Annotated in this window: 49 protein-coding genes and 1 riboswitch; of the genes, 25 read left to right on the forward strand and 24 right to left on the reverse strand. The window is 66.6% G+C overall.

The genetic code is table 11. The features are described 5' to 3' along the window. Positions 1-3 precede the first annotated feature (3 nt). Positions 4-294, forward strand: a complete 291-nt coding sequence (locus ACZY0B_RS21570; RefSeq protein WP_463766316.1) for a CDGP domain-containing protein — start codon at positions 4-6, stop codon at positions 292-294. 11 nt (positions 295-305) lie between these two features. Here the strand turns inward: ACZY0B_RS21570 and ACZY0B_RS21575 are convergent, their stop codons facing one another. Genes ACZY0B_RS21575 through ACZY0B_RS21585 form a run of 3 tightly spaced genes read right to left on the reverse strand, consistent with a single transcriptional unit; the run spans position 306 to position 3355 of the window. Further along, positions 306-908 (reverse strand): hypothetical protein, encoded by a 603-nt coding sequence (locus ACZY0B_RS21575; protein ID WP_463766265.1) that lies wholly within the window; start codon positions 906-908, stop codon positions 306-308. Between the two features lie 17 nt (positions 909-925). Continuing rightward, positions 926-2158 (reverse strand): serine hydrolase domain-containing protein, encoded by a 1233-nt coding sequence (locus ACZY0B_RS21580; protein ID WP_463766266.1) that lies wholly within the window; start codon positions 2156-2158, stop codon positions 926-928. 12 nt (positions 2159-2170) lie between these two features. Continuing rightward, a complete protein-coding gene (locus tag ACZY0B_RS21585) occupies positions 2171-3355 on the reverse strand; it encodes an acyl-CoA dehydrogenase (RefSeq protein WP_463766267.1) in 1185 nt (394 codons plus the stop codon). A gap of 66 nt (positions 3356-3421) precedes the next feature. Here ACZY0B_RS21585 and ACZY0B_RS21590 point away from each other — a divergent pair, with 66 nt between their 5' ends. Genes ACZY0B_RS21590 through ACZY0B_RS21615 form a run of 6 tightly spaced genes read left to right on the forward strand, consistent with a single transcriptional unit; the run spans position 3422 to position 8803 of the window. Beyond that, positions 3422-3784 carry a DUF3054 domain-containing protein gene (locus ACZY0B_RS21590; protein ID WP_463766268.1) on the forward strand — a complete coding sequence of 121 codons (363 nt, stop codon included), beginning with the start codon at positions 3422-3424 and terminating at the stop codon, positions 3782-3784. Positions 3785-3791: 7 nt separating this feature from the next. Further along, positions 3792-4736 (forward strand): SAM-dependent methyltransferase, encoded by a 945-nt coding sequence (locus ACZY0B_RS21595; protein WP_463766269.1) that lies wholly within the window; start codon positions 3792-3794, stop codon positions 4734-4736. A gap of 20 nt (positions 4737-4756) precedes the next feature. Next, complete coding sequence (locus ACZY0B_RS21600; protein ID WP_463766270.1) at positions 4757-5242, forward strand: GNAT family N-acetyltransferase; 486 nt, start codon at positions 4757-4759, stop codon at positions 5240-5242. Continuing rightward, positions 5239-6339, forward strand: a complete 1101-nt coding sequence (locus ACZY0B_RS21605) for an LLM class flavin-dependent oxidoreductase (RefSeq protein ID WP_463766271.1) — start codon at positions 5239-5241, stop codon at positions 6337-6339. The genes ACZY0B_RS21600 and ACZY0B_RS21605 overlap by 4 nt, the downstream gene beginning before the upstream one ends. Further along, a complete protein-coding gene (locus tag ACZY0B_RS21610; RefSeq protein ID WP_463766272.1) occupies positions 6336-7451 on the forward strand; it encodes an LLM class flavin-dependent oxidoreductase in 1116 nt (371 codons plus the stop codon). Before ACZY0B_RS21605 ends, ACZY0B_RS21610 begins: the two co-directional genes overlap by 4 nt. Beyond that, positions 7448-8803: an NtaA/DmoA family FMN-dependent monooxygenase gene (locus ACZY0B_RS21615; protein WP_463766273.1), complete on the forward strand. Its 1356-nt coding sequence runs from the start codon at positions 7448-7450 to the stop codon at positions 8801-8803. The genes ACZY0B_RS21610 and ACZY0B_RS21615 overlap by 4 nt, the downstream gene beginning before the upstream one ends. Here the strand turns inward: ACZY0B_RS21615 and ACZY0B_RS21620 are convergent. Continuing rightward, positions 8778-9125, reverse strand: coding sequence for a YnfA family protein (locus ACZY0B_RS21620; RefSeq protein WP_463766274.1), 348 nt, complete (start codon positions 9123-9125; stop codon positions 8778-8780). The two genes, ACZY0B_RS21615 and ACZY0B_RS21620, sit on opposite strands and share 26 nt — an antisense overlap. Further along, positions 9122-9874 carry an MBL fold metallo-hydrolase gene (locus ACZY0B_RS21625; protein WP_463766275.1) on the reverse strand — a complete coding sequence of 251 codons (753 nt, stop codon included), beginning with the start codon at positions 9872-9874 and terminating at the stop codon, positions 9122-9124. The genes ACZY0B_RS21620 and ACZY0B_RS21625 overlap by 4 nt, the downstream gene beginning before the upstream one ends. A 29-nt stretch (positions 9875-9903) precedes the next feature. Between ACZY0B_RS21625 and fgd the strand changes: the two genes are divergently transcribed. Genes fgd through ACZY0B_RS21640 form a run of 3 tightly spaced genes read left to right on the forward strand, consistent with a single transcriptional unit; the run spans position 9904 to position 14135 of the window. Continuing rightward, positions 9904-10914: a glucose-6-phosphate dehydrogenase (coenzyme-F420) gene (fgd, locus tag ACZY0B_RS21630; protein ID WP_463766276.1), complete on the forward strand. Its 1011-nt coding sequence runs from the start codon at positions 9904-9906 to the stop codon at positions 10912-10914. Next, positions 10907-12982, forward strand: coding sequence for a phosphate acetyltransferase (pta, locus tag ACZY0B_RS21635; RefSeq protein WP_463766277.1), 2076 nt, complete (start codon positions 10907-10909; stop codon positions 12980-12982). The genes fgd and pta overlap by 8 nt, the downstream gene beginning before the upstream one ends. Beyond that, on the forward strand, positions 12975-14135 hold the full coding sequence (locus tag ACZY0B_RS21640; RefSeq protein ID WP_463766278.1) for an acetate kinase: 1161 nt from the start codon (positions 12975-12977) through the stop codon (positions 14133-14135). Before pta ends, ACZY0B_RS21640 begins: the two co-directional genes overlap by 8 nt. Before the next feature lie 112 nt (positions 14136-14247). On the opposite strand, the gene ACZY0B_RS21645 is transcribed toward ACZY0B_RS21640, so the two are convergent. Both ACZY0B_RS21645 and ACZY0B_RS21650 read right to left on the reverse strand, forming a co-directional pair. Next, positions 14248-15441: a DUF1501 domain-containing protein gene (locus ACZY0B_RS21645; protein WP_463766279.1), complete on the reverse strand. Its 1194-nt coding sequence runs from the start codon at positions 15439-15441 to the stop codon at positions 14248-14250. An 11-nt stretch (positions 15442-15452) separates the two neighbouring features. Then, entirely contained in the window at positions 15453-16766 is a 1314-nt protein-coding gene (locus tag ACZY0B_RS21650) for a DUF1800 domain-containing protein (RefSeq protein WP_463766280.1), read from the reverse strand. Positions 16767-16927: 161 nt separating this feature from the next. Between ACZY0B_RS21650 and ACZY0B_RS21655 the strand changes: the two genes are divergently transcribed. Further along, a complete protein-coding gene (locus ACZY0B_RS21655) occupies positions 16928-17782 on the forward strand; it encodes a hypothetical protein (RefSeq protein ID WP_463766281.1) in 855 nt (284 codons plus the stop codon). A gap of 108 nt (positions 17783-17890) precedes the next feature. Here ACZY0B_RS21655 and ACZY0B_RS21660 read toward each other — a convergent pair whose 3' ends face one another. The 3 genes from ACZY0B_RS21660 to glnX are packed head-to-tail and all read right to left on the reverse strand — an operon-like array spanning position 17891 to position 22457. Beyond that, positions 17891-20161 (reverse strand): serine/threonine-protein kinase PknG, encoded by a 2271-nt coding sequence (locus ACZY0B_RS21660; protein WP_463766282.1) that lies wholly within the window; start codon positions 20159-20161, stop codon positions 17891-17893. After that, positions 20161-21138 (reverse strand): glutamate ABC transporter substrate-binding protein, encoded by a 978-nt coding sequence (locus ACZY0B_RS21665; RefSeq protein WP_463766283.1) that lies wholly within the window; start codon positions 21136-21138, stop codon positions 20161-20163. The genes ACZY0B_RS21660 and ACZY0B_RS21665 overlap by 1 nt, the downstream gene beginning before the upstream one ends. Beyond that, the gene (glnX, locus tag ACZY0B_RS21670) at positions 21138-22457 is read right to left on the reverse strand and encodes a protein kinase G-activating protein GlnX (protein WP_463766284.1); all 1320 of its coding nucleotides are present in this window, start codon (positions 22455-22457) and stop codon (positions 21138-21140) included. The genes ACZY0B_RS21665 and glnX overlap by 1 nt, the downstream gene beginning before the upstream one ends. Positions 22458-22589: 132 nt before the next feature. Between glnX and ACZY0B_RS21675 the strand changes: the two genes are divergently transcribed. Continuing rightward, complete coding sequence (locus ACZY0B_RS21675; protein ID WP_463766285.1) at positions 22590-23216, forward strand: NUDIX hydrolase; 627 nt, start codon at positions 22590-22592, stop codon at positions 23214-23216. Here the strand turns inward: ACZY0B_RS21675 and thiE are convergent. Then, entirely contained in the window at positions 23188-23868 is a 681-nt protein-coding gene (thiE, locus tag ACZY0B_RS21680) for a thiamine phosphate synthase (protein ID WP_463766286.1), read from the reverse strand. The genes ACZY0B_RS21675 and thiE overlap by 29 nt on opposite strands. A gap of 153 nt (positions 23869-24021) precedes the next feature. On the opposite strand from thiE, the gene thiO reads away from it, so the two are divergent. From thiO to ACZY0B_RS21700, 4 genes are read left to right on the forward strand one after another with little or no spacing between them, the layout of a single operon-like run. Continuing rightward, a complete protein-coding gene (thiO, locus tag ACZY0B_RS21685; RefSeq protein WP_463766287.1) occupies positions 24022-25050 on the forward strand; it encodes a glycine oxidase ThiO in 1029 nt (342 codons plus the stop codon). Continuing rightward, on the forward strand, positions 25050-25247 hold the full coding sequence (thiS, locus tag ACZY0B_RS21690; RefSeq protein WP_463766288.1) for a sulfur carrier protein ThiS: 198 nt from the start codon (positions 25050-25052) through the stop codon (positions 25245-25247). The genes thiO and thiS overlap by 1 nt, the downstream gene beginning before the upstream one ends. Then, complete coding sequence (gene thiG / locus ACZY0B_RS21695; protein WP_463766289.1) at positions 25240-25998, forward strand: thiazole synthase; 759 nt, start codon at positions 25240-25242, stop codon at positions 25996-25998. Before thiS ends, thiG begins: the two co-directional genes overlap by 8 nt. Further along, the gene (locus tag ACZY0B_RS21700; protein ID WP_463766290.1) at positions 25995-26762 is read left to right on the forward strand and encodes an SGNH/GDSL hydrolase family protein; all 768 of its coding nucleotides are present in this window, start codon (positions 25995-25997) and stop codon (positions 26760-26762) included. The genes thiG and ACZY0B_RS21700 overlap by 4 nt, the downstream gene beginning before the upstream one ends. Before the next feature lie 3 nt (positions 26763-26765). Here the strand turns inward: ACZY0B_RS21700 and ACZY0B_RS21705 are convergent, their stop codons facing one another. After that, entirely contained in the window at positions 26766-27284 is a 519-nt protein-coding gene (locus ACZY0B_RS21705) for a serine/threonine protein kinase (protein ID WP_463766291.1), read from the reverse strand. Between the two features lie 178 nt (positions 27285-27462). Further along, positions 27463-27984 carry a serine/threonine protein kinase gene (locus ACZY0B_RS21710; RefSeq protein WP_463766292.1) on the reverse strand — a complete coding sequence of 174 codons (522 nt, stop codon included), beginning with the start codon at positions 27982-27984 and terminating at the stop codon, positions 27463-27465. A 337-nt stretch (positions 27985-28321) separates the two neighbouring features. Between ACZY0B_RS21710 and ACZY0B_RS21715 the strand changes: the two genes are divergently transcribed. The 6 genes from ACZY0B_RS21715 (at position 28322) to ACZY0B_RS21740 (ending at position 34260) form a co-directional block, all read left to right on the forward strand. Next, on the forward strand, positions 28322-28651 hold the full coding sequence (locus tag ACZY0B_RS21715; protein ID WP_463766293.1) for a CD225/dispanin family protein: 330 nt from the start codon (positions 28322-28324) through the stop codon (positions 28649-28651). Positions 28652-28672: 21 nt separating this feature from the next. Then, positions 28673-29092 (forward strand): DUF2752 domain-containing protein, encoded by a 420-nt coding sequence (locus ACZY0B_RS21720; protein ID WP_463766294.1) that lies wholly within the window; start codon positions 28673-28675, stop codon positions 29090-29092. Between the two features lie 59 nt (positions 29093-29151). Continuing rightward, positions 29152-30648 (forward strand): M28 family metallopeptidase, encoded by a 1497-nt coding sequence (locus ACZY0B_RS21725; protein WP_463766295.1) that lies wholly within the window; start codon positions 29152-29154, stop codon positions 30646-30648. Between the two features lie 8 nt (positions 30649-30656). Then, entirely contained in the window at positions 30657-32126 is a 1470-nt protein-coding gene (locus tag ACZY0B_RS21730) for a M28 family peptidase (RefSeq protein WP_463766317.1), read from the forward strand. Positions 32127-32229: 103 nt separating this feature from the next. Next, the gene (locus ACZY0B_RS21735; protein WP_463766296.1) at positions 32230-33726 is read left to right on the forward strand and encodes a neutral zinc metallopeptidase; all 1497 of its coding nucleotides are present in this window, start codon (positions 32230-32232) and stop codon (positions 33724-33726) included. Between the two features lie 42 nt (positions 33727-33768). Continuing rightward, positions 33769-34260 carry a DUF4190 domain-containing protein gene (locus ACZY0B_RS21740; RefSeq protein ID WP_463766297.1) on the forward strand — a complete coding sequence of 164 codons (492 nt, stop codon included), beginning with the start codon at positions 33769-33771 and terminating at the stop codon, positions 34258-34260. Positions 34261-34272: 12 nt separating this feature from the next. Here the strand turns inward: ACZY0B_RS21740 and ACZY0B_RS21745 are convergent, their stop codons facing one another. From ACZY0B_RS21745 to ACZY0B_RS21755, 3 genes are all read right to left on the reverse strand, one after another. Continuing rightward, positions 34273-35145: an LLM class F420-dependent oxidoreductase gene (locus ACZY0B_RS21745; protein ID WP_463766298.1), complete on the reverse strand. Its 873-nt coding sequence runs from the start codon at positions 35143-35145 to the stop codon at positions 34273-34275. 16 nt (positions 35146-35161) lie between these two features. Continuing rightward, positions 35162-35599 (reverse strand): MarR family winged helix-turn-helix transcriptional regulator, encoded by a 438-nt coding sequence (locus ACZY0B_RS21750; RefSeq protein WP_463766299.1) that lies wholly within the window; start codon positions 35597-35599, stop codon positions 35162-35164. A 63-nt stretch (positions 35600-35662) separates the two neighbouring features. Then, entirely contained in the window at positions 35663-35851 is a 189-nt protein-coding gene (locus ACZY0B_RS21755; protein WP_463766318.1) for a hypothetical protein, read from the reverse strand. 98 nt (positions 35852-35949) lie between these two features. Here ACZY0B_RS21755 and ACZY0B_RS21760 point away from each other — a divergent pair, with 98 nt between their 5' ends. Then, positions 35950-36204: a hypothetical protein gene (locus ACZY0B_RS21760; protein WP_463766300.1), complete on the forward strand. Its 255-nt coding sequence runs from the start codon at positions 35950-35952 to the stop codon at positions 36202-36204. A gap of 4 nt (positions 36205-36208) precedes the next feature. Here the strand turns inward: ACZY0B_RS21760 and ACZY0B_RS21765 are convergent, their stop codons facing one another. The 3 genes from ACZY0B_RS21765 to thiC form a co-directional block, all read right to left on the reverse strand. Further along, a complete protein-coding gene (locus tag ACZY0B_RS21765) occupies positions 36209-36829 on the reverse strand; it encodes an alpha/beta hydrolase family protein (protein ID WP_463766301.1) in 621 nt (206 codons plus the stop codon). 49 nt (positions 36830-36878) lie between these two features. After that, positions 36879-37706 carry a bifunctional hydroxymethylpyrimidine kinase/phosphomethylpyrimidine kinase gene (gene thiD / locus ACZY0B_RS21770; RefSeq protein WP_463766303.1) on the reverse strand — a complete coding sequence of 276 codons (828 nt, stop codon included), beginning with the start codon at positions 37704-37706 and terminating at the stop codon, positions 36879-36881. Further along, the gene (gene thiC / locus ACZY0B_RS21775) at positions 37703-39343 is read right to left on the reverse strand and encodes a phosphomethylpyrimidine synthase ThiC (RefSeq protein WP_463766304.1); all 1641 of its coding nucleotides are present in this window, start codon (positions 39341-39343) and stop codon (positions 37703-37705) included. The genes thiD and thiC overlap by 4 nt, the downstream gene beginning before the upstream one ends. Then, a riboswitch (TPP riboswitch) is annotated at positions 39336-39446 on the reverse strand. It overlaps the preceding gene by 8 nt. Positions 39447-39682: 236 nt before the next feature. On the opposite strand from thiC, the gene ACZY0B_RS21780 reads away from it, so the two are divergent. Continuing rightward, the gene (locus ACZY0B_RS21780) at positions 39683-40342 is read left to right on the forward strand and encodes a PAS and ANTAR domain-containing protein (protein WP_463766319.1); all 660 of its coding nucleotides are present in this window, start codon (positions 39683-39685) and stop codon (positions 40340-40342) included. A 6-nt stretch (positions 40343-40348) separates the two neighbouring features. On the opposite strand, the gene ACZY0B_RS21785 is transcribed toward ACZY0B_RS21780, so the two are convergent. Beyond that, positions 40349-40624 carry a hypothetical protein gene (locus ACZY0B_RS21785; protein WP_463766305.1) on the reverse strand — a complete coding sequence of 92 codons (276 nt, stop codon included), beginning with the start codon at positions 40622-40624 and terminating at the stop codon, positions 40349-40351. Positions 40625-40687: 63 nt separating this feature from the next. Between ACZY0B_RS21785 and ACZY0B_RS21790 the strand changes: the two genes are divergently transcribed. Continuing rightward, positions 40688-40942 (forward strand): Rv1535 domain-containing protein, encoded by a 255-nt coding sequence (locus ACZY0B_RS21790; RefSeq protein WP_463766306.1) that lies wholly within the window; start codon positions 40688-40690, stop codon positions 40940-40942. A 12-nt stretch (positions 40943-40954) separates the two neighbouring features. Here the strand turns inward: ACZY0B_RS21790 and ACZY0B_RS21795 are convergent, their stop codons facing one another. The 4 genes from ACZY0B_RS21795 to ACZY0B_RS21810 all read right to left on the reverse strand — a co-directional run bounded on the left by ACZY0B_RS21795 (position 40955) and on the right by ACZY0B_RS21810 (position 43817). Continuing rightward, on the reverse strand, positions 40955-41392 hold the full coding sequence (locus ACZY0B_RS21795; RefSeq protein ID WP_463766307.1) for a hypothetical protein: 438 nt from the start codon (positions 41390-41392) through the stop codon (positions 40955-40957). A 168-nt stretch (positions 41393-41560) separates the two neighbouring features. Then, positions 41561-42367 carry an exodeoxyribonuclease III gene (locus ACZY0B_RS21800; RefSeq protein ID WP_463766320.1) on the reverse strand — a complete coding sequence of 269 codons (807 nt, stop codon included), beginning with the start codon at positions 42365-42367 and terminating at the stop codon, positions 41561-41563. Between the two features lie 41 nt (positions 42368-42408). After that, positions 42409-43224 carry a GNAT family N-acetyltransferase, cg3035/Rv0428c family gene (locus ACZY0B_RS21805; protein ID WP_463766308.1) on the reverse strand — a complete coding sequence of 272 codons (816 nt, stop codon included), beginning with the start codon at positions 43222-43224 and terminating at the stop codon, positions 42409-42411. Next, positions 43224-43817, reverse strand: coding sequence for a peptide deformylase (locus ACZY0B_RS21810; RefSeq protein ID WP_463766309.1), 594 nt, complete (start codon positions 43815-43817; stop codon positions 43224-43226). Before ACZY0B_RS21810 ends, ACZY0B_RS21805 begins: the two co-directional genes overlap by 1 nt. Between the last annotated feature and the right edge of the window lie 19 nt (positions 43818-43836).

Genomic DNA, 43836 nt, shown 5'->3' on the forward strand with positions numbered 1-43836 from the left:
AGCATGAAGCAATTCATCCTCGGAGGACTGGCTACCGGGCTGGCTGCCGGCGCGCTGATCGCCTCGGCGCCCGCGGCCAGTGCCGCCTGCCAGTTCGGCGGAATCGCCATCAGCAAGTGCGATGGACCCGTTCAGCCCGACGGCACCTGGCAACGTTGCGTAGTTTTTCCCCCGACTGCCGGGCGTGACGGTTCCCCCATTTCCGTCACCAACACGAACTGCCAGACGTTGGGTCCCGACCAGCACCCGTTGGGCATTGCCTTCAACGACCCACCGACGCACATCGACGACTAGCTGCTAACGGCTCACGGCCACGGGGACGCGTTGCTCTTGTAGTTCCCGTTCAGTGCGGTGCAGAAGTCGGAGTTGGTCCCGGCGAGCAACACGATGTAGTCGCCCCCCTTGTTGTTGAATGTCTGTGGCGGATAAGCCCATCCGCTGTTGCACGGTGATGTTGGGCTGCCCATCGAAGGCCTGCGCCAATTGGACATCTCGCACGCTTTCATCGCGTCGGTGTCCGGGAAAGCGCTCTTCGCGATCACCAGCATGGCGCCTCCCCATTTCCCGTCATTGCGGCGATAGGCGCGCGCCCCGAATCCGGCGTTGTCCTTCTGGCACACCAGCGCACGCTGCAACGCCATGAACGGCGAGGCGAGGTCGCGATCGCTGATACCGGCTGCGGCAGCGATGAATTGAGCCGCATCCGGGCCGTCGACTTCTTGGACATTTGGATCGTTGAGGCCCTTGAGTTGCTGCGACATCTGCGACGCGGCACCCCCGCCGCCGATGATGGGCCCGCCGTTGGTGGCCGTCATCGGTGGCAGCGTGCCGGTGGAGTCGGCGACGGCAGTAGGCACGGCCAACGCGCCCAGCGCCAGCGTGCAGGCAGCGATAGTTCGAATCCGCATACTCAGAACTCCTTCGCTTATCTCCCCGGCGGCATCGGTGGGGCCGCGTTAGGAGCCACCACCGCACCGATCTTGCGGAACAGTATGTCGGCCTGATTACTGTAGTTGCCCTGGTCGTCGAACGCCTCCGGCGCGTAGGTGACCGCGACGGCGATCGCGATCTTCTGGGCCGGCAGGTAGGCCTCGACACCCGCGCACCCGGAGAACAACGGGTTCTGCATCAGCCAGTCGCCCGAGGTGATGATTCCCAGCCCGTAGGTGTAGCCCTCGTTTTGGTCGAAGCAGGTCGGGCAGCCCGGTTGGGCGTGCGTCTTGCCGCGCAGCGCGGTCGACACCATCTTCTTGTACGAGTCCGCCGAGAGCAGCTTGCCCGAGCCGACCCCGACAGCGGTGGCTTCCATGTCGTAGATGTTGGTGGTCTGAATGGCGCCATGGGCGATGGTCCAGGACGGGTTCCAGTACGTGGACTCTTCGTAGAACGGTGTTCCGGCGGGGATTTTGAGAGCCTTACGCCGCTCGGAGCTGAACGTGTGCAGGACGGGCCAGGGGATTTCGGGTGTATCGGAGTTCGTGGTGGACTTCAAACCCAGCGGCCCCAGCACCTCGTTGCCCAGCAGCGTCGGCATGTCTTGACCGGTGGCTTTCTCCAGCGCCAACCCCAGCAGCACGTAATCGGTGTGCGCGTAGTTCCAGTTCGTTCCCGGGTCGTAGAGCAGCGGGCGCCCGGAAATCTGAGCGAGGATGTCCTGAGTTGTCATCTGCTGGAACGGGTTTGCGTATATCTGATCTTCGAACTGATCGTTGCCGATGACGTAGTCGGGGTAACCGGCCGTCATCTGCGCCAGCTGCCCCAGCGTGACGCGCCCCGCATTGGGAAAGTCGGGCAGCCATTTCGACAACCGGTCGTCGAGGCTCAGCTTCTTTTCGTCGACCAGCTTCAGCAGCAGCGTCGACACGTAGGAGATCGCGACCGCGCCGTTGCGGAAGTGCATGTCGGTGGTGGCCGGCACCCCGGTCATCGAGTCGCCGACGGCCTGGGTGATGACTTCCTTGCCGTCCACCGTGACGCGGACGATCGCGGCCTTCAGGTGTGCCTGCGTCATGAAGTTGTGCACCACGCGCATCACGGCGTCGGCCTTGGACCTGTCCGCCGGGTTCGCCTGCGAGGCTGCCGGTGGAGACTTGGGCCCGCAGCCGACCACGATCAGGCAGGCGACAACCAGACACGCAATGCGGTGCAGGCATCCCATCGAGCACTCCTGTCAGCGGAAGGCGTCGCTACCGGTGAAAGCCTGGCCGAGCACCAACTGGTGCATCTCGGGGGTGCCTTCGTAGGTCAGCACCGACTCCAGGTTGACCATGTGCCGGATAACCGGGTATTCCAGCGATATTCCGTTGCCGCCCAAAATGGTTCGAGCGGTCCGGCAGATCTTGATCGCCTCGCGGGTGTTGTTGAGCTTGCCGAAGCTGACCTGCTCGGGACGCAGCCCGACGCTGTCCTTGAGGCGGCCGAGGTGCAGCGACAGCAGCTGTCCCTTGTGCAATTCGACCGCCATGTCGACGAGTTTCGCCTGGGTCAATTGGAATCCCGCGATCGGCCGGCCGAACTGAGTGCGCTGCGTCGCGTAGTCGAGCGCGGCCTGCCACGCCGTGCGTGCCGCTCCCATCGATCCCCAGATGATGCCGTAGCGCGCCTCGGACAGGCACGACAGCGGCCCGCGCAGACCCTTGGCGTCGGGCAGCATCGCGTCGGCGGGCAGCCGCACGTCGTCGAGCACCAGCTCGCTGGTGATCGAGGCGCGCAGCGAGAGTTTGTGGTGAATCGTGTTGGCGGTGAAGCCCGCGGTGCGGGTGGGGACGATGAATCCGCGGATCCCGTCGTCGGTGTTGGCCCACACGACCGCGACGTCGGCGACCGAACCGTTGGTGATCCACATCTTGCGCCCATTGAGCACCCAGTCCGAACCATCTTGCCGGGCATGGGTTTTCATGGCCGCAGGGTCGGACCCGGCGTCGGGTTCGGTGAGCCCGAAGCAGCCCAGAAATTCGCCGGTGGCCATGCCGGGAAGCCACTGCTGCTTCTGTTCCTCGGAGCCGAAGTTCCAGATCGCGAACATCGCCAGCGATCCCTGCACCGAGACCATCGACCGAATCCCGGAGTCGGCGGCCTCGAGCTCGGTACAGGCCAGGCCGTAGTGCACCGACGAGGCCCCGCCGCATCCGTAGCCGTCCAGATGCATGCCGAGCAGTCCGAGCTGACCGAACTGCTTGCCGAGTTGGCGGACCGGCAGGTCGCCGATCTCGAACCACTCCGCGATGTACGGGACGACGTGCTCGGCGCAGAACTTTCTGACCGTGTCGCGCACCGCGATCTCGTCGCTGGACAACGAGGCGTCGAGGCCAAGGGGGTCGTCTCGGTTGAACGCGGGAGGCTTTTGAGTGCTCATAGCAGCCAGCCTGCCACCGCGTCCGGCGTGAAGAACAGCCTATGGGCCAGCCGGTAGTCTCCCCTTATGCAGCGGCTGGGGTGGCTGGGTGTCGACGTGTTGTGCGTGCTGGTGTTCTGCGCCGCAGGACGCCGCAGTCACGACGAGGGCCTCAACATCACCGGCATCGCGACGACGGCCTGGCCGTTTCTCACCGGCACCGTGCTCGGTTGGCTGGTGAGCCGTGGGTGGCGGCGGCCCACCGCCGTGGCGCCCACCGGGGTGGTGATCTGGTTGTGCACCGTGGTGATCGGCATGGTGTTGCGCAAAGCCACCTCCGCGGGTGTGGCCGCGAGTTTCGTCGTGGTCGCGGCATCGGTCACCGCGCTGTTGTTGCTCGGTTGGCGCGCGGTCGTCGGGCTGACCCTGCGGCACCGCTCCGACGTCTGACCCGCCGATGGCGCGGACGGACGACGACACGTGGGGCCCGGACAGCGGCGTCGGAATGACCGCGACATTCGGGGCGGTCGCCAGGGCGCTGGCCACCGGCAAGGGGCTGATCAACGACCCGCTCGCCGAACAGCTGGTGCGTGCCGCGGGCGTGCAGTACTTCACCCGGATGGTCGACGACCAGCGGTATGCGGACGACGGCGGCGACAACCCCATCGTGAGCGGGCTCATCACCCTGCTGGGGGTGCACACCCGGTTCCTGGACGAATTCCTCGCCGCCGCCGGACGGACGGGCATCCGCCAAGTGGTGATCCTTGGTTCTGGTCTGGACACCCGGCCGTATCGGCTGTGGTGGCCGTCCGGCACGACGGTGTACGAGATCGATCAGCCGGACGTGATCGACTTCAAGACCGCCGTGTTGCGCCGGCTGGGCGCCGAGCTGACCGCGAACCGTCGTGCGGTCGGTGCCGATCTTCGGCGAGATTGGTTAACGGCTCTGCAGCGGGTGGGTTTCGACGCCGCCGAGCCCACGGTGTGGATTGCGGAGACGCTGCTGACCGGGTTCTTGCCCCCCGACGGGCAGAACCGGTTGCTGCACGATGTCTCGGCGGCCAGTGCGCCGGGCAGTCGCTTCGCCGGCGATCACATACCCACCTGGAGCGCATTTCAGCTGGAGGCCGCGCAGACGTTCGTCGACACCTGGCGGCAATTCGGTCTCGAAGTCGATTTGGCCGGATTGACGTACCGGGGCGAATACCGTGCTGTCCCGCGGTATCTGGCGGATCACGGCTGGCGGGCCGTCGAAAGAAACGTCGGCGATTTGTTCACCGCGATTGGAATGGGCACCCGCTGGCGTGGCACCCCCGATGACAACGCGATTACGCCCCGATATGTCACCGCAACCCGATCGGCCGGGCCCGGGGCACGACCCGGCCGGAATGCATTCGCCTGATAGGCGTTAGAGGTGAGGTGATGTCCAAGACTGCGCTCCGGTTCGTGGCGGCCGCGTTGGACGACGCGTTGGCGCAGCCATTGCTCGCCGAGCTGGCCCTGGAGTACGCGCAGCGGTACGACAGCACACCACCGACAGTGCTGGCGTGGCTCAAGGACAACCCCTCCGACGAGTTCGCGCCACCGGACGGGGGCATGTTGATTGGTCTGCTGGATGGCCGCCCGGTTACCGGCGGCGGCTTTCGGCGATTCGATGCCGAGACGGCCGAACTCAAGAGAATCTGGACCGACAGCGGGCATCGCCGCCGCGGATACGCGATGGCGCTGCTGGCCGAGTTGGAAGCCGAGATCGCGGCGCGGGGCTACCGCAAGGTCTACCTGATGACCGGCAACCGCCAGCCCGAGGCTGAGGAGCTGTATCAGGCCACCGGATACAGCCGGTTGGCCGGGCCGCTGCCGTCCGAAGGCCCCGTCTTCCCGATCGCATTCGAGAAGTGGCTGACATGAGTGGGGAGCAACTGCATCTGGGCGTCGCGCTGGACGGATACGGCTGGGACCCCCAGGCGTGGCGGGCCACTCTGGCGTCCGACCCCAACACACCTTCGGCGCTCAGCGGAAACTACTGGGCCGGCCTGGCGGCCACCTCCGAGCGCGGCCTGCTCGACTTCCTCACCATCGACGACAGTTTGATGCCGCAGCCGGGGCGCCGCGAACGGATCGATCCGCGGCGGCTGGCCGGGCGGGGCGACGCCGCGCTGGTCGCGGCCCGTATCGCGCCCGTGACGCGCCACATCGGTCTGATCCCGGTGGCGACGGTGACGCATACCGAGCCGTTCCACATCTCCAAATCCATTGCCACGCTTGACTATGTCTCGCACGGCCGGGCGGGCTGGCAGCCGAGGGTCAGCTCGACACCGCACGAGGCGGCGTTGTTCGGCCGCCGCGAAGGATCGCTGGACGGATTGTTCGAGGAGGCCGTCGACTACGTCGACGTGGTGCGCCGGCTCTGGGACAGCTGGGAGGACGACGCGATCATCCGTGACGTGACGACCGGCCACTACGTCGACATCGACAAGCTGCACTATATCGACTTCACCGGAAAGTTCTTCTCGGTCAAGGGGCCGTCGATCACACCCCGCCCGCCGCAGGGCCAGCCGGTGGTGGCGGTGCTGGCCCACCTCGAGCCGGTGTATGAATTCGCCGCTGCCAGTGCCGATCTCGTTTTCATCACGCCGAAAGACGACGCCTCGGTGCGCAGTATCCTGGACGAGGTATCCGCCGCCGGGGGAGCGCAGCTGAAAGTCTATGCCGACGTGCTGGTGTCGTTTGGCGGTGCGGGCGATCCCCGCTCCGATGCGCTCAACTTCACCGGAGGACCACCGGAATTGGTGGACCTGCTGCTCAAGTGGCAGCGCCTCGGCATCGACGGCGCGCGGTTGCGGCCGGCCGTCAACGCCACCGATCTACCGATGATCGTCGACGAGGTGGTCCCGCTGCTGCAGCGGGCCGGCCGATTCCGCACGTCCTATCGGGATGGCGAAACGCTGCGCGCCCGGCTCGGACTGCCGGTCGCTCCCAACCGATACGCGGCGGTGAAGCGATGACGCCGCTTTCGATCCTGGATCTCGCGCCGGTCAGCGCCGGCAGTGACCCGGCGACGGCGTTGCGCAATACCATCGACCTGGCCCAGCACGCCGAGCGGTGGGGCTATCGGCGGTACTGGATCGCCGAGCATCATTTCGTGGCCGTCGCCAGTGCCGCACCGGCCGTGTTGATCGGACAGATCGCGGCCGCCACCAACACGATTCGGGTGGGCGCCGCGGCGGTTCAGCTGGGTCACACCACCGCCGCCGCGGTGGTCGAGAGTTTCGGCATGCTCGATGCGTTCTATCCGGGACGCATCGATCTCGGCGTAGGCCGGTCCGGGCAGCGCCGCTCCGAAGAGGGGAAGCCGAAAAAGCCGAGAGAAGCCCGGCCGCCGCGGGTGTGGCACGAGATTGACGGCGTGGTCATCCCGACCCCCTTCGACCTGCGCGGGTTGCTCGACCTCGAACAGTTGCGTGCCACCATGGGAATTCTGCAGCAGCCGGAGGCGGTATCGCCGGACTTCGCCGAGCAGGTCGAAGATATTCTCGCGCTGCTGGATGGCACGTATCGCGTCGGCAAGTTCGACGTGCATGCGGTGCCCGGCGAAGGTAGCGGGCTGAGGCCGTGGATCTTCGGCAGCACCAGGGGCCAAAGCGCGCGGGTTGCCGGCGCCTTGGGATTGCCGTTCGTGGCGAGCTATCACATCACGCCGGCCACCGCGCTGGAGGCGATCGAGGCCTACCGCGACACGTTCTCGCCGTCGGCGACCTTGGCGAAGCCGTATGTGGTGGTGTCCGCCGACATTGTGGTTGCCGACGACAGCGATACCGCTCGACGCCTGGCCGCCGGCTACGGCCAGTGGGTGTACTCGATCCGAACCGGCGTCGGCGCCATGCCCTATCCCGCTCCCGATAGTTGCCCACCACTGACCGAAGAGCAGCTGGCTGTGGTAAACGACCGGATCGCAACGCAATTCGTCGGCAACCCGGACGAGGTCGCCGAGCGATTGCAGGCTCTGCAGCGGGTCACCGGAGCCGACGAACTCGTCATCACCTCGGTGACTCACCGCCATGAGGACCGGCTGCGGTCTCACGAGCTGATCGCCAAACGCTGGGGACTGACGGAATGAACACCAGAAACGGCAAGCACCGCAAGCCGATTCACTTGGCCGCCCACTTCCCCGGCGTCAACAACACCACGGTGTGGACCGATCCCAGCTCGGGCAGTCAGATCGAATTCGAGTCCTTCGTCCACCTCGCCCGCACCGCCGAGCGCGGACTGTTCGACTTCTTCTTCCTGGCCGAAGGGCTGCGGCTGCGTGAGCACCGCGGCCGCATCTATGACCTTGATGTCGTGGGACGACCGGACACCTTCACCGTGTTGGCGGCTCTGGCGGCGGTCACCGACCGAATCGGGCTGACCGGCACGATCAACACGACCTTTAACGAACCATTCGAAGTGGCAAGGCAATTCGCCACCCTGGACCATCTGTCCGGCGGCCGCGCCGGCTGGAACATCGTCACCTCGTCGGATGCCTTCACCGGCGCCAACTTCCGGCGCGGTGGCTTCCTGAGCCATACCGACCGGTACCGGCGGGCCGAGGAGTTTCTCACCGTCGCGCGCCAATTCTGGGACAGCTGGGCAGCCGAAGCGGTGCTGGCCGACATCGAAAACGGTACGTACGTCGACCCGTCCGGGATTCGCGCGGTCGAGCACCAGGGGCCGGACTTCAACGTCCGGGGGTTCGCGACGCTGCCGGTGGGGCCGCAAGGTCATCCGATTCTGTTGCAGGCCGGCGACTCCGCGGACGGCCGCTCCTTTGGTGCCAGCTATGCCGACGCGCTGTTCACCCTGCACTCCTCGATCGAAGATGGACAGCGCTACTACGCCGACGTCAAGGGACGTGCACAGGCCTCCGGTCGAGACCCCAACCAGCTCAAGGTCTTTCCGGCGGCAACCTTCGTCCTCGGCGACACCGATGCCGACGCCCAGGACAAGGCGCGATACATCCGCTACCAGCAGGTCAGTGGCGCCACGGCGATCGCGATGCTGGAACAGGTTTGGGGTCGCGATCTTTCGGACCACGACCCGGATGGCCCGCTGCCCGATTCCGACCCGGTGGTGGACAGTGACATCACCCAAGGCCGGGTCCGCCACGTCGATCCGGTCACGGTGGCCGGCCGTTGGCGCGAGCGCGCCGAAGCCGAGAAGCTGTCGATCCGCGAGCTCATCATCGCCGTCACCAGCCGCCAGCAGTTCGTCGGCACCGCCGCCCGGATTGCGGACGAGATCGACGAATACATCCAGGCCGACGCCTGCGACGGGTTCATCCTGGTGCCGCACCTGACGCCGCACGGTCTCGACGAATTCGTCGACCGGGTGGTGCCGCTACTGCAGGAGCGTGGCGCGTACCGCACCGAGTACACCGGCGAGACGCTGCGAGACCATCTGGGGCTCAGTGAGTTCGCGGCGCGTACATGATGACGGCCACGCCCACTAGGCAGATCAGCGCGCCGGTGACATCCCACCGGTCGGGGTGAAACCCGTCGAAACCCATGCCCCACAACAGCGAACCGGCCACGAAGATGCCGCCGTACGCGGCCAGGATGCGACCGAAATGGGCCCCGGAACCAAGCGAGGGCTGCAGGGTGGCGACAAAGCCGTAGGCGCCCAGCGCGATGACGCCCCAGCCCACCCACATCCAGCCGCGATGTTCGCGCACGCCCTGCCACACCAACCAGGCGCCGCCGATCTCGAACAGCGCCGCCAGCGCGAACAGCGCGATCGACTTGGCAACCGTCACAACGCGCCCGCCTTTTCCAGTGCCGCATTCGTCGCTTCGCGGATGGGGCCGCGCCAGAGCGGGCCGTGACCCGGCGCGAGGACCTCGGTCTCCAATAGGGCCAGCGCCGAAAGGGTTCGGATGCAGTTCTCCTGGTTGTAGCTGAAGATCGCCGGCAGCAGTTGGGGCCCGTCGTGCCGGATCAGCGGGTGCCCGGTGATCAGCGCATCGCCACTGGCCAGCACGCCGTCGACCAGGTAAGAGCAATGGCCTCCGGTGTGGCCCGGGCTGAAAACAGGCCTCGGGTGGCCCGGCAGGCCCGCGGCGATTTCCGGCGTCAGCGGCTTCGTGGTCGGAATCCCATCACGGATCAGGCCGCCGCTGCGCACCACGTGGGCGGTCCACACCGCCCACCGGGGCCGCCAGATGCGCAGCGCGAGATCGATGACCGAGACCTGCTCCAGGTACTCACGCTTGGCGTGGCCGACTTCGTCGGCGTGGCAGTAGACGGGAGTGCCGTGTTCGCCGGCGAACCAGATCGCCGAGCCCAGATGGTCGATGTGGGCATGCGTCAGCAGGATGGCGCGCACGTCGCGGGCACCGTAGCCGAGCTCCTTCAGCGAGGCCAGCACCGCCTGCCGGTCGCCCGGATAGCCGGCGTCGATCAGCATCACGCCGGTGTCGTCGGCGACCAGCGTCCAGTTGACGGCCTCACCCCGGACGAGGTGCACGGTGTCGGTGACTTGAACAAGTGTTGGCGCTGCTGCCATGCCCAACACTGTAGGAGTAGAAAGAACGGGTGGCTGAACTGAAACTTGGATACAAAGCGTCTGCTGAACAATTCGCACCGCGCGAGCTCGTCGAACTGGCTGTCGCCGCCGAAGCACATGGCATGGACAGCGCCACCGTCAGTGACCACTTCCAGCCGTGGCGGCACAAGGGCGGACACGCGCCCTTCTCGCTGGCCTGGATGACCGCGGTCGGCGAGCGCACCGAGCGGCTCGTCCTGGGCACGTCGGTGCTCACCCCGACCTTCCGGTACAACCCCGCCGTCATCGCCCAGGCCTTCGCCACCATGGGCTGCCTGTACCCGAACCGCATCTTCCTCGGCGTCGGCACCGGCGAGGCGCTGAACGAGATCGCCACCGGATACGAGGGCGAGTGGCCGGAGTTCAAGGAGCGCTACGCGCGGCTGCGCGAGTCGGTGCGGCTGATGCGCGAACTGTGGCTGGGCGACCGGGTCGACTTCGAGGGCGAGTACTACAAGACCAAGGGCGCCTCGATCTACGACGTGCCCGAGGGCGGTATCCCGATCTACATCGCGGCGGGCGGACCGCAGGTGGCCAAGTACGCCGGCCGCGCGGGCGACGGATTCATCTGCACCTCCGGCAAGGGCGAGGAGCTCTATAAGGACAAGCTCATCCCCGCAATGCGCGAGGGCGCCGAGGCGGCAGGCAAGAACCCCGACGACATCGACCGGATGATCGAGATCAAGATGTCGTATGACACCGACCCCGAGCTGGCCCGGGAGAACACCCGGTTCTGGGCGCCGTTGTCGCTGAGCGCCGAGCAGAAACACAGCATCGACGATCCGATCGAGATGGAGAAGGCCGCCGACGCGCTACCGATCGAGCAGATCACCAAGCGCTGGATCGTGGCGTCGGATCCCGACGAGGCCGTCGCCAAGGTCAAGGACTACGTCGACTGGGGCCTGAACCACTTGGTGTTCCACGCGCCCGGACACGACCAGCGGCGATTCCTCGAGCTGTTCGAAAAGGACCTGGCGCCCAGGCTGCGGCGACTTGGCTGATACCTCCGCGATCTACGTCGCGGCGCCCGAGCCGGAGACCGGCAAGTCGACGATCGCGCTCGGGCTGCTCAACCGATTGACGGCAACGGTCGCCAAAGTCGGTGTGTTCCGGCCGATCACCCGGCTCGGGGAGGATCGTGACTACATCCTGGAGTTGTTGCTGACGCGGACCACCGCGGGCTTGTCCTACGAGCAGTGCGTGGGCGTCACCTATCAGGAGATCCACGCCGATACCGACGCCGCGATCGCCGGCATCGTCGACGCCTATCACGCGATGGCAGAGGCCTGTGACGCCGTGGTGATCGTCGGCAGCGACTACACCGATGTCACCGGGCCCGCCGAACTGTCGGTCAATGCGCGAATTGCGGCCAATCTCGGTGCGTCGGTGCTGCTCGCGGTACGGGCCAAGGGTCGCACCCCCGAGCAGGTCGCCGGTGTCGTCGAGGTGTGTCTGGCCGAGCTCGCCGCGCAGAGTGCCCACGCCGCGGCGGTGGTCGCCAGCCGCTGCGAGCCGACCGAGATGAGTGCGGTTGCCGAAGCGCTGCACAGGTTCGGCCCACCCAGTTACGTGTTGCCGGACGAGCCGTTCCTGTCGGCGCCGACGGTGGCCGAGTTGCAGCACGCCGTGCACGGGACGCTGGTCAGCGGTGACGCCGAGCTCGTCGAACGCGAGGTGCTGGGCGTGCTGGTGGCGGGGATGACCGCGGACCACGTGCTGGAGCGGCTGCGCGACGGCATGGCGGTGATCACCCCCGGCGACCGCTCCGACGTCGTGCTGGCCGCCGCCAGTGCCCATGCGGCCGAAGGGTTTCCGTCACTTTCCTGCATCGTGCTCAACGGCGGGTTTCCACTGCATCCGTCGATCGCGGCGCTGGTGGCGGGGCTGCGGCTGCGGCTGCCGATCATCGGAAACGAGCTGGGCACCTACGATACGGCCAGAGCGGTCGCCTCGGTTCGGGGCCGGGTCACGGCCACCTCGCAGCGCAAGATCGATACCGCGGTGGGCCTGATGGAGCGCCACGTCGATATTGCGGATCTGCTTGCACAGCTTGCTATTCCGATCCCCACAGTGACGACCCCGCAAATGTTCACCCACCGGCTCACGCAGCAGGCGCGCATAGATTGCAAGCACATCGTTCTTCCTGAAGGCAACGACGACCGGATCCTCAAGGCCGCGGGCCGGGTACTTAAGCGCTGTGTCGCTGAGCTGACGATCCTGGGCGACGAGGCCCAAATCCGGTTACGCTCGGCGGAACTCGGAGTCGACCTGCACGAAGCGACGATCATCGACCCGCGCGACGAAGAACTGTGTAGCCAGTTCGCCGAGCAGTACGCCGAAATACGCAAGGCGAAGGGCATCACCGTCGAGCAGGCCCACGAGACCATGCACGACGTCTCGTATTTCGGCACCATGTTGGTGCACAACGGCATGGTCGACGGCATGGTGTCCGGCGCCGCTCACACCACGGCACATACGGTCCGTCCCGCGTTGGAGATCATCCGGACCGTCCCGGACGTCTCGACGGTGTCCAGCGTTTTCTTGATGTGCCTGCCCGATCGGGTGCTGGTTTATGGTGACTGCGCGATCGTCCCGGACCCCACGCCCGAACAGCTGGCCGATATCGCGATCAGCTCGGCGCGCACGGCCACGCAGTTCGGCATCGAGCCGAAAGTGGCGATGCTGTCCTATTCCACCGGTGACTCCGGAACCGGAGTCGACGTCGAAAAGGTCAGGACGGCAACGGCATTAGTGCGGGCCCGGGATCCTCAGCTATTGGTGGAGGGGCCGATTCAGTACGATGCCGCGATAGAACCCTCAGTAGCCGCCACCAAGCTGCACGACTCGGCGGTGGCCGGTCACGCCACGGTGCTGATCTTCCCCGACCTCAACACCGGCAATAACACCTATAAGGCGGTGCAGCGCAGCGCGGGGGCAATCGCGATCGGCCCGGTGCTGCAGGGCTTGCGCAAGCCGGTGAACGATCTGTCCCGCGGCGCGCTCGTCGAAGACATCGTCAACACCATCGCGATCACCGCGATCCAGGCACAAGGGGTCGGCCATGGCTGAGGGCTCGAATCGCCCCGTGCTGGTGATCAATTCGGGATCCTCGTCGCTGAAGTACCGGCTGGTTGAGCCGGATTCCGGTATCGAACGTGCGGGCGGCGGCATCCAGCAGATCGGCGAGCCGTCGTCACGGGTCGCCGACCACGAAGAAGCGCTGCGCTTGGCGTTCGCGCAGATGGCCGAGGGTGGCCTGGACCTGAAGTCGTGCGGGCTATTGGCGGTCGGACACCGAGTTGTGCACGGGGGCCAGGCTTTTTTCCGCCCGACGCTGCTTGACGACGACCGGATCGCGGACCTCGAGAAACTGTCGGAGCTTGCCCCGCTGCATAACCCGCCCGCGCTGCAGGGCATCAAGGTGGCCCGCAAGCTGCTGCCAGACGTCGCGCACATCGCCGTGTTCGATACGGCCTTTTTCCACAACCTGCCGGCCGCGGCCGCCACCTACGCGATGAATCGGGATCTGGCCGAGCGATACCAGATACGCCGCTACGGATTTCACGGCACGTCGCACCGGTATGTGAGTGAGCAGGCCGCGGCCTTCCTGGACAGGCCGCTGGACAGCCTGAACCAAATCGTGCTGCACCTGGGCAATGGTGCTTCGGCTTCGGCGGTCGCCGGCGGCCGGCCGGTCGACACGTCGATGGGTCTGACCCCGCTGGAGGGTCTGGTGATGGGCACCCGCAGCGGCGATATCGACCCCGGCGTCATCAGCTACCTGTGGCGCACCGCGAACATGGATGTGGACGCGATCGAGTCCATGCTCAACAACCAGTCGGGCGTCTGGGGTCTGGCCGGTGAGCGTGACTTCCGCAGGCTGCACGCGATGATCGAATCGGGCGACAGCTCAGCACAATTGGCGTACGACGTGTTCATCCACCGGTTGCGCAAATACGTCGGTGCCTACCTGGCCGTGCTGGGGCATACCGATGTGATCAGCTTCACCGCGGGGATCGGCGAGAACGATGCGGTGGTACGCCGCGACGCGATGGCCGGGCTGGAGCAGCTGGGTGTCGTGCTCGACGAAAGCCGCAACTTGGCGGAAGGCGAAGGTGCGCGGCGGATTTCGGCCGACGATTCGCCGATCGCGGTGCTGGTGGTCCCGACCAATGAAGAGCTTGCGATCGCCCGCGACTGCGCCGACCTGCTGGGCGAGTAGCCCGACGCGTCGAGCGTGCGCTCACGGCGTCGAGTGTGCGCTCACGGCGAAATTTGGGCGGAACTTCCGCCCAGGACTCACACTCGATGTACCGGGGGGCCGCTACGGCCGGTTAAAGGAAGCCGAGGCTGGTGCGTCCGGAACCCACCGACGGCGCCGGATCCGTCCCGACCGTTTGCGTCAGCAGCTCGTGGTAGACGTCGCGAAAGTCGGTGGTGAACTTCAGGTCTCCGTTGTCGAGGTTGGTGAGGCTGGGTTCCTCGCCATAGAACCCGCCCTTGACGGGGAGGCCCGCGACGAAGACCGGGCCCGCGGTACCGTGATCGGTCCCCTGTGACGCGTTGGCGGCCACCCTGCGTCCGAACTCCGAATACGCCATCAACACCACGTTGCGGCCGTGGCGATCGGTGGCCATGTCCCGCAGGAACGGCGTCACGGCCTCGTCGAGAGTCTGCAGCAGGCGCTGTTGGGTGACGCGCTCATTGGCATGGGTATCGAAGCCGCCCAGCTGCACCGTGTAAACCCGCGTCGGAACGCCGGCGCGTACCGCGGCGGCGACCATGCTCAGCTGCGTAGCCAGCGAATTATGTTCGCTTGCGGCAGGTTTGATCCCCTCGAACGTCTTGTTGGTGGTGCGTGTGGCGCGATAGGCCTTGCGCACCGCTGCCATCGCCGGGGTGTCGTTTGGGTCGTCGTTGCCCAGCGCGCTCATGATGGCGTCGAACCGGTCCACCTGCTCCGCAGGCACCCGCGCGGTTGAAAGTGCTGCTGCCGTGTACTTTTCGCCGACCGCAAGCGGAGGCAGCACAGGTCCGATGTTCACTGCGCGCAGCGGATCTTCGCCCGTCACGTCGAGCCAGCGGCCGATCCAGCCGGTCGAGACGGGCTCGGCAGGCGACGCCGTCTGCCAGATGTCCATCGACCGGAAGTGACTGTGGTCGGGCTGCGGATAGCTCACTCCGCGCACAATGGCGAGCTGGCGCTGGTTCCACAGCCCGGCGATGCCCTTCATCGCCGGGTTGAGTCCGAGCTGGGAGTCAAGCTGCAACACTTCGCTCGGGGCATAGGCGAGCTCGGGGCGGGCGTCGTGATAAGCGTTATCGGCGTAGGGGATTAGCGTATTGACGCCGTCGTTGCCGCCATAAAGTGTGACGATCACCAGAACGCCTGCACCGTCGGCCAGCGGCCGGTCTTGCGCGGCGCGCATCAGGTCTGGCCAGCTGACGGCTACCGCCCCGGAGAGCAGGCCGGCCGCGCCCACGCCGGCGCTGGCGATCAGGAATCTGCGGCGATTGATCTCGGGCATAGTGAGTCTCGTTACGACGTCAGGTATTCGGGTGTGTTTACTGCGGCCGCGACCAACTGTGGCGGCTTGCGAACCAGGGTCTCGAGTGCGTCGGCGGATCGGTCCGACCACGCTCCGACGCCGAACCAATAGCCGACCGCGTCGATGCGGTCGGCGGGGGCTGCGCTCTCGATCTCCGACAAGTCGCCCAAGTGTGCCAGCCGGCTCGCGGCGCGCAGTCGCGTCTCGGCGCTCGCGGTCGACAGCCACACCTGGCCGCGCGGCCAGCCGCCGACGCTCGGCGGATAAAACGGCCGCTGCCCAAGGGCTTTCAACGTGGAGTCGGCCATCTTCAGCACCTCCGGCTTGTTGATGGGTACCCGCAGCGCTCGCATGACACCGACCAGCCATTCGATCGGGGTGTTGACCACAGCGGCGCGGTTGGCGGTGAACGCGTCGTCGGTCAGGATGGCCCGGGTCAGCCCGCGCAGATTGCGCCCTGGGCCGTAGGCGGAGACCAGCCGGTCGAGCACCTGGGGCGATGCGGGGTCATCGGAAGCCAACTGTAGCCACAGACGTCCGGCGACGTATTCCGCCGACTTCGGTTGTGCCAGCACCGTGTCGCAGAATCCGGCGGCATCGAAGTTGTGGGTGACGCCGAACAGCGTCTTGGCCGCGGCGTCGTGGCGTTTGGGGGTCAGCGAGGTCCGGCCATCGGGGTCGATCACCCACCCCGTCAGTGCTCTGGCGCCGGCGCGTACGTCGTCTTCGGTGTAGCCGTTGCCATGGCCCAGCGCGAACAGTTCCATGAATTCGCGAGCGAGATTTTCGTTGGGCGCCCTGGCGGTATTGCTCTGGCCGTCCAGCCAGCGCAACATCGCGGCGTCGGTCAGCATCGCGTAGGCCAGGGCGCGGAAATCGCCCAGTGATCCGGTGCGCAGCGTCTGATTCTGCGCCGCCATGTGCGCCGCGGACCGGACCTTCTGCGCGGAGGTCGCGAAGTGGTTGTGCCACAGGAGCGTTAACTTCTCGTGTACCGGCTGCGTAACGGTGACCATGCGCCGTAGCCACCAATCCGACAGAATGCCCTCTTGTTCGGAGATTTGGTGGTTGAACTCTTTGCGGGCCGCCGGGGTCGCGCCCTTGCCCGGGGCGCGCAACGATTCCAGCCGCGGCACCGGGGTGGCGATCGCCCCGGGGTCGGCGTCGGGATCGCCGGCCAGCATGGCGTCGACGTAGCCCGGCCAGTCGCGGCTGAGTGCCGCGTCGACCTCGGATCCCGTCACCCCGAACCCGGCCCGGCGCAGCACACGAGCCACAGTCATCCACTGTGTGGGCTGGCCCATGCTTTGAGTGTGCACATGGAGCTATGAATCAGCTGTGCGCCGACGGCTTTGAGTGTGCGCTCAGGGCGGGAATTTCGGCGATTCTCCGCCCAGGACGCACACTCGGCGCCCCTGTGAATAGCCGTAATCCCACGCGCCGCTGATGTGCGAGTGTTCGCGTCATGGGAGACGTCGCGGAGCCATTCACCGGTAGTGCGGCATTGGCATCCGGCGCGCTCAATCGGCATCAGCTGCGGACGCGCTACCGCGCCGTGCTTCCCAACGTCTATCTGCCTGACGACGTCGAGCCATCGCTGGAACAGCGGATCGCCGCAGCGTGGCTGTGGTCGAATCGCCGGGGGATCATCGCCGGCGCGGCCGCCGCAGCGGTACATGGGGCCCAATGGATTCCCGACAATGTTCCGGTCGAACTGATCCACCCCAACAGTCGCCCGCCCTATGGCGTACTGACGCGACGCGATGCGCTGGCCGACGGCGAGACCCAGATGATCGACGGCCGCGCGGTCACCACGCCCGAGCGCACGGCCTTCGACATCGGCCGTCGCGGGGCCGTCCATTCAGCCGTGGCCCGCCTGGATACGCTCGCGCGCGCAACGGGTTTCAAGGTCGACGACGTGCTGCGGGTTGCGCAGTGTCACCCGCGAACACCCGGGCTGCGGCGACTCGAGGCCGCACTGGAAATGATTGACGCGGGCGCGCAGTCGCCGCGGGAGAGCTACTTGCGGCTGCTGCTCATCGATGCGGGACTGCCACGGCCACAGACTCAAATACCGGTGGTCGGTGCTGACGGCATGCCGGTCGCCTACCTCGACCTGGGCTGGGAGGACTGCATGGTCGCGGTCGAATACGACGGCGACCAACATCGGACCGATCGACGGCAATACGTCAAAGACATTCGCCGGCTCGAGATGCTGGGGGAGATAGGGTGGATCGTCGTCCGGGTTGTGGCCGAGGACCGGCCCGCCGCGATCCTGCGTCGTGTCCGGTCCGCGATCACGGCGTCGAGTGTGCGCTGATGGCTTCGAGTGTGCTTGCAGGGCAGGAATTTCGGCGATTTTCCGCCCTGAACGCACACTCGACGAAACGGGAGCGGGTAGCGCGGCAGGGGCGGGTAGCGCGCAAGATCAGAAGGTGCTGGTGGGCCGGACGTTGTTGGCCATGTCGACGAGCGTGTAGCGATGCCGCTGGGTGGGCGCTACCCGCGCCAGGCTGCGCAGCGACGCCTCGACGCCCAGCCGCAGCCCGTGCTGGGTGAACGGGAAGCCGAGGATGTGGTTGGTGCTGGCCTGGTTGGCTTCCAGCCAGTCCATCGCACCGCCGAGCACCAGCGCGCGGATCTGCAACACCCGCGGCTCGGTGGGCGGCAGCGCCTCGACTCGTCGGGCGGCGTCGCGGATCTGCTCCTCGGTGACCTCGTTGGTCGAGCGGCCGGACAGCAGGGTCACCGCGCTGGTCAGCCGTGCCGTGGTGAAATGCCGGGAAGTCGCCGGCACTTCGTCCAGTGTGCGCACCGCGCCCCGTCGATCGCCCGCGGCGGAAAGGGATCTCGCCAACCCGAAAGCCGCGGAGATCACGCCGTCGTTGGTGCGCCACACCGTTCTGTAGAACTTGTCCACGTCGACGTTGCCCGCCAATTCGGCCGTGGCGGCCAGCGCCAATTTCGGCGCCAGCTCGCCGGGGAAGATGTCGAGCACTTCGGTGAAATGCTTGATGGCGGAGTCGTAATCGCCGGTGAGCATTTCGGCGACGGCCCGGAACCACACCAACCGCCAGCGCCAGCCCGCCCGCTCGGCCAGGTCATCGAGTTTGCGGGTGGCCTTGGCCACGTCGCCGAGGTCCAACAGCGCCCGGACTTCCATCAGCGGAAGCTCGACGGACTCCGACACATCGATACCCTCGGCGGCCAGTGAACCGTGCCGGGCCGCGCGCAACGAGTCCAGTGTTTGCACCGGCTGGGAGAGCACCGTCGCCTGCAACACGGGGGCGGCGACGTCGGTCGGATCGACCAGCGGCACCGACAGCGCGGTCACGATCTCCCGGGCGGTCAGCTTCTCCGAATGCACCTGCCCGTCCAGATACACATCGGTGTGCGCCACCGACAGGTCCACGCCGAATGTGGAGCGGCTCGGGCTGAACAGCGTCGACAACCCGGGCCGCGGCGTCCCCGAGTCCTGGGCGACGACCTCGCGCAGCACGCCCATCAACTGTGCGGACATCTCCTCGGCGGAGCCGAACCGGCGCCGCGGGTCGGGGTCGATGGCGCGGCGCAGCAGCCGGCCGAACGAGTCGTAGGTGGACAGCACCGGGTCGTCTTCGGGCAGCCCGTCCGCGTAGCGGCCATTGCGGGTGCGCAGATTCAGCGTGAGCGCGGCCAGTGTGCGTCCCACGGTGTAGATGTCGGTGGCGATCGTCGGGCCGGTACGCACGATCTCCGGCGCCTGGTAGCCGGGCGTGCCGTAGAGGTAGCCGAACGAATTCACCCGCGACACCGCGCCCAGGTCGATCAGCTTCAGCTGCTCCTCGGTCAGCATGATGTTCTCCGGCTTGAGGTCGTTGTAGACCAGGCCGATGGAATGCAGATAGCTCAGCGCGGGCAGGATTTCCAGCAGGTAGGCGATGGCCTCGGCGACCGGCAGCCTGCCGTCCTTCTTGCCCCGCTTGAGCGACTGCCCGCCGATGTACTCCATGACGATGTAGCCGACCGGATCGCCCTGCCGGTCGGTGTGCTCGACGAAGTTGAAGATCTGCACGATCTGCGGGTGAACGACCTCGGCGAGGAACTGCCGTTCGGCCATCGCGATCGCTTGGGCCTCGGCGTCACCGGAATGCACCAGGCCCTTGAGCACCACCGGGCGGTCGTTGACGTTGTGGTCGACGGCCAGGTACACCCAGCCCAGCCCGCCGTGCGCGATGCAGCCCTTGATCTCGTACTGGTTTGCGACGATGTCGCCGGGACCCAGTTGGGGCAGGAACGAATACGGACTTCCGCAGGACGGGCATTTGCCCTCCGAGGCGCCCTTGCCCTCGGATCTGGACCGGCCCACCGGCTTTCCGCAGTTCCAGCAGAACCGCTTGCGCTCCGGCACCATCGGATTGGTCATCAGGGCTTCGAGCGGGTCGATATCCCGCATCCGGGGAATCTCGACCAGCCCGCCAGCGAGGTGCCGGGTGGGCTGAAGCACCCGGGTCGCGACCGTCATCCGGTCGTGCGGTTCGGTGTCTAGGCCGCCGAGCGAGATGTGCGGCAGGTCGTCGTCGTCATCGTCGTCCCAGTCGGGACGGAAGAGTGCCTGGGTGGCATGCGCGCGCCCCGTCGTCGCACCGGTCTGTGCGTCCGGCGCCTCGTTGCCCGGGTCCGCGTCGTCGGAGCCGGAGTCGTGCTCGGCCTCAGTCATCAGTCCACATACCTAGGTACGGGCGGGGCGGGCGCCGGGCCGAGAACCGTTAACCACTTGCGGTACAAGGTGTTCCAGGTGCCGTCTCGACGGATGCGTTCCAGCGTGCCGTTGACGAACCGGACCAGCCCGGTGTTGTCCAGGTTGATCCCGATGCCGTAGGGCTGGGTGGCCATGTTCGGTCCGACGATGTGCAGATACGGGTCTTCCTCGACCAGACCGGCCAGGATCGAGTCGTCGGTACTGACGGCGTCGACTTCGCGCTGTTGCATGGCCACCAGGCAGTCCGCCCAGTTCACCACCGAGACGATGACCGGGGGCGGGTCGATCTGCCGGATTCGGTGCAACGACGTGGTACCCCTGGCCACGCAGACGCGCTTGCCGGACAGGTCGCCCACTTTGGCGATCTGCGAGTCGCGTGAAGCCAGGATGCGCTGATTGGCATCGAGGTAGACGGTGGAGAAGTTGATCTGCTTGCGGCGGTCGCAGGTGATGGTCATCGTCTTCACGACGACGTCGACCTCGGAGTGCTGCAGTGCGGTGATGCGTTCTTCGGACGACAGAATCCGATACTCGACATGCGATGGGGCACCGAAGATGTCGCGCGCGATCTCACTGGCGATGTCGACGTCGAAACCGGTGATCTCGCCGGTGATCGGGTCGCGGAAGCTGAACAGGTTGCTGCCGATGTCGAGCCCGACGATCAGCCGGCCGCGCGCCCGGATGTCGGCCACCGCGGCGTCGGCCTCGGGCTTGGTGGCGAACGGGCGCAGGCTGGCGGTGGCGTTGCAATCCTGGCCGGCTTCGTCCGGCGGCAGCGGCGGTTCTGCCGAGAGTTGATCCATGCCGACCGGAGTTGGCGGCGGCAACGTCGGCGCGGTCGCCACGGTCAGCGATTCGGTGCGCCCACAACCCGCCAGCACGATCACCGTGGCGAGCACGGCGCACGCCCGGCGGACCCTGGGCAGATGGTTCATCACCGATACTCTTTCAGCCGCGGCCACAGGCCCAGGGCCACCGCGATGGCAGCACCCAGACTGAGCACCACACCGCCGACCTGAGCGCCGGAAAGCCCGCTGCGCGCGTTGACGACGTCGTTGCGCAGATGGGTACGGCTTTGAGTCATGGCCTTGCCCAACTGATCTTCGAGCTTGTCGAACGCCGGGGTCGAGTCGTCCTCCGCGCTACCCAGTGCGATCTGAGTGGCGGCGCGGTAGTTTCCGACCGAAATGTAGGAGTTGATCCGGTCGTTGGCCTGCCGCCAGCGGACCAACAGCTGGTCGGCGCCTTGCAGGTCGGCCTTGTCGACGGCATCGTTGCGGGCCATGTACTGGTCGATCTGCTGATGCATGTAGTCGATGCGCTGATAGAAGGACTGCTTGCGGATCTGCTCATCGCCGCGCCGGATCAGGGACAGTGTCTCGTCGGCTCGGGCCTGCTGCGCGGTGATCGCCACGTTGGTCACGGTCTTCAGCGACGCGGCCGCCGTGTCCTTGGCGCTACGGCTGGCGGTCGTCGAGATTGTCAGCGCAGTTCCGACCCACACCACCATGACGAGGATACCGAGCGCGCCGACGACCAGCCCCGGATTGATCCGGCGTCTGGTGCGCCGGGCCAGCCAGCGATGCGAGAACAGCCCGAACACCACCGTGGTGGTGACGACGAGAATCACCGGGGCCGGGAAGTGTGTGGACGCGGTGGTTTCCGAATCCACGCGCGCGGACGTGGCCTGATAGAGCTGCGCCGCGTCGGGCAGGATCGTCGCCTGCATCAGGCCCGAGGCTTCCGACAAGTACGACGACCCGACCGGGTTGCCCTCCCGGTTGTTGGTCCGCGCGATTTCGATCAAGCCCGTATAGACGGCCAGCTCGGCGTTGATCTTGCCGAGCAGCTGCACCAGCGGCTCATCGGTCAGGCCGCTCGAAGCCCGGGTCACGGCGACCGCAGCGTCGGTGATGGCCTGCTCGTAGCGCAGCCGCACCGGCCACGGCTCGGCCTGAGCGATGAACGCGGTGGCCGCCGCGGCGTCGGCCACCGACAGCGTGGTGTAGAGCCGTCCGGCGGCGAACGACAGCGGCTCGGTGTGGTTGAGCACGGTGGACAGCACCTGCTGGCGGTGGTTGATGGTCGTCGAGGTGGCGAAGGCACTGGAGACCCCGAGCGCCGCCAACACGATGCCGATCGTCAGGATGCGGCCCGGGGTCGTCGAGATGAACCACCAACGGGGATGGGCCGGTTCGCCCGGCGACCGCGACCCCTGCGGTTCGGTCGTGGGGTGCGCCAGCTCAACCGTCACGACTGTTTCGACCTCATCTTTCGGTCACTGGAATGCGCTGCTCGAACCTGTATAAGCGAATTCTAAGAGAATGTCGGGGCGGATGGGGGGAGGCGGACCCAATTTCGGTGATCGCCTGCATATCCTGGACGCGTGCATGGCGACGGTGACGGATGGGTGATATCCGACAGCGGCGCCCATTACTGGGGCCGCTACGGTGCGGCCGGTCTGTTGTTGCGGGCCCCAGGACCCGACGGAACCCCCACGGTGCTGCTGCAGCACCGTGCCGTGTGGAGCCATCAGGGCGGCACCTGGGGGTTGCCGGGCGGTGCCCGGGACAGCCACGAAACCCCGGAGGAGACGGCGGTCCGCGAAGCCCACGAGGAGGCCGGCCTGCTCGCCGACCGCCTCGCGGTGCGGGCGACGGTGGTCACCGCCGAGGTCGGCGGGCTCGGCGGTACGCACTGGACCTACACCACCGTCGTCGCCGACGCCGGCGAGTTGCTCCAGACGGTGCCCAATCGGGAAAGCGCCGAAATGCGCTGGGTCGCCGAGAACGAGGTGGCCGACCTGCCGCTGCATCCCGGCTTCGCGGCCAGCTGGGAACGGCTGCGTACCGCCCCGGCGCTGGTTCCGCTCGGGCACAGCGACCATCGGCGCCAGCACCTGCCGCGCACCATGGAGATCGAAGCCGGTGTCTTCGTCTGGTGCATGCCGGGCGATGCGGATCAGGAGCCGTCGCATCCCCGGATCAGCTCGCTGCTAGAAGCGCTGATCTGAGCTGGTCGGCCGCGGTCCGGGGGTCTACGGCCGCGGTGATCGCGCGGACCACCACGATTCGCCGGGCGCCCGCCTCGAGCACCTCGGGCAGCCGCTGCGTGTCGATGCCACCGATCGCGAACCAGGGCTTGCCGGTCGCTAGTGCGGCGGCGGCGCGGACCAGGCCCAGGCCCGGGGCGGTTCGGCCCGGTTTGGTCGGCGTGGGCCAGCACGGGCCGACGCAGAAGTAGTCAGGCCCCCCGGGCCCCGAAGAACTGGCCGCGGCGGCCTGGCCGGTGTCGTGGCTGGACAGCCCGATCAGTGTGTCGGGCCCGACGATCTCGCGGGCCGCGGCCGGTGGCAGGTCCCCCTGTCCCAGGTGCAGTACGTCGGCGCCGGCGACGCGGGCGATGTCGGCCCGGTCGTTGACCGCGAACAAAGCGCCGTGCCGGCGGGCCGCGTCCGCGAGGATCTCGCAGGCAGCCAGCTCGTCGCGGGCCTCCAGCGGGCCGAACCGCTGCTCACCGACCGATCCCTTGTCGCGCAGCTGGATGATGTCGACCCCGCCGGCCAGGGCGGCGTCGGCGAACTGGGCCAAATCGCCGCGCTCGCGGCGGGCGTCGGTACACAGATACAGCCGGGCGGCGGCAAGTCGGGTAACGGGATCGTGCACACCGCGACGCTAGCGCGCTAGCGTAGAACCCGAACAACTAAGACACGGGAGTCCCGAGCGGTCTGCGGGGCTGAGAGTGGGCACAGCCGGGCGACCGGAGCTGCCCTTACCGTCACACCTGATCCGGATCATGCCGGCGAAGGGAGGCCAAGGATGCCGACGAACGTATCGGGCCCACCGGCGGGGTGTTTGGCCGTCATCGGCGGGGGAGTCATCGGGCTGTCAGTGGCGCGCCGCGCGGCGCAGGCCGGATGGTCGGTGCGGGTGCACCGGACCGGCGAGCAGGGTGCGTCCTGGGTGGCCGGTGGCATGCTGGCCCCGCACAGCGAAGGCTGGCCGGGTGAAGAACACTTGCTGCGGCTGGGCCTGGAGTCGCTGCGGCTGTGGCGCGAGGGCGGCTATCTGGACGGGCTGCCGCCGGACGTGGTCACCGCCCGCGAATCGCTGGTGGTGGCCGTCGACCAGGCCGATGTCGCCGACCTGCGCACGGTCGCGGACTGGCTGGCGGGTCAGGGGCATCCGGTGGTCTGGGAGGCCGCGGCGCGTGACGTCGAACCCCTTCTGGCGCAAGGCGTCCGACACGGCTTTCGGGCGCCCACCGAACTGGCCGTGGACAACCGCGCCGTCCTCGACGCGCTGGCAGCCGAGTGTGAACGTCTCGGTGTGCAGTGGGCGCCGCCGGCGCATGACCTGTCGCGGGTCGAGGGCGACGCGGTGGTGATCGCCAACGGCATTGACGCGCCGGTGCTGTGGCCCGGCCTACCGGTGCGCCCGGTGAAGGGTGAAGTGCTCCGGTTGCGCTGGCGAAAGGGCTGTATGCCATTGCTGCAGCGGGTGATTCGTGCGCGGGTGCACGGGCGCCAGGTTTACCTGGTGCCGCGGGCGGACGGCGTGGTCGTTGGGGCGACGCAGTACGAGCACGGCCGCGACACGGCCCCGGTCGTGTCCGGCGTACGTGACCTGCTCGACGACGCGTGCGCGGTGCTGCCGGCGCTCGGCGAGTACGAGCTGGCCGAGTGCGCCGCCGGGCTGCGTCCGATGACACCGGATAACCTGCCGCTGGTGCAACGCCTGGACGAACGCACTCTGGTCGCCGCCGGGCATGGCCGGTCGGGCTTTCTGCTGGCGCCGTGGACGGCCGAACAGATTGTGTCCGAACTTGTTCCGGTGGGAGTCCACTGATGATCGTGGTAGTCAACGAAAATGCGGTCGAGGTCGACGGGCAGACCACAGTCGCCGGGTTGCTGGAGTCGCTCGGCCTTCCGGAATGCGGCATCGCGGTGGCGATGGACGACGCCGTGCTGCCGCGGTCCAGTTGGACCACAAAGCTTTTCGACGGTGCTCGGCTCGAGATAGTGACGGCGGTGCAGGGTGGTTGAGCCCAAATTGACGATCGCCGACCGCAGCTTCTCCTCGCGGCTGATCATGGGAACGGGGGGAGCGACGAGCCTGGCGGTGCTACAGGAGGCGCTGACCGCGTCGGGCACCGAGCTGACCACTGTCGCGATGCGCCGGGTCGACGCCGAGGGCGGCACCGGGTTGCTGGACCTGCTCAACCGGCTCGGCATCACGCCGCTGCCCAACACCGCCGGGTGCCGCAGCGCGGCCGAAGCGGTGCTCACCGCCCAGCTGGCCCGCGAGGCGCTCAACACCAACTGGGTCAAACTCGAAGTGATCGCCGACGAACGCACGCTGCTGCCCGATGCGGTCGAATTGGTTCGGGCGGCAGAGCAATTGGTCGACGACGGATTCATCGTGCTGCCTTACACCAACGACGACCCGGCACTGGCGCACCGGCTGGAGCACACCGGTTGCGCGGCCGTGATGCCGTTGGGCTCGCCGATCGGAACCGGCCTGGGAATCACCAACCCGCACAACATCGAGATGATCGTCGCCCGCGCAGGCGTTCCGGTGATCCTCGACGCCGGCATCGGCACGGCGAGTGATGCCGCCCTGGCGATGGAGTTGGGTTGCGACGCAGTGCTATTGGCCACCGCGGTGACCCGGGCCACCGATCCGCCCGCCATGGCCGCCGCGATGGCGGCCGCGGTGACCGCCGGTTATCTGGCGCGCCGTGCCGGGCGAATCCCCAAACGCTTCTGGGCGCAGGCATCCAGCCCGCAACGATGAAACGGTATGTAGCGCTTGGCAGTTCGATGGCTGCCGGCCCCGGAATCCAGCCGCGCGCGGCCGACGCTCCCCGCTGGTCGGGCCGGTCGGCCCGCAACTATCCGCATCTGGTCGCCGAACGGATGAACCTCGAGCTGGTCGACGTCACGTTTTCCGGCGCGACCACGGCGCACATCCTGAGCGATAATCAGCACAGCGCCCCGCCCCAGATCACCGCGTTGAACGGCGCGGAGGACTTGGTCACCGTCACGATCGGTGGCAACGACGTCGGCTACGTTCCGCTGCTGATGGCGGCGGCGCTGCCGCGGCCGGCCCGGCGGCTACCGCTGCTGGGCACGCGGATAGCCGAACTGCTGGACCGTGGCACGCGCGACCGGGCGCTGGCCGAAGTGTTCGATTCCTTATGTGCGGTCGGAAAAGCGGTCCGCGAGCGCGCCCCACGCGCAAGGATTTTCTTCGTCGACTACCTGACGATGCTGCCGCCCGCCGGCATGCCCGCGGCTCCGATTTCGGAAGCGGATGCCGAGCTGGGCCGCCACGTGGCCACCACCCTGGAACGACTCACGGCCGACGCGGCGGCGGCAACCCGCTGCGAGGTCGTCGGTGCTGCCGCGGCCAGCCGGGATCACCATGCGTGGTCAGCCGAGCCGTGGACGACCATGCCGGCGAAATACGTTGTGCCGCTGCCGGGTCGACCCGCGCCGTTGCACCCGAACGGCACCGGGATGCGCGCGGTGGCGGAAGTTGTTGCGGCCCAGCTATAAAGCTCAGCCGTTGGCCTGCCACCACTTGTACAGGGCCGCGGTGTCTCCGTTGGACGCGCGGACAAAGGCCAGCACGTTCTTGGAGTCGACGGTCCAGAGCACCTCGGCCTGACCCGAATCCGTCCCGCACGCCACCTGTCCGGCCGAGTCGGAGTTGCCCTGGTGCCATGTGGTCGGCGACTTGGCATCTCCGCAGTTGGTGAGGGTGTCGCTGCTAATGAGCTTGGTGAACGAGCTGGCCGTGTCGGCGCTGCTTCCAAACAAGAAATACTTGCCGCCCATCGGACCGGCGGAGTCGGCGTTCTGTCCGCACTGCAGCACCGCTACCACAGGCGCGTTAAAGGAGCCCTGCACCTCGGACACCGCCTGGGGCGAGCAGTTGCTGCTGGTGTAGCCCTTCGACAGTGCGCTGGTGAGCGTGTCGATGGGGCCCGCCGTCGCTGTGGCAGTACCGACGCAGACAAAACTGGCTGTGAACACTGCGGCCGTCGCGGCGCGCAGGGTTTTGGTCGGGTAAGACATCCTCGACTCCTGACATTCGTGTATCCGCCTGGAAGGCTGCGCCGACGACATTTGTCTTTGCCAGGATTATCGTAGGGATAAACCACGGCTATGCAACCCATTCCGTCGCATACCATTTACATCGGCACTATTTTCGATATCGTGAGCGTGGAACCCGTTGGGGCCCAACCCCGCAACGTCAGCCGTTGTTTCGCCACCACTGGTAGAGCGTCGGGACGTCACTGTTGGAGGCTCGGATCAGGCCCAGCATGTTCTTGGCGTCATTGGTCCAAATGATCTCGGCATGGTTCTGAAAAGTCCCGCATGCCACCGATCCCGCGTTGGTGGTGGAGCTGCCTTGATGCCATGGCGCGGGCGACGAAGCATCCCCGCAGTTGCTCAGGCTGTCACCCCCGATGACGGCTTTGAACGAGCTAACCAGATTGCCGCCATTGCTGAAGAGGAAATACTTGCCCAGTACCGGCCCACTCGGATCCGGGCTCTGCCCGCACTGCAGGTAGGCCAGCGCATCGCTGGGAACCGACTGGGCGGTGCAGTTGTTGAGGCCGTATCCCTTCGACAGCGCGGCGGCCAATGTGTTGATATCCGCGGCGCTGCCGGTGTTGGGGTCTGCCATCGCCGTCGCGGCGCCCGCAAACGCCAAACCGCCCACGAGCACCGCGGCGGTCGCGGCGTGCAGCGCATTGGTCAGAGGGGACATCCAACGACTCCTTACAGTTGTCGGAGCAGCCGTGTGCTACCGGAATCGTAGGGCTATGTCGGGGCCATGCAATACATTCCAGCGGACATTGTCTTTCTGGGCATGAATCGCGGTTGACCTGGGTAATTCCCGGTGGTGGCGGAAGTGCGACCCACACAATGCATTTCGTCGGCACGTCGGCTTTTCCCGCGAACCGGCGATGCGGAGCGGCGCTGCGGCGATGGCGATGCCGAGGGTCCCGCCGAACTGATTCTTGCGTACCTAGTGCCGTCACGACTCGGCTCGGGTAGGGTAAGCACCGCTTCACGCCAGCTAACTTCTCGTGACTGGAGAATCCATGACCGCACAACCGCCACCTCCGGGTTACCCGCCGCAGCAACCTGCTGGGCAAGCACCCAATAACTACTTGGTGTGGGCCATCCTGGCGACGTTGTTCTGCTTCCCCATCACCGGGATCGTCGCGATCGTGAAGGCCGCCTCGGTGAACGGATTGTGGACCCAGGGCTTGCACGCCGAGGCGACGGCAGCTGCCGCCAGTGCTCGCAAGTGGGTGATCTGGTCGGTCGTCGCATGGGTTGTCATCGTCATCATCTACGCGATCATCGCGATTGCGGCGGCCATGAGCACGCCGGATACCCCCGCGGCGATGCTTGTGGGGCTGCGCTAAACGCGGGTTACGCTCGCGGTCATGCGCCAGGGGCATATTGCGCTCGGGCTCGGCGCCCCGCTGATGGTCGCCGCGTCCACGACGTTGGTGTGTGCCGCCACCTGGGTGGGCGATCCGACCACCCCGGGTGGTCCCCTGCCGGTATGCCCGACCAAGGCGCTGCTGGGTATCGACTGTCCCGGATGCGGCAGCCTGCGCATGCTGTATTCGCTGTTGCACGGCAATCTGATGGCCGCCGCCAGGTTCAACGCTTTGGGCCTGGTGGCGGTCGTGCTGTTGGTGTGGACGTACCTGGTCTGGACCTATGGCCGGGTGACGGGACGGCGGATCAGGAGCTGGCAACACCAGCGCTGGGCAGCCATGGTCGCGCTGTCGTTGGTGACGGTTTGGTTTGTGGTGCGCAACATTCCCTTTGCCCCATTCAGTGGGCTGCATGTCTGATCTGATGCCGCGGTGAGCCGACTGCGCTGACGCGCGGCGGGCGTCTAACCTTGGGCGCGATGGTGAACAAATCACGAACGCCGGCGGCGCTGCTCGCCGCGATCGCCCTCGCCGCCTGGTTGACCGGCTGCTCCCATCGGTCGGCCGACTCCCAGCAGGCGAGCAACCCCGCCGCAGTCGAGTTCGCCAACACCTTGCACAACAAGGTCACCGCCGACGCGATGATGGCGCACCTGACAAAGCTTCAGGACATCGCCAACGCCAATAACGGCACCCGGGCGGTAGGCACCCCGGGCTACGAAGCCAGCGTTGATTATGTGGTGAACACGTTGCGCAACAGCGGCTTTGACGTGCAAACCCCCGAGTTCTCCGGGCGGGTCTTTCACGCCGACAAGCCGGCGGTGACGGTCGGCGGCAAGGCCGTCGAAGCGCATGCGCTCGAGTTCAGCCTCGGCACCGGACCCGACGGGGTAAGCGGGCCGTTGCTGACTGTGTCGACGGGCAACGGCCTGGGCTGTGCGGCCTCCGACTACGACAACCTTCCGATCAAGGGCGCGGTGGCGTTGGTGGACCGCGGCACCTGCCCGTTCGCGCAGAAGGAGGAGGCCGCGGCGCAGCGCGGTGCGGCGGCGATGATCGTCGCCGACAACGTCGACGAGGAGCAGATGGGCGGCACGCTCGGGCCCAACACCGAGGTGAAGATTCCGGCGGTCGGCGTCACCAAGTCCGTCGGAATGCAGCTGCGTATTCAACCGGGACCGACGACCATCAAGCTGAACGCCAGCAGCCAGAATTTCAAAGCCCGCAACATCATCGCGCAGACCAAGACGGGCTCGCCGACGGATGTGGTGATGGCGGGCGCGCACCTGGACAGCGTGCCGGAGGGGCCGGGTATCAATGACAATGGCTCCGGCGTGGCCGCGGTCTTGGAAACCGCAGTGCAGCTGGGTAATTCGCCGAAGGTGCACAATGCGGTGCGGTTCGGTTTCTGGGGTGCCGAGGAACTCGGATTGATCGGATCACGCAACTACGTCGGATCACTGAATCTCGACGACCTCAAAAACATTGCGCTGTACCTGAACTTCGACATGCTCGCCTCGCCGAACCCCGGTTACTTCACCTATGACGGCGACCAATCCCTGCCGACGGACACCCGTGGCCAGCCGGTGGTGCCGGAAGGTTCGGCCGGCATCGAACGCACGCTGGTCGCCTACCTGAAGTCGGCGGGCAAGACCGCGCAGGACACCTCGTTCGACGGACGCTCCGACTACGACGGCTTCACCCTGGCCGGTATCCCGGCCGGTGGCCTGTTCTCCGGTGCGGAGGCCAAAAAGTCCGGTGACCAAGCCACACTGTGGGGCGGGACGGCGGATGAGGCATTCGATCCCAACTATCACAAGAAGACCGACACCCTCGATCACATCGACCGCACCTCGCTGGGCATCAACGGCGCCGGCGTCGCCTACGCGGTGGCCCTGTACGCCCAAGACGTCACCGGACGAAACGGGGTTCCCGTCATGGCAGACCGCACCCGCCACGTACTCACAAAGCCATGAACGGGGCCATGATCCGGCGGCTGTGCGCGGGCATGGCGCTGATCGGGCTGGTGGCGGGATGCTCATCGCCGCGCCAGGCGCCGCCGGGTGCCGCACCGGACCTCGGTCGGCTGCTGGCCGGAAGGGTCACCGCCGACGCGATGTTCGTCCACCTCCGCGCGCTACAGGATATCGCCAACGCCAACAAGGGGAACCGGGCAGAGGGGACACCGGGCTACGACGCCAGCGTCGAATACGTCGCGAAGACGTTGCGCAGCAAGGGATTCGAAGTGGCCACGCCACAGTTCGACCGGCTCTACGCGGTGTCGCCGGGTAAGCCGTCGTTGACGATTGCCGGCAGCAGTTATTCGGTGGACCAGGCCTCGCTGCTGGTCCGGACACCGCCCGGTGGTCTCACCGGCCAACCGGTGCGGCCCACCCAACCGTCGGGCTGCGTGGTGAACGATTACCCGGCCACGCTGCCCACGGGTGCGATCGCCGTCGTGGACGACGCGCACTGCTCGGTGGTCGACAAGCAGAACAACGCGAAAGCCAAGGGGGCGGCCGCCCTGGTCGTGGTCAGCGCGCCCAACGGCCAGGGCGCCCCGCCCACGTTGTTCAGCACCGGTTACTACAAGCAACTGACCATGCCGGTCGCAGTCGTGGGGAGTTACGGCGGCAGCGCGCTGTCCCACGCCACCGCGCCGGTACGGCTGGTGCTGGATGCCGAGAACCTCAAGATCACGTCCCGAAACGTGCTGGCGCAGACCAAGACCGGCTCGCCGCGAGACGTGATCATGGTCGGTGCTCATCTCGACGGCCCGCGTAGCGGACCGGGTATCAACGACAACGGGTCCGGGGTGGCCGCGGTGCTGGAGACCGCTCTGCAGCTGGGTCCGTTGGCGCCGGTGAACAACGCGGTGCGCTTCGTGTTCTGGGGAGCCGACGAGGACGGCCTCAACGGCGTCATGGATTACGTGTTCAGCCTGGATGACGAGCAACTCAACGACATCGCGCTGTACCTGAACTTCAACCTGCTCGGTTCGCCGAACGCCGGCTTCTTCACCGATGACGGCGATCAATCCGGTCCGCCCGGACAGGGGATCGCGTTCGGTGATGTGCCCGACGGGTCGGCCGGAATCGAGCGCACGCTGTCCGGCTATCTCGACCTGGCCGGCCGGCGGCCCGCCGACATGCCGTTGGGCACCCGGACCGACTACCACCCGTTCATGGTCGCGGGCGTGCCGATCGGCGGCATGAGCACCGGCGCATCCCAGCTGAAAACCCCTGTGCAAGCTCGCCTGTGGGGCGGTCAGGCCGGTGTCGGGTTCGATCCCAACTTCCAGAGCCCCCGGGACACGGCCGACAACATCAACCGGGAAGCGTTGGCTGTCATGGGCTCTGGCGTGGCATTTGCCGTGGGCAGCTACGCCGAGTCAATTTCAGGAGTCAACGGCGTCCCACCCCACGACAAACGGCATCGGACCCGGGTACCCTAGCGACGTTTGCTGGGTCTCGCAGTTCCGCTCCACCGGTCATCCAGCGGATCTAGAATGAGAACCCTTTGATGCTGCCGTGCAGCCGGTCGGGATGAGGTAGGTCATGATGAACCGCGGGCAAGATCGACGTCGGTGCCACGGTGGTCGCAGGCGCACCGCGAGCGGTTCGCTGAGGGCGGTAATTGCCTGTGCAGCGGCGGTGCTCGTGGTAGCGGGGTGTACCACCGTGCTCGATGGGCGGGCCCTGTCGATGCTGAACGACCCATTCCATGTCGGGGATCTCCCCGCTACCAACGGTCCTAGCGGGATCCGCCCGGACGGACCCGCCCCGACCGGCACAGTGGTCAACACCGACAACGGGGCGATCGACAAGTTATCGTTGCTGTCGGTCAACGACATCCAGGACTACTGGAAATCGACGTACAGCCAGTCGCTGAAGGGAACCTTCCTTCCCGTCGCCAAGCTGGTCTCCTACGACTCCAAGGATCCGAGCAGCCCCATCGTTTGCCACAACGAGACGTACAAGCTCGTCAACGCCTTTTTCACGTCGCGCTGCAACCTGATCGCCTGGGATCGCACGGTGTTCATGCCTGTCGCGCAACGCTATTTCGGCGACATGTCGGTCACCGGTGTGCTGGCGCACGAGTTCGGGCACGCGTTGCAGCAGATGGCGAAACTGGTGACGCGGACAGATCCCACCATTGTTCGCGAGCAGCAGGCGGACTGTTTCGCGGGCGTCTATCTGTACTGGGTTGCCGCCGGGAAGTCGTCGCGTTTCACGCTGAGCACCGCCGACGGACTCGACCATGTGTTGGCCGGGGTCATCATCACCCGTGACCCGACGATGGACGCCGACACCGAGAACGACGACGAGCATGGGTCGGCGCTGGACCGGATCAGCGCCTTCCAGATGGGCTTCATCAGTGGCGCCGCGGGCTGCGCGGAGATCAACAAGCAAGAAATCGCGCAGCGCCGTGGTGACCTGCCCAAGGCTTTGCAGTTCGATCCCGACGGCAACCCGCAGACCGGTGAGGTCGCGATCAACGAAGACACCTTGTCGACGCTGATGGAGCTGTTGGGGAAGGTGTTCTCGCCGAAGAACCCGCCGACCTTGTCCTACACGCCGGCCGATTGCCCGGATGCCAAGGCCAGCCCGCCGGCCTCCTACTGCCCGGCCACCAACACCATCGCTGTCGACCTGCCCGCGCTGGCGAAGGTCGGCAAACTGTCCAACGAGAGCGAAAACACCCTGCCGCAGGGCGATGACACCGCCCTGTCGATCGTGATGTCGAGATATGCGCTTGCGGTACAACACCAACGCGGTCTAGCGATGCAGAGCCCGTGGACTGCGCTGCGGACCGCATGCCTGACCGGTGTGGTGCACCGAAAGATGGCCGAACCCATCGACACCCCCTCGCACAAGGAGCTGTTGTTGACCGCGGGTGACCTCGACGAGGCCGTCGCCGGTTTGCTCACCAACCATATGGTTGCCAGCGATGCGGACGGGACCAGCGTGCCGGCCGGCTTCACGCGCATAGCGGCGTTCCGTGGCGGCGTGACCGGCAACATGGACGCGTGCTACTCGCGCTACCCAGGCTGAGCGAGGCGTAGAGTATAGGCCACTTGACCTCAGGAGGCGTCCGTGACGGAAGAACCGCCTAGCTATCCGCCCCCGGGCGAATCCGGCTATCCCCCGCCGGGGCAGGGTTATTCGCCTCCGCCGGGGCAGGGTTATCCGCCTCCGCCGGGACCGAGTTATCCGCCCCCGCCGGGACCGAGTTACCCACCCCCGCCGGGTCCCGGTTACCCGCAAGCCGTCGGCACCAATGGCATGGCGATCGCCTCGTTGGTCTGCTCGTTGTTGGGATGGCTCTGCGGCATTGGGCCGATCCTGGGCATCATCTTCGGCATTCTCGCACTGAGCAAGATCAAACAGACCGGTGAAGGCGGCCGCGGTTTGGCCATTGCCGGAATAGCCATCGGCGCGGTGCTCACCGTGTTCGGCATCCTCGGTGGGATCTTCTCGGTGATCAGTGGGAGCATGGAACACCACCACCGGTATTCAGGAGCCCCGGCTGTGGTTCTCATCGTCGACTCCGTTGCGCCGCCGGCCATCCCAGGTATCGCTGCATAAAGACTCAGGCGCTCAGCCGATCTCGGCGAGCCGGGGGATCAGTTCGTCGCCGAAGCGTCGGATGAAGCCGACGGGGTCGGGGTTTCCGGGCAGCGGACCGACGTTGATCAGCTCGATTCCCAGGTCGGCATAGCACTCCACGGTCTTCAGATATCCGTCGACGTCCTCGAACGGGTCTGCAAGAGCGCCAACGGTTTTGCGGATATCGCCGGGGTTCCGGCCCACCGCGTCGCAGTGCCGGTTGAGCACGTCGATCTTGTGCTGGAGCCCGTCGACCTCGGTCACCGTGCTGTTCCAGATGTCGGCATACTGCGCGACCAGCCGCAGCGTCTTTTTCTCACCGTCGCCGCCGATCAGGATCGGCGGGCGCCGAATCGGTTGCGGCTCACAGATTGTCTCGGCCAGCTGGTAGTGCTTGCCGTCGAACCGGCCGTCGTTCTCGCTCCACATCTGCCGACAGATCCGCAGCGTCTCCTCGAGCATCTCGAAGCGCCGGCTCACCGGTGGATACGGAATACCCAGCGCCGCATGCTCGCGGTCGTACCACGCCGCGCCCAGGCCCAGCATCGAGCGGCCCTGCGACAACACGTCGAGCGTGGTGACCGTTTTGGCCAGCACTCCCGGGTAGCGGTAGGTGACCCCGGTGACCAACAGGGTCAAGTCGATCGTAGTCGTTTGCCCGGCAAGGAAACCCAGCGATGTGTAACCCTCGAGGAAGGGGTCTTCTGCCGGCCGTCCGGTGTTTTCCATCTGAAGGAAGTGGTCGGCCAGGGTGAACATCGTCGCGCCCGCCTGCTCGGCCGTCCTGGCCGCCTCGGCCAGCGTCGGACCCAGCTCGGCGGTATCGCCGGGGAGAAAGTCGATAAAGTGCACACCTATTTCCATTGCAACCAATGCCCTTTCATGACTCGGTCAATCGCTCGAGCAGTGATAGCGCGTCGACGATGATGCGACGCTCGGCTTCGGAGTAGCGCTCCTGCAAGGTGCGTGCCAGCCACTCCTCCCGCACTTGGCGGTCGCTTTCGGCGCGCTGGCGGCCTGCCTTGGTCAACGAGACCACCTGGCGCCGACCATCTTCGGGGTCGGGGGTGCGCTCGATGAGCCCTCGTTGGCCCAGGGCGGCCAGTATGGTTGCCATCGACTGGGGACGTACCCGTTCCGCGCCGGCCAACTCGCTGGCCGACGACGCGCCCTCTTTCCAGAGCCGGGTGAGCACCGCTGTCTGTGACGGGGTCAGGTCGTTGCGGACCTCGACATCTCTCAACCGACGTCGTAGGCGGCTGAACACCACTCGAATATCTCGGGCGGCTGTCGCAGCGGACTCGCCGATGCCATCCATGCCACCATCCTAAATTAGACAGTTAAGACTGTCCAGTTTGGGCTGACTAATTCGGGGTGGGCGTCACGTCATGCAGACGTTGGAAAACATCAGCACCGGCCAGGAGATGATCGAGCCGAGAAACGACACCACCAGGTCCGCGCCCTGCATACCGCGAAGATGGTTGGTGTGTGTCGATGACCAGATCAGGCCGACAATCGAGTAGGGAATGCCCAGCAGCACTGCGAGTGCGATCCACTCGGCCACCGTCATCTCGTAGTTCAGCAGCTGGCGCAGCTTAGTGATCAACCACCTCACCCCTTCCCGGTGTCTGACCTATCGTTGCGCATATGGGAGGGCTAGCGGCAGTAATGACCCGCGTTCGGCGCGTGCTTGCGCGTCCGGTTTCGGTCCAAGCGCTCATCGAGATGGCGCTCTGGCTCGCCGTGCCCTACCTCTTGATCGGCTTCTTCTGGGCCTTCATCCACCCCGACCGGGTGCACGAACTCCAGGCCGAATGGGAGAAGGTGATCTCCGGTTCGGACGCCGCCGCATTCGGTGAAGCCGCTGCGCTGTGGCCCGCGATTCTGCTGCTTCCGACCACCTGCACACTGCCGGGGTCCTAACGTCTCAGCGCAACAGCCGCAGCGCCGCGTCGACCGCGAGCGCGGGCACGTCGAGAGTCCTTGAGCGCAAGTCGTGTCGCGCGCCGGTGATTTCGACAACCTCCGTCGGCGCGGTGATCAACGCCGCGGCATCGCGCACTTCGGCCGGCGTGCCGAATGGGTCCGACGTTCCGTGGGTGAACACGGTCGGCACCCGGATATCGGGCAGGTGTTCGGTGCGGGGGCGTTCCGGCTTACCCGGCGGATGGACCGGATAGGAGAACAGCGTCAACACGTCAACCTGCGCCGGGTTCGTCTCGGCGACCACCATCGACGTCTGCCTGCCGCCGTAGGAATGTCCACCCGCGATCAGCGGGCCAGCAGCAAGGTTGCGGCACACGGTGATTGCCTCGTCGATTCCGGCGCGATCGGTTGCCGCCGAGTCCGACGGCGGCCCCTTGGGCCGGCGTCGACGGTACGGCAGGTTGTACCGTATCGCCAGCCAGCCGCGCCGCGCCCACTCGTCGCAAACCCGTTGCAGCAGTTCGGATTCGCGGTCCCCTCCGGCGCCGTGGGTGAGCACCACGACACCTTGCGGTACGCCGTCGGGCTGGTGCGCGATGCCCGCGATCTGGTCGAGATTCATGCGCCCGCTGACGATGCGGTCCGGAACGGACGGAGAAGGAAGCGGGCAATCATGACAGCCGGAACAGTGGCGAGACCGGGCCGTGGCCGTGGCCGAGCGGGTAGGCGGCACGCAGGCATTCGGTGACCCAGCGCTTCCCGAACTCGACAGCTTGGGGCACGGTGAGGCCGTGGGCCAGTGCGCAGGCGATCGCGGCCGCCAGCGTGTCACCACCGCCGTGATCGTTGCCCGTCGTTATCCGCTGCGCATCGAACTCGTGGAAGTCCGTGCCGTCATAGAGCAGGTCGCAGCTGCGTTGCGACGACCGCAGGTGACCGCCCTTGACCAGGACCCACTGCGGGCCCAGCGCGTGGAGCGCCTTGGCCGCCGCGCGCTGCGACTCGGCGTTCACCACGTCGATGCCCACCAGCAGCCGCACCTCGTCGAGATTCGGCGTCACCAGCGTGGCTAGCGGAAACAGTTGATTGCGAAGCGAATCCAGCGCCGCCGGCGCCATCAGCGCATCGCCGTGCATGGATGCCGCTACCGGGTCGACGACGAGCGGCACCGTCAACTCGAGCCGGCGCCAGGTGGTGGCCACGGTGTCGATGATGCGGGGCGACGCCAACATCCCGGTCTTGGCGGCCTGGATGCCGATGTCGGTGACCACCGCTTCGATCTGGCCTGCGACGACGTCGTCGGGAACTTCGTGAAAGCTCTTGACGCCCAGGGTGTTCTGCACGGTGACCGCGGTGACCGCGATGCACGCGTGCACGCCCAGCATCGCGATGGTGCGCATATCGGCTTCGATGCCCGCGCCGCCTCCGGAGTCCGACCCGGCGATGGACAGCACCCGGCGCGGCGTGGTGCCCGGCGCGGGCAGCGGCAGGTAATTCACTGCGTGATCGGCAGATACACCCGATTGCCGTGGTCAGCGAATTCGGCCGACTTCTCTGCCATCCCGGTGGCGAACAAGGCCTCGATGTCCTCTTCGGTCTCGAGCCCGTGTTTGGCGGCGTAGTCGCGGACATCCTGCGTGATTCGCATCGAGCAGAACTTCGGACCGCACATCGAGCAGAAGTGCGCCGTCTTGGCGGGCTCGGCCGGCAGCGTCTCGTCGTGGTACTCCCGCGCGGTGTCGGGATCCAGTGACAGCGCGAACTGGTCGTTCCAGCGGAACTCGAAACGCGCCGTGCTCAAAGCGTTGTCGCGGTCCTGCGCGTGCGGATGCCCCTTCGCGAGATCGCCTGCGTGCGCGGCGATCTTGTAGGCGATCACCCCGTCCTTGACGTCCTTACGGTCCGGCAGGCCCAGGTGCTCCTTGGGGGTCACATAGCAGAGCATCGCGGTACCGGCCTGGGCGATGATGGCCGCGCCGATCGCCGAGGTGATGTGGTCGTAGGCCGGCGCGATGTCGGTGGCCAGCGGGCCCAGCGTGTAGAACGGGGCCTCCTCACACCACTCCTCTTCCAGCCGCACGTTCTCGACGATCTTGTGCATCGGGACGTGTCCCGGGCCCTCGATCATCACCTGCACGCCATGGGATTTCGCGATCTTCGTCAGCTCGCCCAGGGTGCGTAGCTCGGCGAACTGCGCCGCGTCGTTGGCGTCGGCGATCGAGCCCGGCCGCAGTCCGTCGCCAAGCGAGAAGGTGACGTCGTAGCGGGCGAAGATCTCGCAGAGCTCGTCGAAGTTGGTGTACAGGAACGACTCCCGGTGGTGCGCCAGGCACCATGCCGCCATGATGGAGCCGCCGCGACTGACGATGCCGGTGACCCGCTTGGCGGTCAGCGGGACGTAGCGCAACAACACGCCGGCGTGCACGGTCATGTAGTCCACGCCCTGCTCGCACTGCTCGAGCACGGTGTCGCGGTAGAGCTCCCAGGTCAGCTCGGTCGGGTCACCCTTGGTCTTTTCCAGCGCCTGGTAGATCGGCACCGTGCCGACGGGCACCGGCGAGTTGCGCAGAATCCACTCGCGGGTCTCGTGGATGTTCTTGCCGGTGGACAGGTCCATGATGGTGTCGGCGCCCCACCGGGTGGCCCACACCATCTTGTCGACCTCCTCGGCGATCGACGACGTCACCGCCGAGTTGCCGATGTTCGCGTTGACCTTGGTCGCGAATGCCTTGCCGATGACCATCGGCTCGATCTCGGGGTGGTTGTGGTTGGCCGGGATGACCGCACGTCCGCGGGCGACCTCGTCGCGCACCAGCTCGGCGGGCATGTCTTCGCGGGCGGCGATGAACGCCATCTCCGCGGTGATCTCGCCGGCCCGGGCACGCTGCAGCTGAGTGCCGCGATCGCGGACCAGCCCGGGCCGCGCCGGCAGCCCGGCCGCCAGGTCGATCGTCACGCCCGGATCGGTGTAAGGCCCCGAGGTGTCGTAGAGATCGAAGTCGTCTCCGGTGGACAGGTGCACCCGCCGCAGCGGCACCCGCAGTGTGTCTCCGTCCGGGCCCGGTATTTCGCGGTAAGCCTTGCTACTGCCCCAGATGGGTCCGGTGGTGACGGATGGTTCGACGGTTACGGTCATTTGTTCATCTCCCTACGCCGGCATTACCCGGTCAGGTTCGTACGGTCGACGGCCCCAAGCCGTCCTCTCAGCACACTCGGCGTGCGCTCCCGCGGTTGTTTACTTTTGGGTGGCCAAAAACGCCCGCACGCGACGTTACCCTCACCGCGGACCATCTGCGCCGCACGGGCGCACAAGCCGTCCGGATTGCGAAGACATTGACCAGGTCTTGCCGCTGAATGGTTCCCCATGAACGGATTGCTTTACCGGTAATTCGCGGAGTGCGATGATGGCCGAGTGTCGCAGCCCAAGCAAACGGCCGCCGCGAATTTCCCCCGGACGCGGGAGCAGCCGACCAGCGTGACCGGGGACGCCGCGCTCACGTACCTGAACGTCGGCAGTTTTCGGTTCTGGTTCGATGGTGAGCGCTGGGAGTGGTCCGACGAGGTTGCCCGGATGCACGGCTACGAACCGGGCAAGGTCGCGCCGACCACCGAACTGATGTTGTCGCACAAGCATCCCGAAGACCGGGAACACGTCCGGGATCTGCTCCAGCTTGCATTGCATTCCGGGGACTCGTTCTCGAGCCGTCACCGGTTTGTCGACACGAACGGCGGTGTGCACGAGGCGATCGTCGTAGCCGATCGGATCGTGGACTCCTCGGGTGCGGTGACCGGGACGGCCGGCTATTACATCGACCTCACCGGCACCTTCGACGAAGCCCGTCACGAGAGCCGTCAGGAAGTGCTCGACGAAGCGCTGCCGGACCTGTTCGAAAACCGCGCGGCCATCGAGCAGGCCAAGGGCGTGATGATGGCCGTCTACCGGATCAGCCCCGACCAGGCGTTCCGGGTGTTGCAGTGGCGTTCGCAAGAGACCAATATCAAGCTGCGCACGCTGGCCAGGCAACTGATCCACGATGTCAGCGGCCTGCCGCCGATGTCTAGGGCCGTCCAGAGCAAGTTTGACCACCTGTTGCTGACGATCCAGGAGCGCATTCCGGCTGAAAACGGCCGATAGCGGCTGCTAGGCCTCTTCCATCGCCTCGCCGAGCTCTTCGAGCAGCCGGTTGTGGTGATTGCTGGCCAGCAGGTGTCCGGCCGCGATGACCAGGGCGACCGGCCACTCGATGAGTTCCAGGGCGGCCAGGGCGGCGAGACCACCGTAGTAAGCAAGCTGTTCGGGCCGCGGAATCTCGGCCTGGCCCACCAGGGGCAGTTTCACGACAAAGGTTTCGCCTTCGCGAATTTTCTCTACCGCCTCGCGCTGCGACGTTGCCCGGCGAGTTTTCTTTTCCGCCATCATTTGCCTTTCAGTAACGAAGGGTTTCCCAACTCGCCCGGTGACTTGGTCACCGTCAGACGTATGTCGACGACCGATAACCTGGCCGATCCGATATTTTCATCCGTTGCCTCGGTGCTGAGGGTGCCGTTGCTCGAACTCTATGCGCTTCTGTGGCGCGTCGGGATCGTGGAGATCGTCGAGCCCGATCGCGGGCATCGCAGGCCTCCGCGGTTTTCGGCCCGGGTAGCTCCGCGGCCGAGGGGGACGCTCTGTCCCGACCCGTCCGCACACGGTTCGGGACGGCCGCACCGGCGGCCGCAGCGCGCGTTGGCGTAAGCCGGCTCCGCGTCAGTTGGTGCTGCGCAACTCGGCGGTTCCCGCCCGACGTCCCGCCGTCTTCTTGGCGGGAGACTTGGCGGCGGCCTTACGCGGTGCGGCTTTTTGTGTTGTCGGCTCGGTGGGTACCGGCTTGAGGCTGGCCTTCGCCGGCGCCTCGGATCTCTGATTCAGCCGTCGCAACAACAATGCGCCGCCACCGACGGCCAACAAGACCGGCCACTCGACCAGCCCGGCCACGCCAAGCGCGCCGATGGCCAATGCGGCCGCCGGTGTCGAATGACTGCCCGAGTTGATGCCCCGCTTGATGCCCTCGGCGGCCCCTGTTACGCCACCGACGATTCCGTTGACTGCCGCACCGCCGACCGCGCCGGCGGCGGCGGTCGTGGCGTCTGCGGCGCGATTGACTGTTTTCCCTACGTTGCGGACTGCTCCTCCGACGACACCCATGATGACTCCCGGTTCCTCGGTTGCTCTCTTTGCAAACCGCGTAGCAACATGTATACCCGCCGAACGGGCAGTTAACAGCAGCAACGAAAACTGTTCACGCATCTAACAGGCGAAATGCTGCCACGTCGGAAACGCGCAGACAACGGAAACGGTCGGGAATTTCGGCGCCTACTCAGGATTCAGGTCGACCAAAACCGGTGCATGATCGCTGGGCGCCTTGCCTTTGCGTTCGTCGCGCACGATCTGCGCGTCGGCGACGCGGCCCGCCAGCGCCGGTGAAGCGAGGATGAAGTCGATGCGCATGCCTTGCTTTTTCGGGAACCGAAGCTGGGTGTAATCCCAATAGGTATAGACGCCGGGGCCCGGGGTGAAAGGCCTTACTACGTCCCTGAATTGCGCGTCGACGATGGCGTTGAACGCCTGGCGTTCCGGTTCGGACACATGCGTGGCGCCGTCAAAGAATTCGGTGCTCCACACGTCTTCGTCGGTCGGGGCGATGTTCCAGTCGCCGACCATCGCGATCTGCGCGGTCGGATCGTCGTGCAGCCAGCCGGCCGCCGTATCACGCAGGGCGGCAAGCCAATCCAGCTTGTAGGTGTAGTGGGGGTCGGCCAGGGCGCGGCCGTTGGGCACGTACAGACTCCACACCCGGACGCCGCCGCAGGTGGCACCCAAAGCCCGGGCTTCCGCCGTGGCGGCTACCTCCGGCTTGCTGCTCCACGTGGGCTGGCCGTCGAATCCGATCTGCACGTTGTCGATGCCCACCCGGGAGGCGATCGCCACACCGTTCCACTGATTGAAGCCGACGTGTGCGACCTCGTAGCCGAGTTCCAGGAATGGCAGCGCGGGGAACTGGCTGTCGGAGCACTTGGTCTCCTGCATGGCCAGCACGTCGACGTCGGCGCGACCCAGCCAGTCGACGACGCGGTCCAGGCGAGTGCGAATCGAGTTGACGTTCCAGGTCGCCAGTCGCACGCGCAGCGGGTCGCCGTCATCAACCGTCCTGTCGGGCATGGCTAGACGGTATCCCAGGCTCCCGGCCGGACTTCGAAGTAGCGACGGCGGTGGTGCAGTCGGAAGCCCAGATCCTCGGCGAGCGCGGCGGTGGCGGCTTCTTCCCCGCAAGCGGGCGGTGCCCGCAGCTCGGCGACTGCGACATAGCCGCGGGTGGCGCCGCGGTGTGCACCCCATGCCAGCAGTGCTTCGCAGAGCCGGCTATCGGACAGGCACGTCGCCGAAAGTCCCACCCACCGTGTGCCGTCGGGCGCGTCGGTCACCGCCGCGTCCTCGGGTGGATCCGCCAGTGTGATGGACGGGCCGGGCTCCAGGGCGGTGAGGTCAACCACGTCGCGCACCAACACGCGCTCAACGTGTTCGCTCACCAGGGCCGGCGGCAGCGCCAACAAGCGGTCCGGGACGGCCAGCCACGGCGTCAGGCCGCGACGGCCGTACCAGGCGGCGATCGCGGGTACCGAGCTCAGCTGGGCGGAAATATCCAGTGGCACTGCCGAATTGGTGGTGAAGCCGGTTTCGGGCTCGGCCCGCAACAGCCAGCCGTCCAGCCAGGCGTGTTCCGCGCCGGCCCGGGCAGCCGCGGCGGCGTACTCGAGTGCGCGGATCGCCGAGGTGCGCACCGGCGCGTCGGTCAGCGCTCGCAGCGCCACCACATCGGCCGCCGCGAACTCGACGACCGCACCGGTCTTTGTCTGCACCCGCACGATCGGATCGACCGCCAACAGGTGTCCCACCGCATCCGTCAGCGGCGGAACCGATCCGGGCCGACGCCGGTAGCGAACCGTCACCCGGGTTCCGATCGCGGGCCACGAGACCATCAGTGACCGAACGGATCCGGTCCTTCGCCCGGCGTCCAGGACAGCCCGGGTAGGCCCCAGCCGTGGGATTTGACGGCACGTTTTGCCGCGCGGGCGTGCCGGCCGATGAGGCGGTCCACGTAAAGGAATCCATCCAGGTGCCCGGTTTCGTGTTGCAACATCCGGGCGAACAATCCGGTGCCCTCGATGGTGACCGGTTTGCCGTCGGCGTCGAGACCGGTGACCCGTGCCCAAGTCGCGCGCCCGGTGGGGAACGACTCGCCGGGAACCGACAGGCAACCTTCGTCGTCGTCGCCCGGGTCGGGCATGGTCTCGGGTATCTCAGAGGTCTCCAGGATCGGATTGATGATCACGCCGCGGCGGCGTTCGGTCATTCCGCGGTCATCGGCGCAGTCGTAGACGAACAGCCGCAGGCCGTGTCCGATTTGATTGGCGGCCAGGCCGACGCCGTGGGCGGCGTCCATGGTGTCGTACAGGTCGGAGATCAACCCGGCGAGGTCTGCCGGTAGCGAACCCTCGGCGTCGACGGGCACCGGCGTCGTCGGCGTGTGCAACACCGGATCGCCCACAATGCGAATGGGTACGACTGCCATGGTCGGCTAGCTTAAGCCC

The organism is Mycobacterium sp. IDUB_19 (assembly GCF_055419445.1).

Bases quoted from the DNA above. Each gene is read 5' to 3' on its own strand.
- ACZY0B_RS21730 (WP_463766317.1), top strand. From the start codon at position 30,657: ATGATCCGGCGGCTGTGCGCGGGCATGGCGCTGATCGGGCTGGTGGCG.
- ACZY0B_RS21605 (WP_463766271.1), top strand. From the start codon at position 5,239: ATGAGTGGGGAGCAACTGCATCTGGGCGTCGCGCTGGACGGATACGGC.
- ACZY0B_RS21725 (WP_463766295.1), top strand. From the start codon at position 29,152: ATGGTGAACAAATCACGAACGCCGGCGGCGCTGCTCGCCGCGATCGCC.
- ACZY0B_RS21700 (WP_463766290.1), top strand. From the start codon at position 25,995: ATGAAACGGTATGTAGCGCTTGGCAGTTCGATGGCTGCCGGCCCCGGA.
- ACZY0B_RS21615 (WP_463766273.1), top strand. From the start codon at position 7,448: ATGAACACCAGAAACGGCAAGCACCGCAAGCCGATTCACTTGGCCGCC.
- ACZY0B_RS21760 (WP_463766300.1), top strand. From the start codon at position 35,950: ATGACCCGCGTTCGGCGCGTGCTTGCGCGTCCGGTTTCGGTCCAAGCG.
- ACZY0B_RS21650 (WP_463766280.1), bottom strand. From the start codon at position 16,766: ATGGGCCAGCCCACACAGTGGATGACTGTGGCTCGTGTGCTGCGCCGG.
- ACZY0B_RS21645 (WP_463766279.1), bottom strand. From the start codon at position 15,441: ATGCCCGAGATCAATCGCCGCAGATTCCTGATCGCCAGCGCCGGCGTG.
- ACZY0B_RS21580 (WP_463766266.1), bottom strand. From the start codon at position 2,158: ATGGGATGCCTGCACCGCATTGCGTGTCTGGTTGTCGCCTGCCTGATC.
- ACZY0B_RS21665 (WP_463766283.1), bottom strand. From the start codon at position 21,138: ATGAACCATCTGCCCAGGGTCCGCCGGGCGTGCGCCGTGCTCGCCACG.
- ACZY0B_RS21585 (WP_463766267.1), bottom strand. From the start codon at position 3,355: ATGAGCACTCAAAAGCCTCCCGCGTTCAACCGAGACGACCCCCTTGGC.
- ACZY0B_RS21765 (WP_463766301.1), bottom strand. From the start codon at position 36,829: ATGAATCTCGACCAGATCGCGGGCATCGCGCACCAGCCCGACGGCGTA.
- thiS (WP_463766288.1), top strand. From the start codon at position 25,050: ATGATCGTGGTAGTCAACGAAAATGCGGTCGAGGTCGACGGGCAGACC.
- ACZY0B_RS21750 (WP_463766299.1), bottom strand. From the start codon at position 35,599: ATGGATGGCATCGGCGAGTCCGCTGCGACAGCCGCCCGAGATATTCGA.
- thiC (WP_463766304.1), bottom strand. From the start codon at position 39,343: ATGACCGTAACCGTCGAACCATCCGTCACCACCGGACCCATCTGGGGC.
- ACZY0B_RS21640 (WP_463766278.1), top strand. From the start codon at position 12,975: ATGGCTGAGGGCTCGAATCGCCCCGTGCTGGTGATCAATTCGGGATCC.
- ACZY0B_RS21600 (WP_463766270.1), top strand. From the start codon at position 4,757: ATGTCCAAGACTGCGCTCCGGTTCGTGGCGGCCGCGTTGGACGACGCG.
- ACZY0B_RS21745 (WP_463766298.1), bottom strand. From the start codon at position 35,145: ATGGAAATAGGTGTGCACTTTATCGACTTTCTCCCCGGCGATACCGCC.
- ACZY0B_RS21655 (WP_463766281.1), top strand. From the start codon at position 16,928: ATGGGAGACGTCGCGGAGCCATTCACCGGTAGTGCGGCATTGGCATCC.
- ACZY0B_RS21625 (WP_463766275.1), bottom strand. From the start codon at position 9,874: ATGGCAGCAGCGCCAACACTTGTTCAAGTCACCGACACCGTGCACCTC.
- ACZY0B_RS21790 (WP_463766306.1), top strand. From the start codon at position 40,688: ATGTCGACGACCGATAACCTGGCCGATCCGATATTTTCATCCGTTGCC.
- ACZY0B_RS21720 (WP_463766294.1), top strand. From the start codon at position 28,673: ATGCGCCAGGGGCATATTGCGCTCGGGCTCGGCGCCCCGCTGATGGTC.
- ACZY0B_RS21660 (WP_463766282.1), bottom strand. From the start codon at position 20,161: ATGACTGAGGCCGAGCACGACTCCGGCTCCGACGACGCGGACCCGGGC.
- ACZY0B_RS21810 (WP_463766309.1), bottom strand. From the start codon at position 43,817: ATGGCAGTCGTACCCATTCGCATTGTGGGCGATCCGGTGTTGCACACG.
- ACZY0B_RS21570 (WP_463766316.1), top strand. From the start codon at position 4: ATGAAGCAATTCATCCTCGGAGGACTGGCTACCGGGCTGGCTGCCGGC.
- ACZY0B_RS21755 (WP_463766318.1), bottom strand. From the start codon at position 35,851: ATGACGGTGGCCGAGTGGATCGCACTCGCAGTGCTGCTGGGCATTCCC.
- ACZY0B_RS21805 (WP_463766308.1), bottom strand. From the start codon at position 43,224: ATGGTCTCGTGGCCCGCGATCGGAACCCGGGTGACGGTTCGCTACCGG.
- ACZY0B_RS21715 (WP_463766293.1), top strand. From the start codon at position 28,322: ATGACCGCACAACCGCCACCTCCGGGTTACCCGCCGCAGCAACCTGCT.
- ACZY0B_RS21590 (WP_463766268.1), top strand. From the start codon at position 3,422: ATGCAGCGGCTGGGGTGGCTGGGTGTCGACGTGTTGTGCGTGCTGGTG.
- ACZY0B_RS21785 (WP_463766305.1), bottom strand. From the start codon at position 40,624: ATGGCGGAAAAGAAAACTCGCCGGGCAACGTCGCAGCGCGAGGCGGTA.
- ACZY0B_RS21705 (WP_463766291.1), bottom strand. From the start codon at position 27,284: ATGTCTTACCCGACCAAAACCCTGCGCGCCGCGACGGCCGCAGTGTTC.
- thiO (WP_463766287.1), top strand. From the start codon at position 24,022: ATGCCGACGAACGTATCGGGCCCACCGGCGGGGTGTTTGGCCGTCATC.
- ACZY0B_RS21610 (WP_463766272.1), top strand. From the start codon at position 6,336: ATGACGCCGCTTTCGATCCTGGATCTCGCGCCGGTCAGCGCCGGCAGT.
- ACZY0B_RS21575 (WP_463766265.1), bottom strand. From the start codon at position 908: ATGCGGATTCGAACTATCGCTGCCTGCACGCTGGCGCTGGGCGCGTTG.
- ACZY0B_RS21710 (WP_463766292.1), bottom strand. From the start codon at position 27,984: ATGTCCCCTCTGACCAATGCGCTGCACGCCGCGACCGCCGCGGTGCTC.
- ACZY0B_RS21735 (WP_463766296.1), top strand. From the start codon at position 32,230: ATGATGAACCGCGGGCAAGATCGACGTCGGTGCCACGGTGGTCGCAGG.
- ACZY0B_RS21795 (WP_463766307.1), bottom strand. From the start codon at position 41,392: ATGGGTGTCGTCGGAGGAGCAGTCCGCAACGTAGGGAAAACAGTCAAT.
- ACZY0B_RS21595 (WP_463766269.1), top strand. From the start codon at position 3,792: ATGGCGCGGACGGACGACGACACGTGGGGCCCGGACAGCGGCGTCGGA.